This is a genomic window from Mesorhizobium sp. C120A (genome assembly GCF_030323105.1).
Taxonomy (GTDB): domain Bacteria; phylum Pseudomonadota; class Alphaproteobacteria; order Rhizobiales; family Rhizobiaceae; genus Mesorhizobium.
Genome location: NZ_CP100476.1, coordinates 5,658,427 through 5,715,055 on the forward strand (window position 1 = coordinate 5,658,427; position 56,629 = coordinate 5,715,055).

Genomic DNA, 56,629 nt, shown 5'->3' on the forward strand with positions numbered 1-56,629 from the left:
TTGCCGAACGAGCGTTCGACCGGAGACGTACCGACGACGGCGGAGAAGATGTCGGGTGACTTTGCGACGGTCTCGACGTCCTTCCAGCGGGTGACGAACCAGAGATTGACCGCCGGCACGAAAGCGACAGGCGCACTGCGCCGCAGTTCCGCATAGATCGGATACGGATCGGCTTCCAGCGCCTCAACGGTGATGCTCTCGGCAAAGCTCAACGCCGTTACTCCCTTGCGATGGAAAGGGGCGGCGCCGAACGCGCTACCCCTTGTCCTTTGTCCTAGTCCTTCAGCGGCACGCCGAGATTTTCGAAGGCAACCGGATCCCGGCTCTTCAACGCACCGGCAAGCAGCAGGCCGATCACCGCGGCAATCAGCACCAGCCCCGGCAGGAACACGCCAAGGAAGCCACCGGCCCCGGACAGGCTGCCGAAATTAATGACGATCAGGTAGATGATGACGACGAAAGCGATGAAGGCCAGCCCAGGCAGGATGGTGGTCTTCAGCGCATTCTCCTGCGTCGACGGGTTGGCGCGGAAGTACATCACCACGGCGAGCGAGGCCACCGCCATCATGACGATGACTCCCAGCGTCGCGACATTGGTCAGCCAGGAAAACAGCGCCAGCACCGGATCGAGGCCGAGTACCGCGAACAGTCCGATGACGATCGCGGCCAACACGCTCTGGATGACGGAAGCGACATGCGGGCTCTGGTGCACTGAATGCGTCACGCCGATCGCTTCAGGCAACAGCTTCTCGCGGCCCGAGACGTAGATGTAGCGGGCAACCGCGTTGTGGAACGCCAGCACGCCGGCAAACAGGCTCGACACGAACAGGATGCCCATGGCGTGCGACAGCATGGTTCCGGCGTAGCGGTCGGACAGGCCGAACAGGAAAGTCGTCGGATCCTGAAGCGCCTGCAGTGCGGGCAACAATTTGTCGACGCCGGCGCCGACCGCCATCAGCCAGGCCGTGACCATGTAGAAGACGCCGATCAGCAACACTGAGAAATAGGTGGCGCGCGGAATGGTCACCTTGGGGTCGCGGGCTTCCTCGGCGTAGATCGTCGTCGCCTCGAAACCAATGAAGGCGGCGAAACAGAACAGGATGGCGATGGCGGGCGAGCCGCTGACGATCTGGCTCCAGCTGAACGGCGCCGCCGAGAGACCACTGTCGCCACCGGTATTGAGGATGGCGAGGTCTAGCACCAGCACAACGATGTATTCGCACAGCACCAGCACCGTCAGGATCTTGGCCGACAGGTCGACCTGGCGGTAGCCCAACACCGCGACGATGGCGACGGCGATGAAGCTCCACACCCACCAGGGCAGGTCGATGCCCCAGCCGGCGAACAGGCCGGCGGTCGCGGCCCCCAGCAGGCCCATGACCCCGATCTGCATGGCGTTGTAGGACAGGATCGCGATGATTGCGGTTGCGCCGCCGGCAAAACCGCCGAGCCCGCGCGCGGCATAGGCATAGAAGGCGCCGGCATTGCCGACATGGCGCGACATGGCGACGTAGCCGACCGCAAACAGCAGCAGCAACACGGTCACGATAAGATAGGTTCCGGCAAAGCCCGCCCCATTGCCCATAAGCATGCCGAGCGGCGTGCCGCCGGCGACCGCGGTGAGCGGCGCCGCCGCCGAAATCACCATGAAGGTGATAGCGCCGACGCCAAGACTGTTCTTGCGCAGCCTGTTGGCGGGCGCCTGTTCCGAAACTGCTGACATTTGTCCCTCCAGTTTTACGAACCCCTGGGTTCGCGGCCGCTCGGCCTGTTCCCTGAATGCGTCGGTTCATTATTTGAACCCTTATTTTGAATATAGACTTGCAAAGAATGCCGATGCCTGTCAAGTTAATTCACACATTAAGTTTCTATCCGAGCGGGAGGCTGGATGGGTACGGTCGGCAAGGCGATTTCACTTCTGGAGCTGTTCACGGCGGACGAGCCCGAGCTCGGACTTTCCGATCTCGCGCGGCGGTGCGCCTTGGACAAGGCGACGACGCGGCGGCTGCTGGTGGCGCTTGGCGGCCATGGTTTCGTCGAGCAGGATGCCGGCACGCGGCACTATCGCCTCGGCGCCGGCCTGTCGCGGCTGGCGCGTATCCGCGAAGCCTGCTTCCCGTTCCTGCAAACGGCAATTCCCGTGGCGCAGGATTTGGCGGGTTCGACAACCGAGACGGTGCATCTGTCGGAATTCGGCGTCGACAGGCTGATCACCGTTTATGTCGAGCATTCAAGCTGGGCAAACCGGGTGAACATCGATGTCGGCCAGCTTCTGCCGCTGCATTCCACCGCCTCCGGCATCGCCTATCTCGCCTTCGCCGACAACGCGACCGTGAAAGCATGCCTGACAGGTTCGCTTGAGGCCTTCACCGATCATACCCTCGTCGAGCCGGCCGCCATTTCAAAGTCGATCGGCGAGGCGCGCGACCGCGGCTATTCGATCTGCGACCAGGGCCATGAGGACGGCGTGATCGGCGTCGCGGCTGCAATCCGCGCCGCCGATGGTCTTGCGCTGGGGACAATTGCGGTGGCAGCCCCGAAGGCCAGGACGACACCGGCTACGATCGTGGAACGAGGGCTTGCGGTTGTGACCGCGGCACGGGAGATTTCGATGCGCCTCAATGGCGAAAACCTGCAAACCCTGAGGAGGCAGGCCTGATGTCTGCAGATATGGCGACGCCCCGCATCCTGGTCATCGGCACGGGCGACACCAAGACCGACGAACTGCTGTTCATGAAAGCGTGTATCGAGGCATCCGGTGGCCGCGCCGTGATGATGGATGTCAGCGTGCTGGGCGCCCCCGCCTATAGTCCCGATCACGACAAGCATGCCGTTGCGCGGGCCGCTGGCGTGACGATGGCCGAAATCGTCTCGAGCGGCGACGAAAACACCGCCATGACATTGATGGCCGTCGGCGCCGTTCAGCTGGTGCGCCAGCTTCACCAGCGCGGCGAGATCGACGCCTTCATCGCCATCGGTGGTTCGATGGGAACCGATTTGGCGCTCGATGTCGCGCTGTGCCTGCCGCTCGGCGTGCCGAAATTCGTCGTCTCGACCATCGCCTACTCGCATCTCATTCCGCCCGAGCGCGTCGCGCCCGACCTGATGATGATCCTGTGGGCAGGCGGGCTCTACGGCCTCAACACCATCTGCAAGCTGGTCCTTTCCCAGGCCTGCGGCGCGGTGGTCGGTGCGGCGAGGATCGTGCTTGCATCCCGTGCTTCGGCCCCGGCGGTCGGACCGACCATCGGCATGACTTCGCTGGGCAGCAGTTGCCTGCGCTATATGAAGACGCTGAAGCCGGCGTTGGAGCAGCGCGGCTATGACGTCGCAGTCTTTCACACCACCGGGATGGGGGGCCGGGCCTTCGAATCGATCGCCAGCCAGGACCATTTCTGCGCGGTGTTCGACTTCAGCCTGCAGGAGATCACCAATCATCTTGCCGGTTCGGTCGTCAGCTCCGGCGCCGACCGGCTCGAGAATGCCGGCGCCCGCGGCATTCCGCAGATCGCAGCCCCTGGCGCCGTAGACATGGTCGATTTGCCGACCTGGCAGGCGCTGCCGACAAAGTTCGCGCAGCGGCCATTCCATGCTCATAACAGGTTGATCGGCTCGATCACCGTCGATGCCGCCGACCGCCGTGAAGTCGCCAGGACCATCGCCGCCAAGCTCGGTGCGTCGAAGGGGCGCTCCGCTTTCATCCTGCCCTCCGGCGGCATCCAGGAATGGGATGCGCAGGGCGAGCCGCTGTACGAACCCGAAGCCCTCGCGGCGTTCACCGATGAGATGCGCAAGGCCATTCCCGCCGGCGTCGAGTTCCACGAGATCGACGCCCACATCAACAGCGACGAGTTCGTCGGCAAGGCGCTCGAAATCTTCGACCGCTGGGTCGAGGAAGGCATCATCCCGCGCGGCATGCCGGCCAAGGGAGTGGCTGCGTGAGCGCTGTTCCTGCCCAGGCGCTCGTCCTCGATTTCGGCGGCGTCGTCACCCGGACCCTTTTCGAGACCCATGCCTTGACCGAACAGGCGCTCGGCCTCGCGCCGGGAACGCTGCAATGGCACGGGCCGTTCGACCCGGATTCAGATCCGCTGTGGCGCTCCATGCAGGCCAACGACATCAGCGAGCGCGATTATTGGCGCACCCGCACCAGCGAAGTCGGCCGGCTCGTCGGCGAGAACTGGCAGGCGATGGAGACATTCGTCCAGCGCGCACGCGGAGCCGAGCCGGAAAAGATCGTGCGGCCCGAAGCCGTCCGCGCAATCCGGACCGTGCATGCGGCGGGATTTCGCCTGGCGATCCTGTCCAACGAGCTAGATCTGTTCTATGGCGCCGGCTTCCGTCAGCGGCTGCCGCTGCTCGAGCTGTTCGACACCATCGTCGACGCCACCTATACCCGCATCCTCAAGCCCGATCCGCGCGCCTATGCCTTGGTGACCGAGGCGCTCGGCCTGCCTGCCGGCACCTGTGTGTTCGTTGACGACCAGCAGCGCAATGTCGATGGCGGCCGTGCCGCCGGCATGCGCACCGTTCATTTCGACGTCGCGCGGCCGGCACTTTCCTATGCCGAGGCCCTCGGCCATTTCGACCTCATCCCCTGAGACATTTGCGGAGCCTTGCGATGCGCGACATCAATTTCCTCACCGAGAAAAACGCCAAGCCGATCTGGCATCCGATGGCACACCCGGCCGAGATGCGGGCCAACCCGCCAAAGGTGATCATGAAAGGCGAAGGCGTGATGGTCACCGACATCAACGGCAACACCGTGCTCGATGCGGTTGGCGGCCTGTGGAACGTCAATCTCGGCTACTCCTGCGACCCGATCAAGAAGGCCATCGCCGACCAGCTCAGCGCCCTGCCCTACTATTCCGGGTTTCGCGGCACGTCGACCGGCCCGTCGATCGAGCTCGCTTACGAACTCAGCGAATGGTTCGAACCGGAAGGCATGGTGCGGACCTTCTTCACCTCGGGCGGCTCGGATTCGGTCGAAACCGCACTGCGGCTCGCCCGCCAATACTGGAAGATCCGCGGCCAGGGCGACCGGACAAAATTCCTCGCGCTGAAGAAGGGCTATCACGGTACCCATTTCGGTGGCGCGTCAGTCAACGGCAACGCCAATTTCCGCCGCAACTATGAGCCGCTTATGCCCGGCGTCTTCCACATTCCCGCACCCTGGACCTTCCGCAATCCGTTCGATGAGACCGATCCGGCGCGGCTGGGCAAACTGTGCGCCAAAGCGCTGGAGGACGAGATCGCCTTCCAGGGCGGCGACACCATTGCCGCCTTCATCATGGAGCCGGTTCTCGGCGCCGGCGGCGTCATCGTTCCGCATGACAGCTTCATGCCGCTGGTCCGCGAGATATGCGACCGCCACGAAATCCTGCTGATCGCCGACGAGGTGGTCACGGGCTTCGGTCGCACCGGCGCCTGGTCGGGTTCGCGGCTATCCGGCGTGAAGCCGGATTTTATGACCATCGCCAAGGCGATCACCTCGGGCTATTTCCCGCTCGGCGCCACCTTGATCGGCGCCAAGGTGGCCGACGTCTTCGAGGCCGACAAGACCAGCTTCGGGGCGATCGGTCATGGCTATACCTATTCCGGCCATCCTGTCGGCTGCGCGGCAGGGCTGGCTGCACTTGCCGAGACCAAGCGGCTTCGCCTGGACGAGAACGCAGCCGCGCGCGGCATCGAGCTCGCGGCGACGCTGGAGGGGCTAAAAGCCAAGCACGCGATCGTCGGCGACATCAGGTACAAGGGCCTGATGGCTGCGCTAGAGCTGGTCTCCGATCGCACGACGAAAAAGCCGGTGGACAAGAAGACCATGGCCGTGGTTTCGGAAGCCACTTATGACGCCGGCGTCATGCTGCGCGTGTCCGGCAACAACATCATCCTGTCGCCGCCGCTGATCATCGGCGCCGCCGACGTGGCAAAGATCGGCGAGGCCATCGATGCAGGTCTGTCGAGGGCCTGATAGACCCGCTGACGCAATGGAGTTTGGTACGCAATGACCCAATCTGAGAAGAACCCGAGCGAGGAAGCGCTCGTCAAGCGGCGTGCCCGCCTGCTCGGCGCGAAATCGCAATTGTTCTACGACGAGCCCGTGCACCTGGTGCGCGGCGAAGGCGTCTGGCTCTACGATGCCGACGGCCGCAAGTATCTCGATGCCTACAACAACGTCGCCCATGTCGGCCATTGCCACCCGCATGTGGTCGAGGCCTTGTGCCGTCAGGCAAGCCTGCTCAACACCCACACACGCTATCTGCACACCGCAATTCTCGACTATGTCGAGCGGCTGACGGCGACCTTCAATGCAAGCCTCGCCACCGCAATCCTGACCTGCACCGGCAGCGAGGCCAACGACATCGCGCTGCGCATGGCGCAGGCCGCCTCCGGCAATATGGGCATCATCGCCACCGACGCCACCTATCATGGCAACACGACGGCGGTTTCGCAGCTGAGCACGCGCATGCCTCCGATCCGCGGCCGCGCCCCCCATGTCAGGCTGGTGCCGGCCCCCGACAGCTATCGCCATCCCGATGCGATGGCCAATGGCAAGGCCTTTGGCGACGCCGTGCGTCAAGCGATCGCCTCGCTGGCACAGGATGGCATTGGCCTGTCTGGCATCATCTTGTGTCCGCTGCTCGCCAATGAAGGTTTCCCGGCTCTGCCCACCGGATTTTTCGACGACGCCTTGGGGGCCGTGCGCGAAGCCGGTGGTCTGGTCATCGCCGACGAAGTGCAGCCCGGCTTCGGCCGCACCGGCAGCCATTTCTGGGGCCATCAGCGCGCCGGCTTCGTCCCCGACATCGTCACCATGGGCAAGCCGATGGGCAATGGCCATCCGATCGCGGCCGTGGTCACCACCAAGGAGATACTGGCGACCTTCCGCGACGCTTTCCGCTACTTCAACACCTTTGGCGGCAACCCGGTCTCCTGCGCAGTCGCCAATGCCCTCCTCGACGTCATCGAACAGGAAAACCTTGTCGCCAACGCGCAAGACGTCGGCGCCTATGCGCTTGGCCTGCTGCGCCCGCTGGCCGATCGGCATGAGTGCATAGGCGAGGTCAGGGGGGCCGGACTGTTCTTCGGCGCCGAGCTGGTCCACGACCGCGACACGCGCGAACCGGCGCCCGACATTGCCGAGCAGGTCGCCAATCGCATGCGCCATCGCGGCGTGCTGATGGGCAAGACCGGCATCCACGGCAATGTGCTCAAGATCCGCCCGCCCATGCCGTTCTCGCGCGACAATGCCGATTTCCTGATCGGCCTGCTGGATGAGGTGCTGGGCGAAGTCGGCGGAGTGCCGGCGTGAATTCTGTTTCCACCCAATCCGAGCCCGAAACGGCCGCCGATGTCACGGAGCTTGCCAGGCGTGCGCTCGAACATTGGGGCGTCCGCAATTTTGAGCCGGAACTTCTGAAGCACCGCGAGAACGCCGTCTTCCGCGTGCGGCTGCCGGATGGCCAGCCGGCAGCCATGCGCATCCACCGGCTCGGCTACCACACGGACGCCGCGCTGCGTTCGGAACTGCAATGGATGGGCTTCCTGCAATCCGCCGGCGTCGCCACGCCGTCTTGCGTCGCAACACAGGCCGGCGATCCGTTCGTGCTTGTCAGCACGGCCGCCTCGGAGCAGCCCCGGCAGGCCGATTGCCTGAGCTGGCTGGAGGGCTGCGCCGTGGGCGCACGCGGCGTGCCACTGGTCTACACGCCCGACCAGTCGGTCCAGATCTTCACGGCGATCGGGCGGACCATTGCCCATATGCACAATGTCACTGCCTCCTGGACGCCGCCCGCGGGCTTCGCGCGCCATGCCTGGGACTTCGACGGCTTCTTCGGGGCGAACCCGGTCTGGGGCCGGTTCGAGACCTCGCCCTTTCTCGATGGTCCTCGCCGCGCGCTGGTCTTGCAGGCGCGCGACAACGCAGTGAAGGCGCTGTCGGAACATGAGCGCAGCGCGCGCAATTTCGGCATCATCCACGCCGATCTGGTGCGCGAGAACGTGCTCATCCATGACCGTGCCGTACGCATCATCGACTTCGACGATTGCGGCCATGGCTGGCACATGTACGACCTTGCCGTCGCCCTCTACCAGAACCGCGAGGAGGCGATCTACCCGCTGATCGAAACCGCTTTGCTTGACGGCTACCAGCAAGAGCGTGCGCTGACCCCGCAGGACATCGCCGCATTGCCTCTATTCGCCGCCTTGCGTGCCTTCGCGTTTCTTGGCTGGGTGCAAAGCCGCGTCGAAGGCGACATCACCAGGGATGTCGGCTTGCGCATGTCGACCATCGCAGCCGATGTGGTGATTGACTACTTGCGCGGCGAACAGCCCAACTGACGAGCCGATGAGAGCCGTCAGCTCTTGGCGAAATGGATGCTGACCGTTCCCGAGCTGCCGAAGTCGGCGACGATCGTATCGCCGGGCCGCGCCTCGACCGGGCGCACGAACGATCCGGACAGCACCACCTCGCCGGCCGCGATGGACATGCCGTAGCGGGCGAGCCTGTCCGCCAGCCAGGCAATGCCCATCGCGGGATGGTTGAGCACGCCGGCGCCAAGCCCGGTCTCCTCGACCTCCGCATTGCGCGAGACGATGGCGCCGATCCAGCGCATATCGGCTTCATCGGGTCGTTGCGGCCGGCCGCCGATGACAATGCCGGCATTGGCGGCGTTGTCGGAAATCGTATCGAAGAAAGTGCGCGCCTTCTTTGTCTCGGCATTGACGCGTTCGATGCGCGTGTCGAGGATTTCGAGCGCCGGCGTGATATAATCGGTGGCGTTGAGCACGTCGAAGATGGTCACGCCTGGGCCCCTCAGCGGCGCCTTCATGACGAAGGCTATCTCGGCCTCGACGCGCGGCTGGATGAAGCGGCCGACGGGTATCGTCGCGCCGTCGTTGAAGAACATGTCGTCGAACAGCACGCCCGAATCCGGCGTGTCGATGGCGAGCGCATATTGCATCGCCTTCGATGTCAGGCCGATCTTCCAGCCCTTCGGGGTCAGCCCGGCATCGGTCTTGCGTTTCACCAGCGCTGCCTGGACGCGATAGGCATCCTCCATCGTCGCGTCGGGAAAGTCGAGGCTGAACAGACGGATCTGGCGGCGCGAACGCTCGGCTTCGAACAGCCTTGCCGCGGCATCTTCAACTTGCTCGGGGGTCACGATGCTGCCTCGTCGACGACGCCGTTGCGGAGCACGCCGATGCCGTCGGCTTCGACTTCGATCACGTCGCCCGGCTTCAGCCAGATCGGCGGGTCGAAGCGGGCGCCGGCGCCGGTCGGCGTACCGGTGACGATGATATCGCCTGGCACCAGCGTGGTGAAGGTGGAGACATAGGCGATGATCTTGCGGAACGAGAAGATCATCCGGCTGGTGCGGTCCTGCTGGCGCAATTCGCCATTGACGTGGGTGGTCAGCGCGATGTCGGCAATCTGCGCCTCGTCGGTGAACGGCACCAGCCACGGACCGAGCGAGCCGGTGCGGTCGAAATTCTTGCCCTGCGTGACGTTGAACTTGGCGTGCCGTACCCAATCGCGAATGGTGCCTTCGTTGCACAGGGATAGTGCCGCGATATGGTCAAGCGCATCCCTCTCGGCGATGCGTCGTCCACCCTTGCCGATGACGATGACGATCTCGCCCTCATAGTCCAGCTGCGGCGATTCCGGCGGCCGCACCAGCGGCGCGTTGTGGCCGACGAAGGAGCGGGGGAAGCGGATGAACAGCGACGGGTTGGAAGGCGCGGCCTGGCCGTCCTTGTACTCTTCGTTGCGGTCCGGGTAGTTGACGCCGACGCAGATGATCTTTTCCGGCGACGGCACAGGGATTTCATAAGCGATGGCGCCGACTGGAAAATCGACGGCGTGGGCTTCGGCCTCTTCCGCCAGCCGCCGTAGCACGCCGGCCTCGATCACTTCGCGCAGCGTCGGCCACTGGCTGTGCCGCGCCGACAGGTCGACGACGCCCTTATCTGTGACCACGCCATAGCGCGTCTTGCCGCCGACGGTGAAGGTGGCGAGCCGCCCAGGTGCAGTCATCCCGGTCTCCGTCAGGTTCGCGTCTGTGGTCACGGTGCGATGATCGGCGACGCCGTCAAATCCGGTTTGCGTGCGGCCGCGCCGGCAAAGGTGCTGCCCTCCTCGAACCAGCTTTTCGGCGCCGGCGCGCCCCACAGCGTCTGGCGCTGCGGGTCCTTGAGGTCCCACTTGATCGGCTCCAGATCCGGATCGACCGTCTGGTAGTCCGAGCAGTAGATCTCGATGCGGTGATTGTCCGGGTCTCTGACATAGAGGAAGAAGGCGTTGGAAATGCCATGCCGGCCGGGGCCGCGCTCGATATTTGCGAGGTAACCCGTCGTCGCCATCAGATCGAGCAGGTCGATGATGTTGAGCGGTGTCGGCACCCAGAAGGCGACGTGATGCAGGCGCGGACCCACACCGTTGGTGAAGGCGATGTCGTGGACGCCGCCCTTGCGGTGCGTCCAGGCCGCCCACAGCTTTCCGCTACTGGCATCCTCGGTGTATTCGGTGACGCGGAAGCCAAGCTCGTTGTAGAAGGCGACGGACTCGTCGACATTGGGCGAGAAGCAGTTGAAGTGGTCGATGCGCAGCGGCTTCACGCCCTTGTAGAGCGCATATTTCTGATGAATCGGCGGCAGCCTTTCCATTTGGGCAAAGAACTCGAGCGGAATGCCGTGCGGGTCGCGGGTGCGGAAGGTGCGCGACTGGTACGGTCGCTCGACCCACTCGACCGGCAGGCCTTTTGCCTTGAAGAAGTGCTCGGCCTTGTCGAGATCCTCATCCGAGAAAACCTTGAAGCCGAGATCGCGTGCTTCGGCGCTGCCGGCCCTCTTCAGCACGATGCAGTGGTGTCCGCGCTCTTCCAGGGCCCTTAGATAGATGGCGTCCGATGTCTCGTCGGTAACCTGCAGGCCGAGCGTGTCGACATAGAAGGCGCGGGATTTCGCAAGGTCGGTGACCGCCAGTTCGACATGGCTGAGGCGCACGATGTTGAAGGCGGGGTAGAGGTTTGGTTTGGGCAGTGGCATGCGATGTCCTCCGGTCAGCCGCCGAGTTTCTGGATCGCGTGCGCTGAAGTGGCGAAGGCGATGTTCTTCGTCTCCATGTAGAAATCGAAGGAATGGTCGCCGCCGTCGCGGCCGATGCCGGAATTCTTGACGCCGCCGAACGGCGTCGGCAAATGCCGCACATTCTCCGAATTGACCCAGATCATGCCGGCGTCCAGCGCATCGGTGAAGCGGAAGGCGCGGGTAACATCCGACGTCCAGAGATAGCCGGTCAGGCCGTATTGGGTGTCGTTGGCCAGCGCCAGCGCTTCGGCCTCGTCCTTGAAGGAAATGGCAGTCAGCACCGGCCCGAAAATCTCTTCCTGGGCAATGCGCATCCTGTTGGTGGCCCCGGTAAACAGCGTCGGGCTGACATAGCAGCCACCGCCCGGACCGGCGAACTTGCCGCCGCCGGCGGCTACCACCGCGCCTTCCGATTTGCCGATCTCGATATAGGAAAGCACCTTTTCCTCGTGCACCGGATGGATCAGCGGACCAACCACCGTTTTGGGATCGAGCGGATGGCCAACCTTGATGCGCTTTGCCTTCTCCGCAACCAGATCCGTGAATGTGTCGTAGACCGAGGCTTCGACCAGAAGCCGCGACGATGAGGTGCAGCGTTCGCCGTTGAGCGAGTAGATCATGAACACGGCCGCATCCGCCGCACGTTCGAGATCGGCGTCGGCGAAGACGATCACCGGGTTCTTCCCGCCCAGTTCGAAATGCACGCGCTTCAGCGTATCGGCGCCCTGTTTCATGATCATCGAGCCGGTGCGGCTCTCACCGACAAAACCGATCGCCTTGATGTCAGGGTGCTCGGTCAGCGCCTTGCCGGCGTGCTCGCCGAGGCCGTTGACCAGGTTCCACACGCCTTTCGGCAGGCCGGCCTCCTCGGCGATCTCGACCAGCAGGCGAGCGGTCAGCGGCGAAAATTCGGCCGGCTTGTGGACGACGGTGCAGCCTGCCGCCAGCGCCGGCGCGATCTTCCATGTCGACAGCATGAACGGCGTGTTCCACGGCGTGATGATGCCGACCGGGCCGATCGGCACGCGCGTGGTGATGTTGACCTGGCCTGCCGTGCGCAGCGTCTCGCCGTCGCGCGCTTCCGGCGCGCGGTCGGCGAAGAAGCGGAAATTCTCGGCGCCGCGCAGCGCGGCCTTGGCCATGAATTTCAGCGCCTGGCCGGTGTCCATGCACTCGACGAAGGCGATCTCCTCGGCGCGCGCTTCGATCGCATCGGCTATCTTGTGCAGCAGCTTCTTGCGCCCGTCGCCCGGCATGGCGGCCCAGGCCGGGAACGCCGCCTTTGCCGCCTTGGCGGCGCGGTCGATATCGGCGGCACTGCCACGCGCGACCTTGGCCAGCGGCTTGAGATCGACCGGCGACATGGCCTCGAAGGTCGAGCCATCCACCGCCGGCTCCGCTTCGCCGCCGATCTGGTTCAGCACGCCGTCGCGCTTGAAACGGGCCAGATAGGCCTCGGCCTTTTTCAGATTGCCTTCGAGGTCGGACATATCAGCTTCCGTCACTTGCCGCGCAGTCGCGGGTGGATTGCATTTTTCTTCCAGCTCAGGACCGGATCGATTTCCCTGATCTCCAGGGAAAGAGCGAAATGCGGGGTCTCGAACAGGGGGGCGAGGTATTCGCTCACGGCGGAGAAGACCGCCTCCCCGGTTCGTTTCTTGTCCTCGGCACTGCGGCCGGTTCCAATGCGAAACGACATGTCGAGAAAGGCGTTTTCCGGTAAGCTGTCGGCGATCGCATAGGCCTCCGCGCGGAAGGCCCGCACCCGCACCGCGCCGGTTTCAAACAGCCCGGTGCCGAGCACGGTGCGCAACACCAGCGCGCACAATTCGCTCATGTCGACCTTGGCATCGAGGTTGGCCGAATACTCGATGGAAAAGTGAGGCACCGCGTCTCGTTCCCCGGATTGTTCCACTGCTGTAGTTAACGCGTTAATTACATGCAGCATCACTGAAGTCAAGCCTTGCATCCAAGTTGAGGCGACGATACGGGATGGAAAGGTCAGGTTTTGGCGTGCGGTCCCGCCGACCGCCCGCATCATTGGGGACGCTGCTTCTTGCTGCCTGAAAACACCCGTCGTTCTCTGCCGATGGCGCTGCTCCATGCCCGCGAAGTGGTGATGGCGCGGTTTCGTCCAATGCTGGCGGCGCATGACGTGACCGAACAGCAATGGCGCGTGCTGCGCGTTCTGAGCGAGGCCGGCCCTGTCGAGGCGACGGAACTTGCCGATCGCGCTTCGGTGCTGCCGCCCAGCCTGACACGCATCATCAAGACGCTCGAGGGCCGAAAATTCATCACCCGCAACAAGGCGGAAGGCGATGGCCGCCGTGTCGTGCTGACGATCGCCCCGGCGGGTTCCGCCCTGATCGATGCCTTGTCGCCGGAACGCCTCGTCATCTACCGCGACATCGAACAGCGCTTCGGACATGAGAGGCTCGAGCAATTGCTCGATCTGCTGGAGAGCCTGATCGCCGGCGAGAGCTGATTGCTGCGGCTCAGCCGCCAAAGCTGCCAAGCCGCGTCGGCTGCGTGTAATTGCGGTCGACATAGAGCAAGGCCGAGCCGCCGCTGCCGTGCCTGACGTCGATAACGCGGCCGATCATGACATTATGCGTGCCGACGATGTGCACATCCTCGATCTCGCAATCGAAATTGACGATCGCATCGGACAGCGCCGGCGTCCCCGAGGTCAGCGTTTGCCAGCGCGCCGCCGAATAGCGTGCCTCCATGTCCCTGGTCGCGCCGGCGAACTTGCCGGCCAGGTGCATATGGTCATGCGTCAGCACGTTGACGCAGAAGCGCCGGTTGGCGAGGAACATGGCCGCCTGCGCCGAGCGTCCGTTCATGCACACCAGCAGTGTCGGAGGTTCGTCCGACACACTGCACATGGCGGTGGCGGTGAAGCCGCCGCGCCCGGCCGGGCCATCTGTCGTGACGATGTTGACCGGCGCGCAGACCCTTGCCATGGCGTCGCGGAAATCGGCCTTCGAAATCTGCGTGGCCATCTGACATCACCCAGCCGATGAAGCGAGCGGATTGAGCCAGGTATCTCCCGTCCAGCCATTCTCGTCATAGTCGGCCATGCAGGTATCGACCAGTTCTTCCATGGCCTTCAGCCGGCCGCCGCGTTCGGCGCCCTTCAGCACCTGCAGCCGCACCTCTTCCGGCGCACCGGCATAGTTGAGTTCGTAGAGCGCGTGGCGGCCGCCGAACTCGGTGCCGGTCGCGTCCCACAACAGTTTCATGATCTTGATGCGCTCGACATGGCCCATGTCGTTGGAACCGCGCACATATTGCGCGAGGTATTTGTCGATCTCGGGATTGTTGAAGTCGCGCACTGATGACGGCAGGTAGATCAACCCAGAAGCGATCACCCGGCGCACCGTGTCGATGACGCGCGGGTAGGCTTCCGACATGAAAGTCCGGTAGGCAAGGGCTGCTTCCAGGTTGGGCAGGACAGCGCCATTCGCCCAGGGGATCGGATTATAAGCCATGGCGTTGGAAAAGCTCCAGAACATGTGCCTGAGCGCGATGACCTCGCCCAGCGCCGCCTGGTTGCCTCGGAAGGCATCTCCGCCGGTGGCGCGCAGCGCCTTGGCCAGCAGGCCGGCGAGGAAGTCGAGCTTGACGGCAAAGCGTGTGCAGCCCTGGAAGCAATAGCCATGCATGAAGCCCGAAGCCGGATGGAAGGACAGGATTTTCTGCGCGTCGCGCAGCACCAGCACGTCCTCCCAGGGGATGAAGACATTGTCGAGCACCAGGATGGCATCGTTCTCGTCGAAGCGCGACGACAACGGATAGTCGAACGGAGCCGCCGCCGTGTTGGCCGTCTGCTCATAGGAGACGCGGCAGAACATCTTTACCCCCGGCGCATTCATCGGCACGATGAACATGACCGACAGCGACGGATCTTCGGTGACCGTCGCCGAACTCTGCGCCAGGAAATTGTAGTGGGTCAGCGCCGAGGACGTCGCCACCACCTTGGCGCCGGAGACATAGATGCCGGCGTCGGTCTCCTTGGTGATGTGGACGAAGACATCCTTCACCTGTTCGGCCGGCTTGTGGCGGTCGATCGGCGGGTTGACGATGGCGTGGTTCATGAACAGCACGGCTTCCTGCGCACGCTTGTGCCAGGCGAGCGCATTGTCCTTGAACGGGCCGTACCAGTCGGCATTGGCGCCGAGCGTGTTCATCAGTGCCGCCTTGTAATCGGGCGTGCGGCCCATCCAGCCATAGGACATGCGTGACCACTCGGCGATCGCGGTCTGCTGGGCCGCGAGTTCGCCGGAGGATTTGGCAACGCGGAAATATTTGTGGGTGTAGCCGCCCGAACCGGTATCGGTAGGCGAGGTCAGCGTGCCCTGCCGCTTGGGATCGTGCAGCGCATCATAGAGGCGCGCCAGCGACCGCGCCGAATTGCGCATCGCCGGATGGGTGGTGACATCGGCGATGCGCTCGCCGTTGATGTAGACCTCGCGGCCGTCGCGCAAGCTCTCCAGATACTCGGCCCCGGTGAACGGGCGCCCATTGTCGGCACGAAAGTCTTCCGATCGCATGATGTTCCTCCACTTATGGCATCAACTCTAGCGCTCCTGGCAAGGATCGGTTAGGACGTAACGGCAAAACCGATTGGACTTTTTCCGGCGCCATGAGCCTCAATTCCATTCCTGATTTCTTTGTCTATGGCGAGCCGGTGCGGCCGCTTGATGTCGGCTTCCTGCATGTCGAGACGGTGCTTGCGCGCAGCAACATTCATCTCGGCCAGGTTGCCGCGCACAAGCATCCGCAAATGGGCCAGATCACCTACTGGACCAGCGGATCCGGCACCTACCGCATCGAAGACCAATCCTGGGACTTTTCGGCACCGGCCGTCAGCTTCGTGCCGAGCACCATCGTGCATGGCTTCTCGATCGGGCCCGGCACCGACGCCATCGTCGTTTCGGTCGCCGATGATGCGCTTGCGGCAATAGCCGCTCACAGCCTGCTGCCATTGGACCGGCCGGTCTTTGCCGATAGCCTTCCTCAGCACGTCGCGTGGAAAAGGCTGGCGGCGGTGCTGGAGATGATCGCCGCCGAATATGCCGAGGCGCAGGCCGGCAGTGACAAGACCCTGCCGGCGCTGATCGCCGTCGCGCTCTCGCACATCGCGCGCCTTGGTCCCGAGGTAATGGATGCCACCGGTTCTTCCGATGCTGCATTGGCGCGCGGCTTGCGCCGTCTGGTCGATGCGCATTTCCGCGACAACTGGCCCGTCGACCGCTACGTCGGGGCGCTGGCCACGACACCGCATCTTCTCGACAAGGCCGCCCATACGGTGCTTGGCAGCGGCGTCAAGCGGCTCATGGGCGAGCGACGGTTGCTGGAGGCCAAGCGGTTGCTGCTGTTCACCGTGCGCACCGTCGAGGACATCGCCTACGAAATCGGCTTCGAAGATCCGGCCTATTTCTCACGCTTCTTCCGGGAGCGGGTTGGCCAGGCGCCCGCCGCCTGGCGCCGCGCGCAGCTGGGGCAGAGTTGAAGCTTCCGCGCCGGCCAGGATCAGGCGTTTGGGCCGACACGCCGGCCAGGCACGGCGCCGCCGAGTTGATCCACCTGTTGATAGGTGTTGCCGCGCAGCATCACCCCGCACGGCGCGGCGCATCGAGATTGATGTCGCCGCGAAACTTGCTGGTGTTTTTTGTCGCTTCCAAACGGTTCGTTATTTGAACCACCAATTTACGTGCTATGAGCGGACTGCAAGGTGGATTGGCTTCCGTCCCATGCGAAGTATCTTGAGGATGCACGATGAGCACAGTCGGCAAAGCGATATCGCTGTTGGAGCAGTTCACGCTCGGCGAACCGGAGATCGGCCTGTCCGAGCTCGCCCGCAAAACCGGCCTCGACAAGGCAACGGCGCGGCGCCTGCTGATGGCGCTGGCCGACCACCGCCTGATCGAACAAGAGCCGGCAAGCCGCCGCTACCGGCTCGGCGCCGGCCTGTCGCGGCTGGCCCGCTTTCGCGACGCGCATTTTCCCTTCGTGCGCGTGGCAGCACCTGTGGTTCGCGAGCTGGCGCTGGAAACCGGCGAGACGGTGCATCTGTCGGAATTCAGCGCCGGCGCACTGCTGACGGTCCATGTCGAGCTCTCGGCAAAGGCCAACCGGGTCAATGTCGATGTCGGCCAGGTGCTGCCCTTGCACGGCACCGCCTCCGGCATCGCCTTTCTCGCCGCTTCGCCTCGGGAAGCGGCCGAGGCCTATGTCGACAAGCCGTTGCCGACCTTCACGCCACACACGGTGACGCAGCCCGAAAGGCTGATGAAGGCGATCCGGCTTGCCGCCAAGCGCGGCTATTCCTCGAGCTCCCAAGGCTATGAAGAAGGCGTGCACAGCATAGCCGCGGCAATCCTCGGCTCCGATGGGCGTCCTCTCGGTGCGCTCGCGGTGGCCTCGCCTGTGTCACGCGCCGATGACAGCATGGCAGCCAGCCAGGGCGAAGCGGTGATCCAGGCGGCGCGGCTGATTTCAGCGCGCCTGGCCGGCGAAGCCTGACATCTCTACCGTCGCAGGGGAGATGATTAGCGGGTTAAGTTCCCAGCGGCGCACCGGCCTTGCCGCGAGACCGGAACGCTTCGTCTGGGACAGGCGGCTGGAGCGCAGCAAGGAAGAATTGTTGTCGCCCGCCCGCGCGTCGCCCACGATCTCGGAAATCGCCTTTGCCTGCGGGTTCAATTCGAGTGCGCATTTTTCGCGCGCGTTCGAGAGCCGGTACGATGTGGCCCGCGGGAGTTGCGCCAGAGGCTGAGGGCGGGTGCATTAAGGGGTGGGCCGTTTGCCGGATCTCGGAGAGCGCCCTAGCTCGCCGAAAGCCGGCATCCTGCAGCAAGTTCTACATATTGGCAGCGGTTGGCCGCACGATCACTTAGTTGACGTCGACGCCATCGGGTTGATCAAGCGCAAAACGGATCGCCCGTGCACTGGCATCCGGTGTGAGCGACTTCTGCCGCCATTCTTTCAGAGCCGTGGCGACCTGAGGATCGCTGATATCGTCGCCCAGTTCGGTTGCGGTCACTCCGGGGGAGATGATCGTGGCGCGGATGTCGTCATGCTCCTGCCGCAGCCCCTCGGTGATTGCCCAGACGGCATATTTCGTGCCGCAATAGACCGCCGCGGTGGGCAGCACGATATGCGCACCGACCGAGGCGACATTGACGATATGCCCATTCTTCTGGGCGACGAAGCGCGGCAGCACCGCGGCGATCCCGTTCAGCACGCCGCCGATGTTGACATTGATCATGCGAGACCACTCATCGCGCTTCAGCGCGGCAAGCGGCGACAGCGGCATGACGCCGGCATTGTTGACCAGCACATCGATCTGCCCGAATTCGGCATGAGCGGCATCGGCAAAGGCGTGGAAATTCGCCGCGTCAGTCACGTCGAGTTCGCGCCACGCGACGCCTTTGCCTATTTCTGCGGCCAGCGCCTTGAGCCGCTCGGTGCGGCGGGCCCCGATGAACAGTCTGGCGCCGGCACCGGCAAGTTCCCGAACCGTCGCTTCGCCGATGCCGCTGGAGGCGCCGGTGATGAGTACAACCTTGTCTTTAAGTCCCGTCATGATCGTTCCTTTTTCGCTGCGGTGACGGGGAGATAGATGGCGGCGAACCGGCAAAGGGCGGTAGCGTGATCGTCCAAAGAGTTTGCACGATCCTCCAAATGAACTCGAAATGCCTTGCAACATTTCGCGCCATGAAGATTATGCGGCATGGGGAAAATCAATGAACTCGCCGAGCTGATCACCCGCTTTGCGCCGAAATCTGGCATGGCCGGCACTGCGGTGCCGCGGCTGTCGCTCATTCGCGCCAACCAGCCCAGTGCACCCGTGCCTGCGGTCTACGAGGCGTCGCTTTGCATAATCGCCCAAGGATCGAAGCGCGTCTCGCTGGCCGACCAGAGCGTGGTCTATGACGCATCGAGCTACCTGCTCGTCTCGGTCGACCTGCCGCTGGTCGGGCATGTGTTGGAGGCGAGCCCGGCGGCGCCCTACCTCTGTTGCAAGATAGATTTTGATTCCACCGCGCTGGCCGAACTGCTTGTGAAAGAAGGACGTGCATCCCCCAGCAGGGATCTGCCGGTGTTAGCTGCCTATCCAAGTGACCCCGACCTGATTGATGCCGCCTGTCGGCTTGTCAGGCTGCTCGATCGCCCCGAGAGCATCACCGTGCTGGCGCCGCTGATCGAACGCGAAATCCTTTACCGGCTCCTCACCGGACCGCACGGTGACACGCTTCGCCAGATGGCGTCGGTGGACAGCCACTTGAACCAGGTCAGCCGCGCCATCGCCACGATCCGCAATCATTTCCAGGCACAACTGCGCATCGAAGAGATTGCGGCGGCATCGGGCATGAGCGCGTCGTCCCTTCATGCCCATTTCAAGGCGATTACGCGCATGACCCCGCTCGAATACCAGAAGCAGCTGCGCCTGCAGGAGGCGCGAAGGATTATGCTTGCCGGCGGCGCAAACGCAGGCACGGCCGGGTTCGCGGTGGGCTATGACAGCCCTTCGCAGTTCAGCCGAGAATATCGTCGCCTGTTCGGTGCGCCGCCCCGGAAAGATATTGACCGCCTTCAGGCGACACCCAGTTCGGCTGCGGCTTATTGAGTTTTCCGAGCGGCATGCGCCAGCCATGGCTGGTCAGAAGCCAGCCGCCTCCAGGTGGCGAAGCGTCCGATCATGCTCGGTAGAACTCCCGGTACCATTCGACAAAGCGCGGAACCCCTATTTCGATCGGGATTTTGGGCTTGAAGCCAGTCGCCTCCTCGAGCGAGCTGACATTGGCGAAAGTTGCCGGAACGTCGCCTGGCTGAAGTGGCATGAGGTTGCGGTTTGCCTTGCGTCCCAGCGCGTCTTCGAGCACCTCGATCAATCGGTTCAGTTGAACGGGCGAATTGCCGCCGATGTTGTGAATCCTGAACGGGGCGTTGCTGGTCGCTGGGTCTGGCGCGACACTTTTCCACTCAGGATTGGGTGTCGCGGGTTGCTGCATGACGCGGATAATACCTTCGACAATGTCGTCGATATAGGTGAAATCCCGCTGCATGTTGCCATAGTTGAAGACCTCGATCGGCTCGCCGGCGAGGATAGCCTTGGCGAAGATGAACAGCGCCATGTCCGGCCGCCCCCACGGACCATAGACGGTGAAAAAACGCAGCCCGGTGGTCGGCAGTCGAAACAGATGGCTGTATGTGTGCGCCATCAGCTCGTTCGCCTTCTTGCTTGCGGCGTAAAGGCTGAGCGGATGGTCCGCCGGATCGTGCACGGAAAACGGCATGCGGGTGCTGCCGCCATAAATCGAACTCGACGATGCATAGACCAGATGGCCGACCGACGCCTGCCGGCATCCTTCCAGGATGTTGACAAAGCCGCTGAGGTTGCTTTCCACATAGGCGTGCGGATTGCTGATCGAATAGCGTACGCCGGCTTGCGCCGCGAGATTGACGACAACCTCCGGCGCGGCCGAAAGGAAGAGCTCCGAAATACGGTCCCGCTCCGTGAGATCGGCATGCTCGAAACAAAAATTCGAAAACGCTTTCAGCCGCTCGAGACGAGCCTGCTTCAGGCTGACGTCATAATACTCGTTCATGGAGTCGAGGCCGATAACCTGGCGTCCTTCGGCAAGCAGCCTCAGGCAAAGATGAAACCCTATGAACCCGGCTGCGCCGGTGATCAGTATTGGCCTGCTTGATATCACTGCATATCCTAGCGTTAATTTCAGGCGAGCTTTACAAGCTCCAGTATTTTATGTTGTCGGGAACTTCATTGGGCTTGATGGCCGACTTGACATCGAACAGTGTCCCCCCCGGCCTGATCATTTGAAAAAGACGCGCTCTTTCGTTGGTGAGATATTGCCTGTGAGGCACCGCCAGAACAAGCGCCTGCAAATCGTTTATCTCATCGAGCGGCAGGATTGTTTCGCCGTGATCACGCCGAGCGGTTTCGACATCGGCAAGGGGATCATGGACTTTGGGGACAATTCCGAACTGCCTTAGTTCCTTGACCATGTCGAACACGCGGCTGTTGCGCAAATCCGGCACGTCCTCCTTGAATGTCAGCCCGAGAATGCCGACAGAAGCCCCTTTGACGGGCGTGTCAGAACCAATCAGCCGTTTGACAACCTGCTGGGCGACGAAGGCCCCCATGCCGTCATTGATGCGACGTCCGGCGAGGATGATCTGCGGATGGTAACCTTCGGCCTCGGCCTTGGCGGTCAAATAATATGGATCGACGCTGATGCAGTGGCCGCCGACGAACCCCGGTTTGAAGGGAAGGAAGTTCCATTTCGTCGACGCAGCATCAAGAACATCCTGCGTCCGGATATCGAGCCGCTCGAAGATCATTGCCAGTTCGTTCATCAGCGCGATGTTCAGATCGCGCTGGGTGTTCTCGATAACCTTCGCTGCCTCGGCCACCTTGATCGACGGGGCGCGGTAGACGCCGGCATCGATGATACGGCCATAAACGTTCGCGACGCGCTCCAGCGTCTCGTTATTCTCGCCGGAGACGACTTTGACGATCTTTTGCAGCGAGTGTTCCCGATCGCCGGGGTTGGCGCGTTCGGGCGAATAGCCGAGGGCAAAGTCGCGGGGATGTCGCAGGCCGGAAACCTGCTCGATGATCGGCCCACAGAAATCTTCGGTCACACCTGGATAGACTGTCGACTCAAAAACGACGACGGCGCCTTTGCTCACCGCCTCGCCGACGAGTTCGGACGCCAGTTTCAAAGAAGCTAGATCGGGAGCGCGATTTGCGTCGATAGGGGTTGGCACGGCGACGATGAAGAAAGTAGCGCCTTTCAACATCTCCCGGTCGGTGGTCAGCCCTATCGAGGTCTCCTTGAGCGCCGTTGCGTCAACTTCCCCCGTACGATCGACGCCGCCACGCAATTCCCCGATCCGACGCTCGCTGATGTCAAAAGCTATGGTGCCGGGGAAAACCTTCCCAAAGGCAATGGCTACCGGCAGGCCGACATAACCCAGGCCGATAACTGCAATGCGTTCGGACATCCGTGGGGTTCCTCGAGCCACCTGTTGAGCCGACGTGCTTGTATGGCAGGCTGTTGGCCAATTCAACGATGCTCTATCGCGAAGAGGAATGTCTCACGAAAAATGGTCGTTGCCATTTTCATGTTGCCATCCGCCAATGCCATCGATGTTGTGGATAAAATCCAGCAGGACCGGGTTTCGAGCCACTCTCTGCTGCGGATTGGGGTGAACCGTCAGGTTCTGCCGGCCATCTACGCAGCGGCGGCCCTGACGACAGGGCTGATATTCTCTGCTGCCAATCCATAGGCCACTATCGGCCTCAATCGTGCCTTCTGATCAAACCAAATGCCGGGATCGGAATTCGCATCGGCACCGAGCGGATCTGCGAAATTTCAGTTTGGTCCTTGTGCATTGGCTGCGGACACGTCGTATCCTGCGTGTGGCGACCGATATCTGGTCGATCAGCATTTGCCTGGGAGCAGAAATTGGCCAGACTCTATGACAGCCGCAGACGCATTCTCGTTACCGGGGGCGCAGGGTTTATCGGCTCGCATCTTATTGACCGCCTGTTGGAACGAGGCGACGAAATCTTGTGTGTCGACAACCTTTTCACCGGATCAAAGCGCAATATCGACCATTTGGCCAAGCATCCCCGCTTCGAATTCATGCGCCATGACGTGACCTTTCCGCTCTACGTCGAAGTCGATGAGATTTACAACCTGGCGTGTCCGGCCTCGCCTGTTCACTACCAGTACGACCCGGTTCAGACGATCAAGACCGCCGTGCACGGCGCCATCAATGTTCTTGGATTGGCAAAGCGGCTGAAATGCAAAGTCTTTCAGGCCTCCACCAGTGAGGTCTATGGTGACGCGTCTGTGCATCCGCAGCCCGAGAGTTACTGGGGCAATGTAAACCCGATCGGGCCGCGCTCATGCTACGATGAAGGCAAACGCTGCGCCGAAACGCTGTTCTTCGACTATCACCGACAACATGGCTTGTGGGTCAAGGTCGCGCGGATTTTCAATACGTTCGGGCCGCGCATGCACCCGGCAGACGGCAGGGTTGTCTCAAATTTCATCGTGCAGGCGCTTCGTGGTGAACCGATAACCATTTTCGGCGACGGCTCACAGACAAGGTCGTTTTGCTACGTCGACGACCTGGTGAGCGGCATGCTGCGCCTCATGGATACGGGGCCGGAGGTGACCGGTCCAGTAAACATCGGCAATCCAAGGGAAGTAACGATCAGGCGCTTGGCCGAACTGACGACGCAGATGACCGGATCAGGTTCGGATATAATTTACCGCGATCTTCCGCAAGACGATCCGCGGCACCGCCAGCCCGATATCACCCTTGCCAAAAGGCTTGTCGGCTGGGAGCCGACGGTGACTTTAGAAGCCGGGCTGCAACAGACGATCGACTATTTCAAAGCCCTGCTGCCGAAGGTTTCCACAAACTCGCCTTGACCCGGCACCGCAGTGCAACCGTCAAGTCTGACCGATCACCGTCGTGGTAGCGACGCCTTTTGCAGTCGACTCCGGTAGGCTTGAAGTTTTTCGAATTCTAATTATTTTAAGCTTGAAATTATTTTGAAGATCCATGGCGCTTCATCCGTCCGAGCCGGGACACCGGCATTTGGCGGAGAGCAGAAGGAGGAGGAAGATTTGCCGTTGTTCCGGAATAAAACTCCATGAACACAGCACGATTTTCCGAGAGTGTCACAGGCAAGATCGTCGATGGCGTTCTCATCGTCACGATCGAAAATCCGCCGGTCAACGCGCTGTCCCTCCATGTCAGGGCCGGACTGATGGCTGCGCTTGGGCGTGCGGCGTCGGATGAAGTGTCTGCCGTGGTGCTGACCGCCATTGGGCGCACCTTCATCGGTGGCGCCGATATCAAGGAATTCGGCAAGCCCGCTATCGGGCCCACACTGCCTGACGTGATCGAAGCGATGGAGAGCTTCGCCAAACCGATCGTCGCGGCAGTAGGCGGCGCGGCGCTCGGCGGCGGCTGCGAGATTGCGCTGGCCTGCCACTACCGGGTGGCCAGCAAGGCGGCCAGCTTCGGCCTGCCCGAGGTCAAGCTCGGGTTAGTGCCCGGGGCCGGCGGAACCCAACGCCTGCCCCGCCTCATCGGCACGGTCGCCGCAATTGACCTGATCGGCACGGGTCGGCCCGCAAATGCCGACGAAGCTCTCGCTCTCGGTCTGATCGATACCATTGCGGACGATCTTCCCGAAGGCGCGCTCGATGTCGCCCGCCGTCTCGTTGGCCAACCGCTGCGGCGCACGGGTGCGCTTTCCGTCCCGCGCTCGCAACCTGAGGCCGACGCGGCAGCCGCAAGAAAGGTGCTTTCCCGCAGCCGTGGACAGATCGCGCCTGCAGAGGCCGTGAGACTGGTCCGGGCCGCGTCCACGGCCAGACTTGAGGACGGTCTTGTGCACGAACGCGCGACCTTCCTGCGCCTCCGGGATTCTCGCGAGGCGGCAGCGTTGCGCCACGTCTTCTTTGCCGAGAGGCAAGCCAGCAAAGTCGACAGGCTGGAGGGTGTCACGCCTCGCAAGGTCGAGACCGTCGGTATCGTCGGAACCGGCCTGATGGGTGCAGGCATCGCGGTCTCGGCGTTGAATGCCGGCTATCGCGTAATCGGCATCGAGCAGAACGACGACGCCGCGGCAAAAGGATACGAGCGTATCGCCGGGCTTCTCGACAAGTCGGTCCAATCCGGCCGTCTCACCGATCATGCGCGCAGGGAGGCGCTGAGCCGGTTTGAAGCGGCCAGCGAAGCCGACAGGCTGGTGCAGGCCGATCTGGTCATCGAGGCAGTGTTCGACGATCTCGCGGTAAAAACCGAACTCTTCCGGAAGCTCGAACGTATCGTCCGCCCGGACGCCATCCTTGCGACCAACACCAGCTACCTCAACCCCGACGAGATCGCCTCGGCAACCGCCCGGCCCGAACGGATCGTCGGCCTGCATTTTTTCTCCCCGGCCAACGTCATGCGGCTAACCGAAGTGGTGGATTGCGCGGCGACGGCGCCCGATGTGCTCGCCTCGGCGATCGCCTTCGTCAGGAAGCTTGGCAAGCTGCCTGTCGTGTGCGGCGTTACCGAGGGTTTCATCGGCAACCGCATCTATTCGGCCTACCGCCGCGAGGCGGAGTTCATGGTGGAGGATGGCGCAGCACCCGATGAGGTGGATGCCGCGCTGGAGGCCTGGGGCTTCCCGATGGGGATCTTCGCGGTCAACGATATGGCTGGGCTGGAGATAGCCTGGGCGCGGCGCAAGCGACAGGCGGCGATGCGCGATCCGCAAGCACGTTATGTCGAAATCGCCGACCGGCTGTGCGAGGCCGGCCGCTTCGGCCGCAAGACCGGGCGCGGCTGGTACGATTATTCGGACGGCGAACGCCGGAGAGACCCGCAAGTAACGGCGCTGATCGAGGCCGTGCGAGCGGCCAAGGGCATCGTGCCGCGCCGCTTTTCGCCCGATGAGATCGTCACGCGCTTGCTGGCGGCAATGGCCGACGAGGGCAAGGCATTACTCGCCGAAGGCATCGCGGCGCGTGCCTCCGACATCGATCTGGTGATGATAAACGGCTATGGCTTCCCGGCCCACAAGGGCGGGCCGATGTTCCGCGCCGGAGAGGTTTAAGGACCAGCTACGACAGCCTTGCGATGACGGCGCGCAGTGCCTCGCCGAAACGCCTGACCTCGTCGACCGTGTTGTAATGGACCAGCGAGGCGCGGATGGCGCCGCTGTCCATCGACAGGTTGAGACGCTTCATCAGCCGGGGCGCATACATATGGCCGTCGCGGATGCCGATCTGCATGTCAGCCATTTCCTCGACGATCCGCTGCGGCGACAGCTTGCCGATGTTGAAGCAGAATGTCGGCACGCGTTCGTTGATGCGGGCTTCCTCGGCGACGCCGTAGATCGTGGCATTGCATCCCTTGAGCACGGCGAGCATCTCACGCGCCAGGAGCACTTCGTAATCGCGGATGGCGCCCATGCCGGCAACGATGTTGTCGCGCCGCGAGCGGTTGTTGGAGGGCGCCAGATTGCGGCCGATCAGTTCCAGGTACTGCACTGCGGCATCCATGCCTGAGACGTTCTCGTAGATGAAGGTGCCTGCCTCGACCTTGTAAGGCGGCTCGTCGGGGATGAAATCCTCGCGGAAGGTCGGCAGCCGCTTGAGCGTTTCGAAGCGGCCCCACAGAAAGCCCATATGCGGCGAGAAATTTTTGTAGCCGGAGCAGACGAGATAATCACAGTCCCAGGCCTGCACGTCGATCAGCCCGTGCGGTCCGTAATGCACGCAGTCAAGGAACACTTCGGCGCCGGCCGCATGCGCGATCGCGGCCACCGAAGCGACGTCGACGATCGAGCCGATCGAATGCGCGGTCACCGTGCAGGCGACGAGACGGGTGCGATCGGAAACCAGCGGCTTGAGGTCGTCGACATGCAGGTTGCCGTCCTCGCGCATGCGCCACCATTTGAACTTGGCTCCGGCGGGCTCCAGCGCCAGCCACGTGGCGATGTTGGCGTCGTGGTCCATATCGGTGATGACGATCTCGTCGCGCTCTGTGTCCTTGGCCAGCATCTGGCCGATGCCGAGGCTGACCAGGCGAATGAACGAGGTGGCGTTCATGCCGAAGCAGATTTCCGACGGACTGTAGGCGTTGATCAGCAAGGCCACGCTCGTCCGAGCATCCGCAACCGATTGGTCGACCGTGACCGAGCGCCCATAGCGACCACCACGCTGCACATTGTGCGAGACCAGGTGATTGGTCACCGCGTCGAGCACGCTCTGCGGGATCTGCGCGCCGGCGGCGTTGTCCATGAAGATGAAATCACCGGCGCGCTGCAAGGCCGGAAACATGGCGCGGATGGGGTCGACCGGAAAGCCGCCGGCGGCTTGGGAATTGCTCAACTGTATCTCCTGCGAATGGCTTGGGAAGCGGGACGGTTGATGAGGTCAGCGCGTCTTCTCGGTCTTGAAGCGGTCTTCGAGCAGGCTGACGAGGCGGACCATCGGCCAGAGGAAGATGAGATAGACCAAAGCGGCGCCGATCAGCGGCGAGGGATTGGCATAGAGCGACTGCGCGTTGGTCGCTTCCTTCAACAGTTCAGGCAGCGCAACGGTGGAAGCGAGCGACGTGTCCTTGAACATCGAGACGCAATTGCTGGTCATCGGCGGGATGACGACTCGGATCGCCTGCGGCAGCACCACCTTGCGCAAGGTCAAAAGGAAAGGCAGGCCGAGCGCCTGTGCTGCCTCGAATTGGCCTTTCGGAATGCTCTCAATGCCGGAGCGGAACACTTCTGCTGAATAGGCCGACATGATGATGGCGAACGCCGTCACGGCGGAGGCCCAGGACGACAGACGGATGCCGAGGAAGGGCAGCGCATAATAGATCAGGATCAGCACCACCAGCACCGGCAGGGCCCGGAAGATGTCGGTGTAGCCGACCGCCAGCCAGCGCAGCGGCTTCGGCGCATAGAGCCGCAACAGGCTGATCCCCAGGCCAATGGGAATGCCGATGCCGATACTCAAAATGCCGAGCAGCAGCGTGTTCAGGAAGCCACGCAACAGCGCCGGCAGGCTGGACATGATCACGTCAGGATTGAAGAAGGTGTCGATCAGCGACATGGGAGCGTTCCCGAACCCCAGAGCAAAGGATGCTCAAGTTAAAACCAATCGACCTTGCCTCCGATGAGGCTATCCGTGCGGCAGCAGGCGCCGGAGCGTGAAATGAATCGTGCCGGCCTGGGAGCCGGCACGATTTAAGTGCATTGCCGGTCAGGCCTTGGGCAGCGGCATTTCCTTGACCGTCGAGGAATCGGCTGGCGCGTCGCTGCCGAACCACTTCTTGTGGATCGCGGCCAGCGTTCCGTCCTTCTTCATCGCGGTCAGCGCGTCGTTCAGCTTGCCGAGCAGCGGATGGTCCTTGCTCATCATCAGGCCGTACTGTTCGCCGGTCTTGATGCGCTGCTTGACCTTGAGGTCCTTCATCTTGGTGAAGGAGTATTCCATGCCCGGAATATCGCTGACGGCGGCGTCCACGCGGCCCGCGCTGAGGTCGAGCAGCAGGTTCTGCTGCGTGTCATAGCCCTTCACGTCGCTGTAGCCGTCAGCCTCCTGATGCGCCTTGACCCAGGTCTCGCCGGTCGAGCCTGAAAGCACGCCGACGATCTTGCCCTTGAGGTCGGCCTCTGTGTTAACAGCGCTATCGGTCTTCGTCGCAATGCCCATGTCGGAGTCATAATAGGGCTGGGTGAAGGACAGCGTTTTCAGTCGCTCCGGCGTGATGGTGATCGAGGAGATCGCGACATCGATGCGGTTGGAACTGACAGCCGCGAACAGCGCCTGGAAGCCGAGGTCGGCAATGTCGGTGGTCATGCCGGCACGCTTGGCCGCTTCGTTGACGATGTCGACTTCAAAGCCCTCGAACGTGCCGCTCTCGTTCTTGTATTCGAAGGGCGGATTGGTCGGGTAGGCGCCGACATTGAGCACATCGGCGGCAAAGGCGGTGGCCGGGCCGGCAGCGATGCCGATCGTGGCGGCGAGAAGAAGCAGGTTGCGACGAGTGAAGCTCATTTTGTGTTCCCTCTGGTTGTGATCGGGCGGGTTTGCTCCCGCACGGTTTGTTGCCGTCCCACCTCCCAGCGGGGCGTCAATTCATGGCGGCGACCATGCGCTCGAGCGCGGTCGCTATCTGGTCGCGTTCACGGCACACGCACATCCGCAGGAAGGCCGCTGCCGAATTTCCAAAGAGGTGGCCGGGAGCCAGCCCGACGCGCGCCGTCTCCAGTATCCTGGCGCAGGCCTGCCGGGCGTCGCTTTCGCCGTCCATGGCAAAGAAGGCATACATGCCTCCGCGCGGTTTCGTCGGCAGGATGATGCCGGGAATCTGGGCCAGCCTGTCATAGGCAAGGTCGAGGCCGGTTTTGATCCGCTGCCTGATCTCCTCGACCAGCGGCTCGCCTTGGCGGATGGCGGCGACAGCGCCTGCCTGGATCGGCGCGGCGGTGCCGCTGTTGATGTACTGCGTCATGGCGCCAAGCTGGTCGGCCACCCCCGACGGATGCGTCAGCCAGCCGATGCGCCAGCCGGTCATCGCCCACGCCTTCGAAAAACTGTTGACCGACAGCACCCGGTCGCCATCCTCGGCGATCTGCAGGATGGAAGGAGCAACATTGCCGTCGAAATAGAGCCGGCCATAGACCTCGTCGGAGATGATCCAGATGCCGGTGCGCCGGCTGAAGTCGAGCAGCGCCTGCATCTCCTCGCGCGACGCGGTCCAGCCGGTCGGGTTGGACGGCGTCGACAGGAAGATCGCGCGTGTGCGCGCATCGCAAGTGGCGAACAGCCGGTCGAGATCGAGATGCCAGTCGCCCTTGAAGTCGAGCGAAAACGGCCTTGGCTCGCCGCCGATCAGATGGATGGCGTTGTGGATGTTGGGCCATTGCGGCGCGACATAGACGACGTTGCTGCCGGTATCGACCAGCAGTTCCAGGGCCAGGTACAGCGCCTGCATGCCGCCGGGCGTGACCGTGGTGCGCGCAATCGGGATCGTCCGGCCGTGAATGCGCGTTTGGTATTCCGACAGCGCCTCGTTCAGTAGGGGGTGCCCACGCATGTTAGGGACGTAGAACGTCTGGCCTTCATCGAAGGCGGCCTTCGCCGCGTCGCGGATGAAAGCGGGCGTCACCATGTCGCCTTCGCCGTACCAGAGCGCGATCACGTCGCCCAGTTCTCGGGCGCGCACGGCAAGGTTGGCAATGTTTTCGGTGTGCAGGTCACGGATCTGGGCACGTACGCCGTCGAAAGCATAACGCGCGCTGGACGATGACTGGGGCAGTATGAACGACAAGGACTGAAACCCCTCCCACCCGGAGCACCGCGACGGACTGCCCGGCAAGCCCCACCGGCACGACAGTCGCCATCAAGTTTGGATGCTATCCAATGTGCTGCGCTTTTCAAGGAAAAAGTTTTAAGCTTAAAAAGTTTTTGCCCGATCCCGCCCGTCTACCGCAGCTCGGCGCGCGCAGCGGTGCAGTTGGCCGCAGCGCCGGCGCCAAGAAACATCGTATCGCTGGCCAGCACGAAGAAGCTCGCGCCGATAGCGGCCCACTGGCTGATCGTCTGTGGGCTGGCGCAAAATATGCCCGATGTCCTGCCATGCGCGACGGTCGCGCGGATGATCCTTGTGATCGCCTCATTGAGCTTGTCCACGCCTTTGGGCCCGATCGCATCGATCGACACGGAGAGATCGCCGGGGCCGACGAAGACCACATCGATGCCGTCTATGGCCGCGATCGCCTCGATGTTGGCCAGCCCCTCCGATGTCTCGACCTGGACCGCGACGACCACCCTGTCATTGGCCGCGGCCAGATATTCGGGAATGCGATAGCCATAGCCGGCCGCGCGGCCAGGCCCGACGCCGCGCTCGCCCAGCGGCGGATAGCGCGAGGCTTTCACCGCCGCCTCGGCCTGAGCAGCGGTCGAGACGCGCGGCACGAGCACGCCTTGTGCGCCGCTGTCGAGCGCCGCCTGGATAGCTTCCGGCGCATGACCGGGAACACGCACCATGGCCGGCACGCGATGCACGTCGGCCGCGCGCACCATGGTTTCGATCGTGTCGCGCGCGATCTGGGCATGTTCCCAGTCGATGCAGACGAAGTCGAGGCCGGTGAGCGCCATCACTTCGACGGCGACGGGATGGGGAATAGCGGCGAAGGAGCCGACGAGATTGGTCTTGCCGATGCACTTCTGACGGAACGCGCTCATATCCATCCCCCTTTTTTCCCCTCCGAATTGATATCCGCAATCGGCGGCGAGGCGAAGCTATTTCAGGCTTGAAATATTTTTGCGCGGGCCTAGCGTGTCGGTCTCCCGCCACGAGTTCCCATGATGATCAAAACGCATCCCCTGCACGGCTCGAACAAACTGAAGCTCGGCGTCTTTTCGACCAATGCCGATGGCGGTCTGGCCATCACCGATGTGCCGGAACGCTGGACGGCAAGCTGGCAGGACAATCTGACGGCGGCGCAGATCGCCGACCGCGCCGGGCTGGAATTTATGCTTCCGATCGCGCGCTGGCGTGGCTTTGGCGGCCGCAACAAGGTGCGCGAATGGTCGTTCGAGACCTTCACCTGGGCAGCAGCTCTGGCGGTGGCCACCGAGCAGATCGGCCTGTTCATGACCGTGCATGTGCCGCTGGTGCATCCGATCTATGCCGCCAAGGCGCTGGCAACTGTCGACCATATCAGCCAGGGCCGCGCCGGTCTCAACATCGTCTGCGGTTGGAACCCGAAGGAATTCGGCATGTTCGGCACGCCTTTGGTCGAAAAGGGCTACGACCAGGCCGCCGAATGGATCGAAATCCTGGAAAAGCTCTACGCCTCGGACCAGCCTCTGGACTATGAAGGCACCTACTATCGCCTCAAGGAGGCGGTGAGCCGGCCGGCGAGCCTGCAGGTTCCACGCCCGGTGACCATGAACGCTGCTTTCGGTGGCCCGGGCCGGGATTTCGCCGCCGCCCGATGCGATTATCTGTTCACGACCTTTTCGGAAATGAGGGATGCCGGCAAGCATGTCGCCGACATCAGCGAGCGGGCCGACAAGGTTGGCCGCAACGTCGGCGTCTACACGGTGGCGCATGTCGTCTGCCGTCCAACCATGGAAGAGGCGCAGGCCTACTACACGCGCTATGCCGTCGATCTGGTCGACCACGATGCGGTCGATGCTCATATGGCAGGCAAGAAGGAGTTCTCGCAGTCGCATGACCCGCATGCCTATGACCGCTACCGGCAGCGTTTCGCCGGCGGCGCCGGCACCTACCCGCTGGTTGGAACGCCGGAAACGATTGCCGCCGAGATGGCGGCAATAGCCGGGCATGGCTACCAGGGCATCGCGCTGTCGTTCGTCAACTACACCCAGGAACTGCCCTATTTCTGCGACCACGTATTGCCGCTGCTGAAGCGGGCGGGGCTGCGCGGCTGATTATTCCGGAATGACGGCGGTGGCCTGAATCTCGATCTTGGCGCGATCTTCCACCAGCGCCACCACCTGCATGGCGGCCATCGCCGGAAAATGTCGGCCGATCACCTCGCGATAGGCCTCGCCGATCCCCTTGAGGTTGCCGAGATATTCGGCCTTGTCGGTGAAATACCAGGTCATCGCGGTGATGTGCCGTGGCTCCGCGCCGGCTTCCGCCAGCACGGCGACGATGTTTTGCAGCGTCTGCCGCACCTGGCCGGCGAAATCGTCGGTCTCGAACTGGCACTGCCCGTTCCAGCCGACCTGTCCGCCCACGAAGACGAGCCTGCCGCGCGCAGCAATGCCGTTGGCGTAGCCGACCGGTTTCGCCCAGCCCTCCGGCTGCAGGATCTCGTGCATTTTCAAGCCTCCCCGGTATTCTTAAAGATCAATCTCAAATCAAATACATCGCCGTCAGGCCGCGCCCATCACCTGCCGTGCGATCACCACCTTCTGCACATCGGATGCGCCCTCGTAGATGCGTAGCGCGCGGATCTCGCGATAGAGGCTCTCGACGATATGGCCCTTGCGGACGCCGTCCCCCCCATGCAGCTGCACAGCCTTGTCGATCACCTCTTGCGCCTTGTCGGTGGCGAACAGCTTAGCCATCGCCGCCTCGCGGGTGACACGAGCCGCGCCCATGTCCTTGGTCCAGGCAGCGCGGTAGACCAGCAGCGCTGCGGCATCGATGTCCAGCGCCATGTCGGCGATATGGCCTTGCACCATCTGCAGCTCTGCCATCGGAGCGCCGAAAAGTTTGCGCTCGGCCACCCTGCTGATGCTTTCGTCCAGCGCCCGGCGGGCAAAGCCGAGTGCCGCCGCGCCGACCGTGGAGCGGAACACGTCAAGCACCGACATGGCGATGCGGAAGCCGTCTCCCGGTTTGCCGATCAGCGCCGAGGCCGGCACCCGGACCTGATCGAAGGAAAGCCGCGCCAGCGGATGCGGCGCGATCACTTCAAGGCGCTCGGCAATGCCAAGCCCCTTGGTATCAGCGGGTACGAGAAAGGCGGAAAGTCCCTTGGCACCCGGTGCCTCGGCGGTGCGGGCAAAGACGACGTAGAGATCGGCAATGCCGCCATTGGAAATCCAGGTCTTCTCGCCGCTGAGGATATAGAAGTCGCCATCGCGGCTCGCCATCATTTCGGTGTTGGCGACATCCGACCCGGAGCGTGGCTCCGAAAGCGCGAAGGCGGAAATCGTCTTGCCGGCCCTGGTCTTTGCCAGCCATTGCTGCTGGTCGGGCGTGCCGAACAGGCTGAGCGCGCCGGTGCCGAGCCCCTGCATGGCGAAGGCAAAGTCGGCCAACCCGTCATGGCGCGCCAGCGTCTCGCGGGTGATGCACAAGGTGCGGACATCGAGCGGTCCCGGATTGTCCGTATCGAGCGCCGTCGGCTTCAGCCAGCCGTCGCGGCCAAGTTTCGCCACCAGTTCGCGGCAGGCGGCATCGACGTCATGGTGATCGACGGGCAGGTTCCTGACGCACCATGCTTCCAGCCTTTCGGCCAGTTCGCGGTGGCGATCTTCAAAGAACGGCCAGCTGAGGAAGCTCCTGTCTGCCATCAATTCCCCTCGAACACCGGTTTTTCCTTGGCCACGAAGGCCTTGTAGGCGCGCTCGAAGTCACGCGTCTGCATGCAGATCGCCTGCGCCTGCGCTTCCGCTTCGATTGCCTGGTCGAGGCCCATCGACCATTCCTGGTTGAGCTGCGTCTTGGTGATGCCGTGCGCGAAGGTCGGGCCGGAGACGATGCGCGCCGCCATCTCGAGCGCGTCGGCCTCGAGCACTGCGGCATCGACCAGCCTGTTGTAGAAGCCCCAGCGCTCGCCTTCCGCCGCCGTCATCGTGCGGCCGGTGTAGAGCAATTCGGCGGCACGGCCCTGGCCGATGATGCGCGGCAGGATCGCGCACGCGCCCATATCGCAGCCGGCAAGCCCGACGCGGGTGAACAGGAAAGCGGTCTTGGCCTCCGGCGTGGCGATGCGGATGTCGGCGCTCATGGCGATGATGGCGCCGGCGCCGACCGCGACCCCGTCGACCGCCGCGATGATCGGCTTGCCGCAATTGAGCATCGCCTTGACGAAATCGCCGGTCATGCGGGTGAAGGCGAGCAATTCCTTCATGTCCATCTTGACCAAGGGGCCGATAATGTCGTGGACATCGCCGCCCGAGGAGAAATTGCCGCCATTGGGCAGGAACACCACGGCGTCGACGTCGTCGGCATAGACGAGATCGCGGAACGTGTCGCGCAGTTCCGCATAGCTGTCGAAGGTCAGCGGATTCTTGCGCTCCGGCCGGTCGAGCCGCACCTTGGCGATCCTGCCTTCGACTTCCCAAAGGAAGTGCTTCGGCTTGAGGCCGGCCATCGAACTCATTCGCGTCCCTCCCAGTTGCTGCGGAACGAGGTCAGCATGCCGGTCAGCCGGCGCGCATCCTCCTCGCTGACCTTGGCCAGCAATTCTCCGATCCAACCCTCATGCGCCGCGGCCATTGCGGCAAAAGATTTGGAACCCTCGTCGGTCAGTCGCACCATGGATGTGCGGCGATCGCCATTGCGGCGCGCGCGCGCGACCACCCCTTCCGAAACCAGCCGGTCGACGATGCCGGTGACATTGCCGTTGGATACCAGCAGGAAGCGCGACAGATCGCTCATCAGCATGCCTTCCGGCGCGCGGTAGAGGGCGGCCATGACGTCGAAACGCGGCAGCGTCGTATCGAATTCCTTCTTCAGGCGCTCGCGCAGCTCCGCTTCGATCGTGCGCGAGGCGCGCAGCAGCCTGATCCAGAGACGCAGCCGGTCCTTGCCGGGTCCCGACGGCGCGGGCAATGGGCCGGCTACCATGTTTCGCCTCCTGAGATCGAAATTGCTTGTCCGGTAATCGACGCAGCCGCATCGCCGCACAGCCAGAGCACCGCTGAGGCAACTTCCTGCGGCTGGATGAAACGGCCTTGCGGGTTGGTCGAGGCAAGGCTCGCCCGCGCCTGCTCGACTGAGCGGCCGGTCTTTTCGACGACGCGCTGAATGGACTCCTCCAGCATGCCGGTCTCTACGAAGCCCGGGCAAACGGCGTTGACGGTCACGCCGGATTTCGCCGTCTCGGCCGCCAGTGCCCGCATCAGCCCGACCACCCCATGCTTGGCCGCCACGTAGGGCGCGACATAGGCGTAGCCTTTCAGCCCTGCGGTCGAGGCGACGAAGACGATCCGGCCCGCCTTGCGCGCGGCCATGCCGGCCAGCGCCGGCTTCACCGTCAGGAAGGCGCCGGTCAGATTGACGTCGAGCGTCCGCTGCCAGTCGGCAAGCGAGGTCCTGTGCGCCGGCGTGCTGCCGGCCATGCCGGCATTGGCGACGACGATGTCGAACGGGCCGCGCACGGCTTCCGCTTGCGCGTAGAGCGAAATCATCGCCGCCTCGTCGGTGACATCGGCTGACATGGCGTGGATGCGGTCGTTCTCGCCGGCCAACTTGGCAAGCTCGGCGTCGCGCCTCCCGCATATGGTCACCTCTATGCCGGCCTCGGCCAGCACGAGCGCGATGGCCCGGCCGACGCCGGAGCCGCCGCCAGTGACCAGCGCATGTTTGCCTGAAATCGCCAAGGCCGTCGTCATACTTTCAGCCCCGCCGCCGCATCGCGCTCGGCCAGCCGGTAGATCTGGTCGCGTCCGGGCAGATAGGGATCCGGCCATTTGACACCACGATCACCGAGCGTCACGGCTGCATGCAGCGTCCAGTAGGGATCGGCGAGATGCGGCCGTGCCAGGGCCACCAGGTCGGCGCGGCCGGCCATCAGGATCGAATTGACATGATCCGGCTCGTAGATGTTGCCGACCGCCATCGTCGCCATGCCGACCTCGTTGCGGATGCGGTCCGAGAACGGCGTCTGGAACATTCGGCCATAGACAGGCTTGGCGGCAATCGAGGTCTGGCCTGCCGAGACGTCGCATATGTCGACGCCGGCTTCGTGCAGCATCCGCGCGATCTCCACCGCATCGGCCGGCGTCACACCTTCGATGCCGACCCAATCATTGGCCGAAATGCGCACCGAGATCGGCTTTCGCGTCGGCCAGGCGGCGCGCACCGCATGGAAGATTTCCAGGGGATAGCGCATGCGATTTTCCCGCGAACCGCCATACTCATCCGTGCGCTGGTTGGTGACCGGCGTGATGAAGGACGACAGCAAATAGCCATGCGCGGCATGGATCTCGAGCATGTCGAAACCGCAGCGATCTGCCATCTCGGTGGACGCGACGAACTGGTCACGCACCTCGTCCATGTCGGCGCGGTCCATGGCTTTCGGCACCTGATTCTCAGGCGACCATGCAATCGCCGAGGCCGCCATGACCGGCCAATTGCCCGAGGCGAGCGGCACGTCGGTGCCTTCCCACCCGACACGGGTCGAGCCCTTGGCCCCGGAATGGCCAATCTGGGCGCAGATTTTCGCCTCGGTCTCGGTGTGGACGAAATCGACCAGCCGCTTCCACGCCACCTCATGTTCGGACGCATAGAAGCCGGGACAACCGGGCGTGATGCGTCCTTCCGGGCTGACGCAGGTCATCTCGATATAGACAAGCCCGGCGCCGCCCTTGGCACGCTCGGCATAGTGGGCGAAATGCCAGTCGGTCGGGCAGCCATCGACTGCCTTGTACTGCGCCATCGGCGAAACGACGATGCGGTTGTTGAGCTGCATGTCGCGCAGTTTGAACGGCGCGAACATCGGTGCCCGGCGCCGCCTGTTGCCGCCTGCCCCTGCCTGGCGCTGGAACCATTCCTCGGCGCTTTCAAGCCATTTGGCATCGCGCAGCCGCAAATTCTCGTGGCTGATGCGTTGCGAGCGGGTCAGCAGCGAATAATTGAACTGCACCGGATCGAGGCCGAGATAGCGCTCGACCTCCTCGAACCACTCCAGCGAATTGCGCGCCGCCGACTGCAGCTTCAGCACCTCGGTGCGGCGCGCATCCTCATACTTGCGGAAGGCGGCGTCGAGGTCCGGTTCGGTTTTGACATATTCGGCCAGCGCCACCGCGCTTTCCAATGCGAGCTTGGTCCCGGAGCCGATCGAGAAATGTGCCGAGGCCGCCGCGTCGCCCATCAGAGCCAGGTTCTTGTAGGACCAGCGTTCGCACAGCACGCGCGGGAAATTGATCCAGGCCGAACCTCTGATGTGATTGGCATTGGTCATCAGCGCGTGGCCGCCGAGATGTTTCTCAAAGATGCGCTCGCAGACGGCGATGGATTCCTGCTGCGACATGGCGCCGAAGCCGAAGGCAGCCCAGGTCTGTTCGCTGCACTCGACAATGAAGGTCGCTGTCTCGCTGTCGAATTGATAGGCGTGCGCCCACACCCAGCCATGCTCGGTCTTCTCGAAGATGAAGGTGAAGGCGTCGTCGAATTTCTGGTTGGTGCCGAGCCAGACGAATTTGCATTTGCGGGTGTCGATGTCGGGCTTGAAGACTTCGACGAAGGTGTTGCGCGCCCTTGAGTTCAGCCCATCGGCGGCGACGACCAGATCATGCGTCGCCATATAGGGCTGAGGGTCGGCGATATCGCTCTCGAACATCAGCCTCACGCCAAGTTCGCGCGCGCGTCGCTGCAGCAGGACCAGAAGCCGCTTGCGGCCGATGCCACAGAAACCGTGGCCCGACGAGACCGTGCGCACGCCGTCATGGATGACGGCGATGTCGTCCCAATAGGCGAAATGCTTCTTGATCCAGACAGCGCTGACCGGGTCGTTTTTGGCAAGGTTGTCGAGTGTTTCGGCCGACAGCACGACGCCCCAGCCGAACGTATCGTCGGCGCGATTGCGCTCGAACACCGTGATCTCGTGGGCGGCGTCCCGCAGCTTCATTGAAATGGCAAAGTAGAGGCCGGCTGGTCCGCCACCGAGAACCGCAACCTTCATCCGTGCGATCTCCTCTTCGCTTGCTGCATATCAAGTATCGCGCCGGAGATAAAATATTTCAAGCTTAAAGTTTCATGTTGGAACGATTGCTGGACACGGGTGGCGCGCCTGCGGGCTGGCCCCGCAAGCGCGCTCTGGAAATCACTTGTCCGGGTTCTTCGGGCTCCACAGCACAGTCTCGGCACCCTTCTCATAGGCCATCCCATCGGGATAGCTGATCGCCTCCAGTTGCAATCCCCATGGCGCCTGGAAATAGAGGATGGTCTGGCCGGCCGCCGGACCTTCCTTGACCGGCAGCGGACCCATCCGCGTCTTCACCCCCTTGCCGTCGAGATAGGCTTTCGCCGCGGCGACATCATCGACATACATGGCAATGTGGAAGCCGCCGATATCGCTGTTCTTCGGAGTCAAATCCTTCTGGTCAGGCGCAGTGTACTTGAACAGCTCGATGTTCGATCCATAACCGCAACGCACCATGGTGACCTGCTCGATGACAGCCTTCGGATCGACGCCCAGAAGATCCTGCATGAAGGTGCCCTTGTCATCGGCGAACGGACCAAACGACATCGCCTTCTCGCAGCCGACGACTTCGGTGAAGAAGTCGACTGCCTGCTTCATGTCGGGCACCGTGATGCCGGTGTGGTCGTGGCCGCGCATGCCGGGGATCGCATCGGCCGAAGCCGTTCCCATCGAGCAGAACAGGATCGCGGCAAGCATCGTGCCGCGGGCTGCGTAATTCATATTACCCTCCGTTCGCGGGCTGATTTTGCCCTCATGCACGTCCGAAGCCCGCTGTTCGGCGTGGTGGGTGAACAGTCCTATGCCGGCGCTTTCGTTGCTGGCCGCAACCAGTCGGCGTCGATCTCAGGCAGTGGGATGGCGGCAAGCAGGTCGCGCGTGTAGGTCTCCCTGGGATTGTCGAACAGCGCATCGGTGGCGCTCGCCTCGACGATCCCGCCCTCGCGCATCACGATCACTTGTTGGCACAGCCGCCGGATGACCGACAGGTCGTGGCTGATGAAGGCGACCGTCAGCCCCATCTCCGCGGCCAGTCTCTCCAAAAGGGTGAGGATCTGCGCCTGCGTCGATACGTCGAGGCCGGAGACGATCTCGTCGGCCAGCACGAATTTCGGCGAAAGCGCCAACGCGCGCGCAATTCCGACGCGCTGGCGCTGCCCGCCCGACAGTTCATGACGATAGCGACTAGCGAAGCTTTGCGGCAGGCCGACGCGATGCAATGCCTCGGCGACGCGTTCCCTAAGCCTGTCGCCAAGCCCATTCTGCTTGAGCGGCGCGGCAATGATGCCGGCGATGGTGCGACGCGGGTTGAGCGACGACATCGGGTCCTGGAAGATCATCTGCAGGTCGCGGCGCAGAGGTCGCAGCTCTGCATCCGGCAGATGGGCGATATCGCGGCCCTCGAAATGGATGCTGCCGACGCTCGGCTCCAGAAGTCTGACAAGCGTGCGGCCGAGCGTCGATTTTCCGGACCCGGATTCACCGACGATGCCGGTCACCGAACCTCTCGGCAAATCGAAATCCAAGCCTCTCAAAATCTCGGCCAGCGGCGCGCGCCCGATCAGCGGCTTGCGGGTCATGTCGGGCAGCGCCACCTTCAGCCCGCGCACGGAAAACAGCGGCTCAACCATGCGGCCCTCTCCACGCCTGGTCGGAGGCGGCGATCTCCGCAGCGAGTCCTGCCAGCACCGTCTCATCCACCGGCTTCAGCGAGGCAAAGGGATCCGTGTAGCGCGGCGTAGCGGCCATCAATGCCCGCGTATAAGGATGCTCAGGCGCGGCGAAGAGAGCGGCTGTGTCAGCCTCTTCCACCACCTTGCCGGCGTAGAGCACAGACACTTGCTGGCTGATCTTTGCAACGACGCCGAGATCGTGGGTGACGAACAGGATCGCGGTGCCATGCTCGCGCTGCAGCTCGGCGATCAGTCGCAGGATCTGCTTTTGCACGGTAACGTCGAGCGCGGTTGTCGGCTCGTCGGCCACGATCAGCCGTGGCTCGGCGGCGAAGGCGGCGGCGATCAGCACACGCTGGCGCATGCCGCCGGACAGCTCGTGCGGATAGCATTTCAGCACCCGGTCGGGATCGCGGATCTGCACCTCATCCAACAATTGCCGGATACGCTTGTCCGCCTTGTCACCGTTCCAGCCGAGAATGCGCACCAGCCGGTTAGTCATCTGCGGACCGATGCGGCGCGACGGGTTGAGCGCAGTCAACGGATCTTGCGGGATCAGCGCCGTGCGAGCGCCGATCAGCGTGCGCCTTGCCTTGGGCTGCAGCCTGCCGAGGTCTTCGCCTTCGAGCTGCATGGCGCCTTCGACGATGCGCACGCTTGACGGCAGCACACCGAGCACCGCCTTGCCGATCATCGTCTTGCCGGCGCCGCTCTCGCCAACAAGAGCACGCACCTCACCCGGCTGCACGGAGAGCGACACCGACCGCAGCACGCGCTGGCCGTTCGGCAGCACGGCGCTCAGATTGGCAATATCCAGGCAAGCGCTCATCGCAGCACCGGATCGAAGCGTGTCTTCAGCGCCTCACCGAACTGGCTGAACGACAGCACGGTGAGGATCAGCGTGACAAGCGGAAACACCAGCACCCACCAGGCCTGATGGATCGACAGCCGGCCCTCGGCGATGATGCCGCCCCAGGTCGGATCGTCGGTCGAGATCGACAGATTGACGAAGGACAGGATGGCCTCGACGATGACGGCGATGCCCATCTCCAGCGACAGCAGTGCCACGATCGACGGCACCACATTGGGCAGCACCTCGCGCAGCATGATGCCGATGCGGCCATAGCCGGCGATGCGGGCGTTCTCGACATAGTCCATGCGCGACTGGCCCATCGCTTCGGCGCGGATCACCCGGCAAAAGCGCGTCCAGTCGATGATGGCGATGGCGAGGATGACGGAGCTGAGACCAGTGCCGAGCACCGCGACCAGCAGGATGGCGAACAGCACCGGAGGAAATGCCATCCAGACATCGACGATGCGTGAAATGATGCGGTCGGCCCAGCCGCCGAAATAGCCGGCGACCAATCCGAGCGTCGAGCCGACAAGGCAGGCGGCAATCGCCGCAGCGAAGGCGACGATGAAGGCGATTTGGCCGCCGAAGATAAGCCGCGACAAGAGGTCGCGGCCGAGGCTATCGGTGCCCAGCCAATAGCCGGGCTCGGCGCCATCGAGCCAGAAGGGCGGCAGCCGCTCCAGCATCAGATCCTGCGCCAGCGGGTCCTGCGGCGCCACCAGCGGCGCGAACATCGCCGCAAGAAGTACCAGCAGCAGCCAGCCGCCGGCCAGCCACAGCCTCAGGCCCAATCCGCGCCGGGCGATGCGTGCCTCATCCATGGCGCAGCCTCGGATTGAGCAGCGCGTACATCATGTCGACGCCAAGATTGATCAGCACGAACAGCAGCGCGAACACCAGCACGATGCCTTGGATCAGCGGCAGGTCGCGGTTGATGACGGCATCGATCGCCATGTTGCCGAGCCCTTCGTAGGAAAACAGCCGCTCGACGATGACCGTGCCGCCGACAAGGAAGGTGAACTGGACGCCGACGAGAGTCAGTGTCGGCAAGGCAGCGTTCTTCAGCGCCTCGCGCAGGATAACCTGCGTTTCCGAAAACCCCTTCACCCGCGCCAGCACGACATAGTCGAGGTCAAGCACTTCCTTCAGCGACTGTTTCAGCAACTGCGCGATGATTGCCGCCAGCGGCAATGCCAAGGCTACTGCCGGCATCAGCATGTGTTTCAGCAGATCCCAGGTCAGGTCGAAGCGCAGCCGAAGCAAGCTCTCGAAGAAATAGAACTGGGTGACGAAGGGCAGATCGAGCTGCGGCGACACGCGGCCGGAGATATCGAAGATCGGCACCAGCACGCCAAACAAAAGGATCAGCACGAGGCCCCACAGGAAATCGGGAATGGAAAGGGCGGCGCCGCTGGCGATATCGATGCCGGCTTCGACCGCCGTGCCGCGCTCGCGGGCTCCGAGGATCGCCGTCGTGCCGCCGAGCCCAACCGCCATGACGAGCGCGATGATGGCAAGTTCCAGCGTTGCCGGCAAACGATTGAAGACAAGGCTGAGCACATCTTGCCTGAGCGAAATCGAGGTGCCAAAATCGCCCCTGACGACGCCGGACAGCCAGATGAAGAATTGCTGCACGATGGTCTTGTCGAGCCCGTAGAGTGCACGCAGCCGGTCGATGTCGGCATCTGTCGCACCGGGGGGCAGCATCATGGCGATCGGGTCACCAGGCGCGACGCGGATCACGACGAAGACGACGACAGCCACGCCGAACAGCGTGATCAGCATCGTCAGCAGACGGATCAGGAATCGTTGCAGGAGCATTCTGGTGTTGGCCCAGTGCGTTTCTAACGAAGAGCCCCCTCATTCGTCCGCTTCGCGGCCACCTTCTCCCCGAGGGGAGAAGAGGTCACGGACAGCTGAGCTGGTCTCTTCTCCCCAGCGGGGAGAAGGTGGCCCGAAGGGCCGGATGAGGGGGCCGCTCAGCGAAGGGTGGCGCCCACAAGCCGATATCAGGCCGGGGTCATCAGCGCCGGCAGCAGCGCGCCGGACACATGCTGCACCACGTTGACGCCCTTGGCATGCACGATAGGTTGCGCATACTGAATCAGCGGCAGCACATAGGCCTGCTCGGCGATATACTTGTCGACAGCCTTCCAGCCGGCGATGCGCTTGGCCTCGTCCTTCTCGCCCCAGAGCGGATTGATCATGTCGATCAGGTCCTGGCTGTCCCACACCGAATGCGGGCTCGGCCCATACATGGCAAAACCAGTCGACGTTGTCGGATCGCCGATGGCATTGCCCCAATTGTAGAAGGCGGCCGGCGCCAGCTTGTCGGCGGCGCGCAGCTCATAGTGCTTGGCGATCTCGTAGACCTCGATCGTCGCCTCGATGCCGACCTTGCGCCACATGCCGACGATTGCCTGGATCATCTCATAATCCTTGGGCTTGAAGCCCTTGGTCGTCTGGATGGTGAACTTGACCGGTTTTTCCGGCGAATAGCCGGAAGCCGCGAGCAGCTCCTTGGCCTTTTCAGGATTGTGCTCGACCTTGATCGAGGCATCGAAGGCCGTGTACTCCGGGGTCTCCAGCGTAGCGATCGGCTGGCCATAGCCGCGCAGCAGCCGTTTGACCAGAAGCTCCTTGTCCACAGCCATGACAGCGGCCTGGCGGACGTTCTTGTCCAGCATCGCTTCAATGTCATTGAAGAAGATCATGCCGATGTCGGAAACAGGCTTGCACGAGCCGGCAAGCCCGTCCTTGGCGATCAGCCGGTCATACTCTTCATAGGGGACCTCCAGCGTCACCTGCGAGGAACCGGATTCGATCTCGGCAACGCGGCTCGCCGCGTCGGTGACGAACTTGATCGTCACATTCTCGAAGGCCGGCTTGTCGCCCCAATAGTGCGGGTTGGCCTTCAGTCGGAGGAAAGCATTTCGCTCGAATTTTTCCACCATGTACGGGCCGGTGCCGATCGGCGCCTTCTCGAAACCTTCCGCGCCAACCTTCTCGTAGTAGGCCTTCGGCAGGATGTAGCCGGTCAGGAACGACATCCATTTGAAATAGACCGGATCGAACTGCACGACGTCGCCGGTGATCTTGTTGCCGTCGATCTTGAAATTGTTGACGTTCTTCCAGACGAACTGGATCGGATTGCCGGTCTTTTCGTCGCCCGCCCGCTGCAGCGACCAGACCACGTCGTCGGGCGTGAACGGCGAGCCGTCATGCCAGGTCACGCCTTCGCGCACCGTCATCGTCACCTTGGTGCGATCCTCGTTCCAGCCCCATTCGGTGAGCAGGCCAGGCGCAAAGGACAGGTCCGGCTTTTGCGGAATGAACTGGTCGAACACCGACTGGTAGAGGCCCTGGATCGTCGGGTTGACGGCCGAGGGTCCGGTGGTCGGATCCCAGGACGGCAGGTTGACGTTATAGGCGATGGTCAGTTCGCCCGCTGCCTTGGCGATCTGCGGCAGGCCGATTGCGGCCACCCCAAGTGCCGCGGCACTGTATCCCAGCAATTCGCGTCTGTTGATTGTCATGGTCGTTCCCCTTGTTGTTTGTTGTCTTTGCGCGGCACTACCAGTTCATAGCTTCAGGCTTCGTGGGCAGCAGCGCCTTGCCTCTCGTCGCCCTCCTGAAATCTTCCGAGCTACCTCCCGCCAAGCTGTTGCGCGAGCATGTAGCCCGAGGCCGCGCCGCTGCCGGCGCCCGGCCATGTCGCGGCGCCCGTGAGGTGCAGATTGGCGACCGGCGTGTTCCAGCCGGCATAGCCGCGCGCCGGGCGAAACAAGAAGTTCTGCGCCAGATGATGGCTGCCGCAGACCTGGTCGCCACCGACGAGATTGGGGTTCTCACGCTCGAGGTCGATTGGCGAGAACACTGCACGGCCGAGGATTTTCGCGTGCAGTCCGGGTGCGTAGATCTCGATGGTGTCGAGCACGCGTTCGGCATAGACGTCCTTGACCTGATCCCAATGCGCGGGCGCGATCTTGCCGGCCGCATCGCCCAGGATTTCGGCGGGCAGCATGCGCACCTGCACCCACAGCACATGCTTGCCCTGCGGCGCGCGTGACGGATCGACCGCTGTCGGCTGGCCGACGACCAGCACCGGTTCGTCCGGCAGCATGCCCGCCATCGCCTGCTGATAGGTGCGCGACATCGCGTCGAGCGAGGGCGACAGATGCACATAGGCGAACTGCCGCAGCTCGGCCCCGGCGCGCCAGTCCGGCAGGTCGTCGAGCGCCAGATGGATCATCATCGTGCCCGGCGCGTGCCGGAACTTCTGCATCGCCGTGTCGAAGCCGGTGTCGCCGGAACCGTTGGGCAGCAACTTGCCGGTCAGCGCCCTGGGCGCGACCCCGGCAATGACCGCCTTGCTTGCCGTATGCGTCTCACCGGAGGCGAGCCGGACGCCGGTCGCCTTGCCGCCGGAAACGGTGATTTCGGCAACCTCTGCCCCGGTAACGATCTTGCCGCCCGCCGAGGTGACCATACCTGCCAGCGCCCGGATGATCGTGTCGGCGCCGCCCTTGCCCAGCACCATGCCAAAGGTCTGGTTGGCCATCGATTCCAGATAGGGGAACACGGCGCCGCCGGCGATGTCGGGTGCAAAGTCGAGATGCATGCCCCAGGTGGCGAGCGTTGCCCGCACATGCGCAGACTCGAAATTTTCCTCCAACCAGGCGCGAGGCGATGACAGCAAAAGCCGACCGGTGTCGAGCGCGCCTGAGATACCCTTCTTGCGCCACAGGTTCCAGGCGGTGCCGGCAAGCGCACGCACACTCATCGGCGAGCCCAGCAGCCGGAACAGATGCTCGGCCTCATCAGGGAATGCGGCAACGAGCTTGCGCCACGTCTCGGCATCGGCAGCGGAGAACGCGGCCATGCGCGTGGCGGTCTTTTCCAGGTCGTTGCTGACGCCGAACCAGCGTCCGTCTGGGAAGGCGCTGGCGAAACAATCGGCGACCGGCGCGAACTCCAGCCCGTGGGTTTTCAATTCATTTGCATATTTCCGGTGGAAGGCGGAGCCGGCGAACAGGCTCAGATTCATCGCACCGAAATCGTGGCGGAAGCCGGGAAGCGTATATTCGTGTGTCTGGACGGCGCCGCCGATTGCTGCACTGCGCTCGAAAATCCCGGTTTTCCAGCCCTTGAGTGCCAGATGCGCAGCGCATGCCAGACTGTTGTGGCCCGCCCCGACAAAGATGGCGTCGAACTCGCTCACGCCCCGTTCCCATTTCCTTTATGCTTAAAGATAATTGCAGATGCATATGTTTTCGTCTAGTAGGATATTAAGGGCCGAGACGAGCCTTGATCTTCACCAGAAAGAGGGAACTTCAGACCATGGACACGCAAAAACTCCTCGGCGAAGTCGCCGGCCAGCTGCTTTCAGGCGCCATCAGGGTGGTCGACCTCTCTGCGCAACTCGGACCCGACACGCCTCTTATCAAGCTGCCGCCGGAGCTTGCCGTCGACACGCCAAAGGTCGAGATCCATAACATCTCCCGTTATGACAAGAACGGCCCGTGGTGGGCATGGAACTGGCTGAAGCTTGGGGAGCATTCGGGCACGCATTTCGATGCGCCGCAGCATTGGATCAGCGGCAAGGATTATCCGGACGGCGCCACCGACACCATTCCGGCGCAGAACTTCGTCGGCCCGGTCAATGTCATCGACTGCTCGAAGGAAGCCGCCGCCGATCACGATTTCCTGCTCACCGTCGACCACATCAAGGCGTGGGAAGCCAAGCATGGCGCCATCAACGCCGGCGAGTGGGTGGTGATGCGCACCGACTGGTACAAACGCAATGGTTCGGAAGCCGAATTCCTCAACGCCAATAAGACCGGCCCGCATACGCCAGGTCCGACGGCCGAAGCCATCCAGTATCTGATCAGCAAGGATATCAAGGGCTGGGGCTCGGAGACGATCGGCACCGATGCCGGCAAGGCCGGCGGCATGGAGCCACCATTTCCCGCGCACACGCTGATGCACAAGGCCAATCGCTATGGCCTCGCCAGCCTCTGCAACCTCGACCAGCTGCCGCCGAAGGGCGCCATCCTGATCGCCGCACCGCTCAAGATCGAACATGGCACCGGCAGCCCGATCCGCGCGCTGGCGCTGGTGTCGAAAGGCTGAGAAAGCACGCTGAGGTGAGCCAGCCGGATCACATCATCGTTGGCAGCGGCATCAACGCGCTGGTCTGCGCGGCGATGCTTGGCGGCAAGGGCGCGAAGGTGCTCGTCCTCGAGCGCAACGACCGCATCGGCGGCTGCATGCGTACCGAGGAGATCACCGCGCCCGGCTTCATCCATGACGTGATGGCGACCACCTTCGTGCTGTTCATCACCTCGCCGGCCTTTGCGGCATTGGGCAGCGATCTCGCGCGGCACGGGCTGGAGTTCTGTCACACCGGCACGCCAACCGGCGTGCTGCGGCCGGACGGCAGCCATGCCGTGCTCACCACCGACCGCGCCGCCAACGTCGCTGCAATCAATGCGATCGCCCCCGGCGATGGCGACCGGCACGCCGACGATGTCGGCAGCATCGAGCGCAATGCCGGCCTGCTGTTCGGCCTGCTCGGCGGCAGCCTGTGGTCTTATCCGACAGCCAAGCTGTTGGCCGGCAATGCCTGGCGGCGCAGCCCGCGTGGCCTTGCCGCTTTTCTGGGTGAGGCACTGGTGCCGGCGCGCAGCTGGTTGGAAAGCACCTATCAGTCCGAGACAATCCGCGCGCTGTGGGCGCCCTGGGTGCTGCATGCCGGGCTTGGACCGGAAGATGCTTTCTCAGGGCAGATCGCCAAGGTCATTGCCTTCGCGCTGGAAGCGGCCGGCGCGCCGATCGTCAAGGGCGGGGCGAAGACCCTGCTCGCCGCCTTCGAAGCCTTGATCCGTGAACGCGGCGGCGAAATCCGCACCGGCGCCGATGTCGCCTCGATCGTCCAGAGCGGTGGCCGCGCGACCGGCGTGCGGCTGGCATCCGACGAAACGATTACAGCAAACAAGAGCGTCATCTGCTCGGTCACGCCGACGCAGCTTTACGGCCGGCTGCTCGGCGCGGATCCTCCCAAAGCCGAGGTCGAGGCGACACAGAAATATCGCTACGGCAAAGGCAATTTCCAGATCCACTATGCGCTGGCCAAGCCGCCGTCATGGCGCGGCGAAGGCCTCGACAAGGTGGCGCTGCTGCACCTGACGCCGGGGCTCGACGGCGTCTCGAAAGCCTGCAACGAAGCCGCGCGCGGCATGCTGCCGGAAGTGCCGACCATCTGCGTCGGCCAGCCGCATGCGCTGGATCCGTCGCGCTGTCCGCCTGGCAAAGCAATTCTGTGGCTGCAACTGCCCGAGGCGCCCCGTCACATCAAGGGCGATGCCGCAGGCACGCTGCATGCACCGGCTGGCGGCCGCTGGACCGACGCGCTGCGCGAGGCCTATGCCGACCGCGCGGAGGCGATCCTCGCCAGCCACATCGACGGCTTCAAGGATAGCGTCATTGCGCGCCGCGCCTATTCGCCGGCCGATCTCGAAGCGATGAACATCAATCTGGTCGGCGGCGACCCCTATGGCGGCTCGTCGACTATCGACCAGTCGTTCCTCTGGCGGCCGTTCAAGACCAGCCGCAACCATCAGACCGGCATCAAGAACCTCTACCATATCGGCGCCTCGACCCATCCAGGCGCGGGCCTCGGTGGCGGTTCCGGCTTTCTCCTGGCGGGGAGGCTGTGATGGAGCAGAAGGTTCTGGAAAAGCGCCAGCGCATCTCGACCCTCGGCCAGATCGGCCTGCAGCAATTCGCGCCCTATCTGATGAACCGCATCATGGGGCGCTACAACGCCACCTTGCGCGACGATTTCCGCAAGCAGGGCCTGACTATTCCGCAGGTCCGCACGCTGGCCGTGCTGTCGGTCACCGACGGCGTCACCGTCAACGACCTCTCGGTCTACACCGTCATAGAGCAGTCGACCTTGAGCCGCACGCTCGACACGCTGGAGGGACAAGGCTTCGTGCGACGCGAGCAAGGCGTCACCGACAGCCGCATCCGCCATGTCTTCCTCACCGATGAGGGCCGCGCAGAGTTCACCCGCGCCTGGCCGGCTATGCATGACGCCTTCGAGGCAATGTTCGACGATGTCGACGATGCCGAATATGCAGCACTGATCGCGACGCTCTTGAAGATGCTCAAGAACATTCGCAAGCACGAAATCTAGACGTACGCGCTGCCAAGTTTCGGCGGCAACGGAAGGTTGGAAAAATGGCCGAACGGTCTTTTGCCAAGGAAGTCGAAAAGCTCCGGCTCGGCGCCGGCGAGGAGTTTGCGGGCGAAGGCATTCTCGCCATCACCAAGGCGCTGCTGCAATGCGGCGTCGGCTATGTCGGCGGATACCAGGGCGCGCCGATCAGCCATCTGATGGACGTGCTGGCCGACGCACAGGAGATTCTGGGCGAACTCGGGGTGCATTTCGAGGCGAGCGCCTCGGAAGCCACCGCCACCGCCATGCTGGCGGCCTCGGTGCATTACCCCATTCGCGGTGCGGCGACCTTCAAGTCGACCGTCGGCACCAATGTCGCGTCCGACGCACTGGCCAACCTCGCCTCCGGCGGCGTCACCGGCGGCGCGCTGATCATCGTCGGCGAGGATTATGGCGAGGGTTCCTCGATCATGCAGGAGCGCAGCCATGCCTTCGCCATGAAAAGCCAGGTCTGGCTGCTCGACCCGCGCCCGAACCTGCCTTCGATCGTCAAGGCGGTGGAGGATGGTTTCGAGCTGTCCGAAGCGTCCAATACGCCGGTGATGCTGCAGGTGCGCATCCGCTGCTGCCACGTCCACGGGCACTTCATAGCCAAGGACAACAAGCGCCCGCCGATGACGGTGGCCGATGCGCTCGACGCGCCGCGCCGCGACACCGGCCGCATCGTGCTGCCGCCCGCCTCCTTCCTGCACGAGAAGGAGAAGGTGCAAAAACGCTGGCCGGCGGCGGTCGATTTCATCGCGAGGAACAAGATCAACGAGTTCTTCGGTTCGGACCATGGCTCGGTCGGCATCGTCATGCAGGGCGGCATGTACAATTCGGTCATCCGCGCCTTGCAGCGGCTCGGCCTTGCCGACACCTATGGCGAGACGGATGTGCCGCTCTACGTTCTCAACGCCGTCTATCCGCTGATTGACGACGAGTTCCTCACCTTCTGCGAAGGCAAGCAGGCGGTGCTCGTGGTCGAGGAGGGCCAGCCCAACTACATCGAGCAAGCCTTTGCCGCCATGCTGCACAAGGCCGGGCGCGGTACCAGGCTGGTCGGCAAGGAGTATCTGCCGATGGCCGGCGAATATACCGGCCAGGTCATGCTCGACGGCATTGGCGCCTTCCTGCGCGCCGAATCCCCGCATCTCTTGCCGGGCGAGGTGCGCGCGCCCAACAAGGTCGGCGACGGCGTCGACACCGCCGACCTGATAAACGTCGTGCCGGGCCGTCCGCCGGGCTTCTGCATCGGTTGCCCGGAGCGGCCGATCTTTGCCGCGACAAAGCTGGTCGAGCAGGAACTCGGGAACCATCACATCGCATCCGACATCGGCTGCCATTTGTTCTCGATCATGCCGCCTTTCGAGCTCGGCGCCACCACCATGGGCTACGGGCTGGGGCCGGCATCGGCATCGGCGTTCAATTCGCCCGACGCCAAACGGCGGTCGATCTCTTTCGTCGGCGATGGCGGCTTCTGGCACAATGGCCTGACCTCCTCGATCGGCAACGCGGTCTTCAACAAGAACGACGGCGTCATCGTCATCGTCGACAATTTTTACTCCGCCGCCACCGGTGGGCAGGACATCCTGTCGTCGCGCGCGGGCAACAAGACCAAGTCGACCAAGCATCCGATCACCGAAGCGGTGAAGGGCATGGGCGTCAAATGGCTGCGCCACATCGACCGCACCTACGATGTCGGCAAGATGCAGGACACGCTGCGCGAGGCGCTGACGACGGAGGAAAAGGGACCAAAGGTCATCGTCGCCTCTTCCGAATGCATGCTCAACCGCCAGCGTCGCGAAAAGCCGCTGGTCGACAAGGCGATCAAGGGAGGGACCCGTGTCGTCAAGCCGAAATTCGGGGTCGACGAGGACATCTGCACCGGCGACCACGCCTGCATGCGGCTGTCCGGCTGCCCGTCGCTGTCGGTGAAATCGCTCGACGATCCGTTGCGTGACGATCCGGTGGCATCGATCGACCAGAGCTGCGTCGGCTGCGGCAATTGCGGCGAGGTGGCGGACGCCGCCGTGCTGTGCCCATCCTTCTACCGCGCCGATGTCGTGCACAATCCGGGCCGCTGGGACCGTTTCCTGGAAAGCGCTCGCCGCGCCGTGATCGGCCTGATGCAGCGCCGCCGCGAGAGCCGCAGGTTGACGTTCGCCGATGCTTGACCAGGCTTCGCCCTTGCGTCCGAAATCCGGTGCCGCCGATACCGAGCCGGTGATCAAACTCGCTTTGCTCGCGGTCGGTGGCCAGGGCGGCGGTGTGCTCGCCGACTGGATCACCGATGTCGCCGAGCGCAATGGTTACGTCGCGCAATCGACCTCCGTCGCCGGCGTCGCCCAGCGCACCGGCGCTACGATCTATTACGTCGAGATGGCCCGCGACACCGGCCGGCTGCCGGTCTTTGCCCTGTCGCCTTCGCAGGGCGACGTCGACATACTGATCGCCGCCGAGCTGATGGAAGCCGGCCGCGCCATCATCAGGGGCTTCGTCACGCCCGATCGCACCACGCTCATTGCTTCTTCGCATCGCATTGCCGCGGTGTCGGAAAAGATCGAGCCGGGTGACGGCCGGGCCTCGTCTTCGAAGGTACACGCGACGGCGGAAGCTGCATCGAAACGCTTCATCGCCTTCGACATGGAAAAGATCGCCGCCGATAATGGCTCGATGATTTCCGCCAGCCTCCTTGGCGCGCTGGCAGGCTCCGACGCATTGCCGTTCAGGCGTGAAAGCTATGAGCAAGCGATCGGCGCCGGCGGCCGGGGCGCGAAAGCCAGCCTCGCTGCCTTCGCCGTTGCCTACGACCGCGCGCGCGGTCCGACCGTCCCCGCGCCAGAGCCGGCAGAACCGGCCACGGTCGACCCCGCTCCGGGTGCAGGGCGCGTGAGCGGTCCGCAGAACCTGCTGCAGGGTTGGCAGGCACTGGCCGCCCGCATCGACCTGATGCCCGCGGCGGTGCGCGACATGGCGCTCCGGGCGCTGAGAAAGGTCGTCGACTATCAGGACATCTCCTATGGCGGCGAGTATCTCGACCGGTTGGACAAGGCCGTTGCGCTTGATGATCCCGGCCACGCCCATGCATTGTCCATCGCCGCCGCCAAGCATCTGGCCAACGCGCTGTGCTATGACGACATGATCCGCGTCGCCGATCTCAAGACTCGCTCGACCCGCGACCAGCGCGTGCGCCGCGAGGTCGGCGTCAAGAACGGCTCGATCCTGCAGGTAACCGAGTATTTCCATCCGCGCATCGAGGAGTTCTGCGGCACTTTGCCGGCGGGGTTGGGCAGCTACATTGAGAACCGGCCGAAACTCGCTGCTTTCCTTGATCGTCGCATCAACCATGGCCGGCGCATTCGCACCGACAGCTTTGCCGGCTTTGCGGTCCTCTGGTTCATCGGAGGCCTGCGCCGCTGGCGGCGGCGCCTGTTGCGCCACAAGGTCGAGACGGCGCATCTGGAGCGCTGGTATGCGCTGGCGCTCAGCCACGCGCCTCAGGACTACGCGCTCGCCGTCGAAATCCTGAACTGCCGCCGGCTGATCAAGGGCTACAGCGACACCCACCTCCGCGCCCAGTCCAAATTCGATCGCGTGCTGTCGGCGCTCGATCTGGTCAAGGGCCGCGATGACGCTGCCGACTGGATCAGGCGGTTGCGCGAAGCTGCGCTGAAAGACGAGAAAGGGGACATGCTCGATGGCGCGCTGAAGACGGTGGCATCGTTGTGATCATGGTGTCGGAGGAGGTCGAGCTTAGGCTGGTACCTCTACGCTACTGCCGCCGTTTCCCTACTCCCACTGGATTCGCGGATTGAACACGCCGCTTCAAGCGATCGCAGCTCGGCTTCCACCCGGATTGCGGGAAGCGTTGCCGGCCGACCTGCGGGCGTCAGTCGCGCGATATGGACAGCCCCGAGAGAAGCGGAGCGTACGCGGCGAGCCTGCGGGATACGAACTCGGTGAAGAGCCGCACCCGCTTCGTCTTGCGTGTCTCGCCTTGCGTGAGAAGCCACAGTGTCCCATGCATGGGCACGTCGATCCCCGGCACCCTCACCAGCAGGGGGTCGGCATCTCCGACGAAGCACGGCAGTTTCGTTATCCCAATCCCTTGGTGCGCCGCGATGATCTGCGTCTCGGCGTCAGGTGTCCTGAACGGTACTCCCGTGACGTGAACTTCTCCCTCGCGCGCCCAGTCCGGAATTCCATGATTGTCTATGCCTATCCACCGGATGGGATCAGGCGTGCCCGCACGCCACGCGGCTAGTCGATCGCGAGACATGTAGACGCCGCTGAACAGCTCCGGTCCCTTCAGGCCGTGAAGATTGAGCGGCAGGGTCTTGCGGTCGGCGACAATGCGGATCGCGACGTCGGCCTCTCGGTTGGTCAGATTTGCCAGCTCACCGGACGACAAGATTTCCATCTCGATGTCGCGATGCAAACGCGCGAAGTCGGCGAGATCCGGCATGAGCAGGTGTGTGGCGAGGAACGGTGGAAGCGTCACCCGCAAAAGCCCGCGCTCGCTCTGGTCACGACCGAAGACTCGCGTCTCCAGTTGGTGCGACGACGCTTCCATCTGGGTCGCGAGATCGAGGACCTCCTCGCCCGCAGCCGTCAAGCGGTAGCCGGAAGGCAGCTTTTCGAACATCTGCGCCCCGAGGCGTTCCTCGAGCTGAGCGATGCGCCGCAGCACGGTCGAGTGGTTCACACCGAGGTGTGCGGCGGCAGCACGCACCGAGCCTACGCGCGCGGCGGCAAGAAAGTAGCGAACGTCATCCCAGTCGATCATGGTGCATTCCTGCGCAGCGAAGTGCGGCTTGCAAAGCCCATACTAACACGATCAGCCGTAGTTCGTGCGGTCGCCGCGGCGTTCAATCATCTAGCTGGATCGTTTTCGCACCAGCGATGTGCGCGATTGCGCACTCACCGCCCGACTTCGGCGAACCCATCTTGAGGCTCTCGCGGGACTTTCCCGTACAGCCAAAGATACGAGACGGCGAAACGAAGGATGCATGACATGAACAGACTGAATGGAAAGACCGCTGTAATAACTGGCGGCGCTACGGGCATCGGTCGCGCCGCAGCCAAGCGCTTTATCGAGGAGGGCGCCTTCGTCTTCATCTTCGGCCGCCGGCAGGAAGCGCTCAACGCCGCCGTGGCTGACCTTGGGCCTAGTGCCCGCGCGGTTAAGGGCTCGGTCTCGGATGAGGCCGACCTCGACCGACTCTACGCTGCGGTGAAGGCCGAGCGCGGAAGCCTGGATATCGTCTTCGCCAATGCCGGGGCGGGAAGTCCGCTTCCGCTCGGGCAGATCACCGCCAGGCACATTGACGAAACCTTCGACACTAATGTGAAGGGTACAATCTTCACGGTCCAGAAGGCGCTGCCGCTGATGAGCCAGGGCGGTTCGATCATCCTGACCGGCTCGAGCGCCGGCACCACGGGCGCTCCGGGGTTCACTGCCTATAGCGCGAGCAAGGCGGCAGTGCGCAACCTGGCGCGGACCTGGGCGGAGGACCTGAAGGGCACCGGCATCCGGGTAAACGTGTTGTCGCCCGGGGCGACGGCGACCGAACTCGCGAAGGAGGCGTTGGGCGAGGAAGGCCAGAAGGCCTACGGCGCGATGACTCCGCTCCAGCGCATGGCCAATCCGGCGGAGATCGGGGCCGTGGCCGCCTTTCTCGCGTCGCCGGACAGCAGCTTCATGACCGCCAGCGAAGTCGCCGTCGACGGCGGCCTGGCTCAACTCTGACCCCCAGCGCGGTCCGTACCTGGGCCGCGCGCAACGAAAGACAAAGAATTATGAAAAAACTCGAAGGCAAGATCGCAGTCATCACGGGCGGAAGCAGCGGGATCGGATTGGCCACAGCCAAGCGCTTCGTAGAAGAAGGAGCGCACGTCGTGATTACCGGGCGAAGAGAGAAGGAGTTGAAGGAGGCCGCAGCCTTCATCATGAAAAACGTTACGACGGTCGTGGGTGACGTGTCGCTCCTGGAAGATCTGGATCGCCTCTATGCCGTCGTGAAGGTGAAACATGGTCATATCGACATTCTCTTCGCCAACGCCGGCGCGGGGACGATCGCACCGCTCGCCGTCGCTACCGAGGCACATTTTGATCAGACCTTCGATGTGAACGTGAAGGGTCTGTTCTTTACGGTGCAGAAGGCCCTTCCCCTGTTCAAAGACGGCGGTTCGATAATCCTGAATTCTTCAGTGTCGAACGTGTTGGGGCTTCCAGGGTTTAGTACCTACGCCGCGAGGAAGGCGGCTGTACGCAACTTCGCGCGCGCTTGGACACTGGAATTCAAAGACCGCAAAATCCGCGTCAATGCAATGAGTCCGGGACCAATCGAGACGCCGGCCTTGGAGACAACGACTGGCCTTACCCCTGAGCAAGCCGAGCAAGCGGCCGCCCAGTTTGCGTCACAGATCCCAATGGGTCGCAGGGGCAAACCAGAGGAAATCGCGGCTGCCGTAACGTTCCTCGCCTCCGATGAAAGTTCTTTCGTCACCGGCGTGGATCTCGCCGTCGACGGAGGCATGGCGCAAGTCTGACCCCGGCATTAGCACCAGATCGGAGAAGTACTATGAACTATGCAATCGTAGGATTCGGCAATATCGGACAAGCCCTTGCCAAGGCGTTTGCCCGAAACGGCATCGAAGTTTCCGTTGCAACCACACGCGACCCGGAAAGCTTTGCCGCCGATGCGGCCGCGATCGGACCCACGATCATCCCCAAAAAACTGGCGGAAGCCATCAAGGCGGACATCATCTTTTTGGCTGTCCGCTTCGAGGCGCACCCGAATGTCGCGAAGGCGCTTCCCACATGGCAGGGGAAGACGATCATCGATGTGACCAATGCCTATGGCGTGCCCCCTGAGGAACTGGGAGGACAACCTTCTTCCAAGTTCATCGCGCAGGCCTTCTCTGGCGCAAAACTGGTCAAGGGCTTCAACCATCTGGTCGCCCCGGTGCTTGATCAGGATCCGGCCGTACATGGTGGCCGGAGGGTCGTGTTCCTGGCAAGCGACGATGACGCTGCCGCAACACAGATTGGGGAGCTTGCGGAAAATCTCGGTTTCGCGCCGATCAAGCTTGGCGGGGTGTCGGAAGGTGGCCTGCTGGTCCAGGCGCGCGGAGACAGCTGGGGTCATCTGATCTTTAAGGACTTGGTCAAGTTCGACTGACGAGCACGACGTCCACACCCGCAAAGAGACGACGCAGGCGATCGGAGCTCGGATCGGATCAAGCGCGATCCGATCCGAGCAAATGGAGAAATCACTATGTGCACCGAGAAGAATATCCACTCCTAAGGAGATTTCGATGTACGACCAATCCAAGGTATCCGAGTTAATCCGGTTCGCACGAATCGAGGCGGGCTCCACCGTGATCGAAGTCTACCCTGGCGACGGAGACTGGACGCGCCTCTTCTCCGACATCGTCGGATCAGAGGGGCGGGTCTACAGCTTTGTGCCGGCCGAAGTCGCCCACCTCAAGAACGATCCGGTCGGCCTCATGCGGACGCTCGCGAAGGAGCCGGGCCGAGAGAACGTCGAAGCCGTCTCGGCGGACCTCGTGGCGATGCCGGAGATTACGCAGCCAGCCGATGTCGTGTGGTTGCACCTGTTCTACCACGATCTTCACACCGCCTTGATCCAGAAGAAGGGTGCGACGGCGGCCGACTTCAATCGAGCTGTCTACAAGCGGCTGAAACCCGGTGGGTCCTACGTCATCGTCGATCACGCCGCCGCAGCTGGGTCGGGCACGAGCGACACCCAGTCGCTGCATCGGATCGACCCTGCATTCGTCCGCGAGGA

General features: G+C 63.2%; 55 protein-coding genes and 1 pseudogene (2 of these 56 running past the window's edge). 24 read left to right on the forward strand and 32 right to left on the reverse strand.

Features of this window, described 5'->3' with window-relative positions; all coding sequences use genetic code 11:
• Both NL532_RS27710 and NL532_RS27715 read right to left on the reverse strand, forming a co-directional pair.
• A protein-coding gene (locus NL532_RS27710; protein WP_023827971.1) for a cytochrome P450 crosses the window boundary here: on the reverse strand, positions 1–212 show its start. 982 nt of this gene lie to the left of the window's left edge; the window shows 212 of its 1,194 coding nt (coding positions 1–212); the start codon lies at positions 210–212; the stop codon falls past the left edge of the window.
• 62 nt (positions 213–274) lie between these two features.
• On the reverse strand, positions 275–1,723 hold the full coding sequence (locus NL532_RS27715; RefSeq protein ID WP_023738355.1) for an APC family permease: 1,449 nt from the start codon (positions 1,721–1,723) through the stop codon (positions 275–277).
• A 165-nt stretch (positions 1,724–1,888) separates the two neighbouring features.
• On the opposite strand from NL532_RS27715, the gene NL532_RS27720 reads away from it, so the two are divergent.
• From NL532_RS27720 to NL532_RS27745, 6 genes are read left to right on the forward strand one after another with little or no spacing between them, the layout of a single operon-like run.
• Complete coding sequence (locus NL532_RS27720) at positions 1,889–2,659, forward strand: IclR family transcriptional regulator (RefSeq protein WP_023827970.1); 771 nt, start codon at positions 1,889–1,891, stop codon at positions 2,657–2,659.
• Positions 2,659–3,942 (forward strand): Tm-1-like ATP-binding domain-containing protein, encoded by a 1,284-nt coding sequence (locus tag NL532_RS27725; protein WP_023686943.1) that lies wholly within the window; start codon positions 2,659–2,661, stop codon positions 3,940–3,942. Before NL532_RS27720 ends, NL532_RS27725 begins: the two co-directional genes overlap by 1 nt.
• A complete protein-coding gene (locus tag NL532_RS27730; protein WP_023827969.1) occupies positions 3,939–4,601 on the forward strand; it encodes an HAD family hydrolase in 663 nt (220 codons plus the stop codon). Before NL532_RS27725 ends, NL532_RS27730 begins: the two co-directional genes overlap by 4 nt.
• Positions 4,602–4,621: 20 nt before the next feature.
• Positions 4,622–5,971 (forward strand): aminotransferase class III-fold pyridoxal phosphate-dependent enzyme, encoded by a 1,350-nt coding sequence (locus NL532_RS27735; RefSeq protein ID WP_023818588.1) that lies wholly within the window; start codon positions 4,622–4,624, stop codon positions 5,969–5,971.
• Positions 5,972–6,004: 33 nt separating this feature from the next.
• The gene (locus tag NL532_RS27740; RefSeq protein ID WP_023818589.1) at positions 6,005–7,312 is read left to right on the forward strand and encodes an aminotransferase class III-fold pyridoxal phosphate-dependent enzyme; all 1,308 of its coding nucleotides are present in this window, start codon (positions 6,005–6,007) and stop codon (positions 7,310–7,312) included.
• Complete coding sequence (locus tag NL532_RS27745) at positions 7,309–8,340, forward strand: phosphotransferase enzyme family protein (protein ID WP_023818590.1); 1,032 nt, start codon at positions 7,309–7,311, stop codon at positions 8,338–8,340. The genes NL532_RS27740 and NL532_RS27745 overlap by 4 nt, the downstream gene beginning before the upstream one ends.
• Before the next feature lie 17 nt (positions 8,341–8,357).
• Here the strand turns inward: NL532_RS27745 and hpaH are convergent, their stop codons facing one another.
• From hpaH to NL532_RS27770, 5 genes are read right to left on the reverse strand one after another with little or no spacing between them, the layout of a single operon-like run.
• The gene (gene hpaH / locus NL532_RS27750; RefSeq protein ID WP_023818591.1) at positions 8,358–9,167 is read right to left on the reverse strand and encodes a 2-oxo-hept-4-ene-1,7-dioate hydratase; all 810 of its coding nucleotides are present in this window, start codon (positions 9,165–9,167) and stop codon (positions 8,358–8,360) included.
• Complete coding sequence (locus NL532_RS27755; protein WP_023827968.1) at positions 9,161–10,036, reverse strand: fumarylacetoacetate hydrolase family protein; 876 nt, start codon at positions 10,034–10,036, stop codon at positions 9,161–9,163. Before NL532_RS27755 ends, hpaH begins: the two co-directional genes overlap by 7 nt.
• Positions 10,037–10,065: 29 nt before the next feature.
• Positions 10,066–11,046, reverse strand: a complete 981-nt coding sequence (hpaD, locus tag NL532_RS27760) for a 3,4-dihydroxyphenylacetate 2,3-dioxygenase (protein ID WP_023827967.1) — start codon at positions 11,044–11,046, stop codon at positions 10,066–10,068.
• Between the two features lie 14 nt (positions 11,047–11,060).
• A complete protein-coding gene (hpaE, locus tag NL532_RS27765) occupies positions 11,061–12,578 on the reverse strand; it encodes a 5-carboxymethyl-2-hydroxymuconate semialdehyde dehydrogenase (protein ID WP_023827966.1) in 1,518 nt (505 codons plus the stop codon).
• Positions 12,579–12,589: 11 nt separating this feature from the next.
• Positions 12,590–12,976, reverse strand: a complete 387-nt coding sequence (locus NL532_RS27770; RefSeq protein WP_023818594.1) for a 5-carboxymethyl-2-hydroxymuconate Delta-isomerase — start codon at positions 12,974–12,976, stop codon at positions 12,590–12,592.
• Positions 12,977–13,177: 201 nt separating this feature from the next.
• On the opposite strand from NL532_RS27770, the gene hpaR reads away from it, so the two are divergent.
• Positions 13,178–13,573 (forward strand): homoprotocatechuate degradation operon regulator HpaR, encoded by a 396-nt coding sequence (gene hpaR / locus NL532_RS27775; RefSeq protein ID WP_023704722.1) that lies wholly within the window; start codon positions 13,178–13,180, stop codon positions 13,571–13,573.
• 10 nt (positions 13,574–13,583) lie between these two features.
• Here hpaR and NL532_RS27780 read toward each other — a convergent pair whose 3' ends face one another.
• Positions 13,584–14,093: a flavin reductase gene (locus NL532_RS27780; RefSeq protein ID WP_023682716.1), complete on the reverse strand. Its 510-nt coding sequence runs from the start codon at positions 14,091–14,093 to the stop codon at positions 13,584–13,586.
• Positions 14,094–14,099: 6 nt separating this feature from the next.
• Entirely contained in the window at positions 14,100–15,644 is a 1,545-nt protein-coding gene (locus NL532_RS27785) for a 4-hydroxyphenylacetate 3-hydroxylase N-terminal domain-containing protein (protein WP_023827965.1), read from the reverse strand.
• 92 nt (positions 15,645–15,736) lie between these two features.
• Here NL532_RS27785 and NL532_RS27790 point away from each other — a divergent pair, with 92 nt between their 5' ends.
• The 3 genes from NL532_RS27790 to NL532_RS27800 all read left to right on the forward strand — a co-directional run bounded on the left by NL532_RS27790 (position 15,737) and on the right by NL532_RS27800 (position 17,872).
• Positions 15,737–16,606, forward strand: a complete 870-nt coding sequence (locus NL532_RS27790; protein WP_023667823.1) for a helix-turn-helix domain-containing protein — start codon at positions 15,737–15,739, stop codon at positions 16,604–16,606.
• Positions 16,607–16,872: 266 nt separating this feature from the next.
• A complete protein-coding gene (locus NL532_RS27795) occupies positions 16,873–17,619 on the forward strand; it encodes an IclR family transcriptional regulator (RefSeq protein WP_023667822.1) in 747 nt (248 codons plus the stop codon).
• 22 nt (positions 17,620–17,641) lie between these two features.
• The gene (locus NL532_RS27800) at positions 17,642–17,872 is read left to right on the forward strand and encodes a helix-turn-helix domain-containing protein (RefSeq protein WP_023708113.1); all 231 of its coding nucleotides are present in this window, start codon (positions 17,642–17,644) and stop codon (positions 17,870–17,872) included.
• 117 nt (positions 17,873–17,989) lie between these two features.
• Here the strand turns inward: NL532_RS27800 and NL532_RS27805 are convergent, their stop codons facing one another.
• The gene (locus tag NL532_RS27805) at positions 17,990–18,682 is read right to left on the reverse strand and encodes an SDR family oxidoreductase (RefSeq protein ID WP_031202549.1); all 693 of its coding nucleotides are present in this window, start codon (positions 18,680–18,682) and stop codon (positions 17,990–17,992) included.
• Positions 18,683–18,829: 147 nt separating this feature from the next.
• Here NL532_RS27805 and NL532_RS27810 point away from each other — a divergent pair, with 147 nt between their 5' ends.
• A complete protein-coding gene (locus NL532_RS27810) occupies positions 18,830–19,726 on the forward strand; it encodes an AraC family transcriptional regulator (RefSeq protein WP_023827964.1) in 897 nt (298 codons plus the stop codon).
• 70 nt (positions 19,727–19,796) lie between these two features.
• On the opposite strand, the gene NL532_RS27815 is transcribed toward NL532_RS27810, so the two are convergent.
• The gene (locus NL532_RS27815; RefSeq protein WP_032899966.1) at positions 19,797–20,813 is read right to left on the reverse strand and encodes an NAD-dependent epimerase; all 1,017 of its coding nucleotides are present in this window, start codon (positions 20,811–20,813) and stop codon (positions 19,797–19,799) included.
• A gap of 34 nt (positions 20,814–20,847) precedes the next feature.
• Complete coding sequence (locus NL532_RS27820) at positions 20,848–22,128, reverse strand: nucleotide sugar dehydrogenase (protein ID WP_023686926.1); 1,281 nt, start codon at positions 22,126–22,128, stop codon at positions 20,848–20,850.
• Between the two features lie 102 nt (positions 22,129–22,230).
• On the opposite strand from NL532_RS27820, the gene NL532_RS27825 reads away from it, so the two are divergent.
• The 3 genes from NL532_RS27825 to NL532_RS27835 all read left to right on the forward strand — a co-directional run bounded on the left by NL532_RS27825 (position 22,231) and on the right by NL532_RS27835 (position 25,756).
• Positions 22,231–22,413, forward strand: coding sequence for a hypothetical protein (locus NL532_RS27825; protein ID WP_023827963.1), 183 nt, complete (start codon positions 22,231–22,233; stop codon positions 22,411–22,413).
• 179 nt (positions 22,414–22,592) lie between these two features.
• Entirely contained in the window at positions 22,593–23,570 is a 978-nt protein-coding gene (locus tag NL532_RS27830) for a UDP-glucuronic acid decarboxylase family protein (RefSeq protein WP_023667815.1), read from the forward strand.
• A gap of 224 nt (positions 23,571–23,794) precedes the next feature.
• Positions 23,795–25,756 carry a 3-hydroxyacyl-CoA dehydrogenase NAD-binding domain-containing protein gene (locus NL532_RS27835; protein WP_023827962.1) on the forward strand — a complete coding sequence of 654 codons (1,962 nt, stop codon included), beginning with the start codon at positions 23,795–23,797 and terminating at the stop codon, positions 25,754–25,756.
• A gap of 7 nt (positions 25,757–25,763) precedes the next feature.
• Here the strand turns inward: NL532_RS27835 and NL532_RS27840 are convergent, their stop codons facing one another.
• The 5 genes from NL532_RS27840 to NL532_RS27860 all read right to left on the reverse strand — a co-directional run bounded on the left by NL532_RS27840 (position 25,764) and on the right by NL532_RS27860 (position 30,896).
• Positions 25,764–27,035: a cysteine desulfurase-like protein gene (locus NL532_RS27840; protein ID WP_023804445.1), complete on the reverse strand. Its 1,272-nt coding sequence runs from the start codon at positions 27,033–27,035 to the stop codon at positions 25,764–25,766.
• 45 nt (positions 27,036–27,080) lie between these two features.
• A complete protein-coding gene (locus NL532_RS27845; protein ID WP_023667812.1) occupies positions 27,081–27,755 on the reverse strand; it encodes an amino acid ABC transporter permease in 675 nt (224 codons plus the stop codon).
• 150 nt (positions 27,756–27,905) lie between these two features.
• Positions 27,906–28,703, reverse strand: a complete 798-nt coding sequence (locus NL532_RS27850) for an ABC transporter substrate-binding protein (protein WP_023682726.1) — start codon at positions 28,701–28,703, stop codon at positions 27,906–27,908.
• Positions 28,704–28,779: 76 nt separating this feature from the next.
• Entirely contained in the window at positions 28,780–29,979 is a 1,200-nt protein-coding gene (locus NL532_RS27855; RefSeq protein WP_023667810.1) for a pyridoxal phosphate-dependent aminotransferase, read from the reverse strand.
• Between the two features lie 155 nt (positions 29,980–30,134).
• Complete coding sequence (locus NL532_RS27860; protein WP_023686922.1) at positions 30,135–30,896, reverse strand: HpcH/HpaI aldolase family protein; 762 nt, start codon at positions 30,894–30,896, stop codon at positions 30,135–30,137.
• A 123-nt stretch (positions 30,897–31,019) separates the two neighbouring features.
• Between NL532_RS27860 and NL532_RS27865 the strand changes: the two genes are divergently transcribed.
• The gene (locus NL532_RS27865) at positions 31,020–32,111 is read left to right on the forward strand and encodes an LLM class flavin-dependent oxidoreductase (RefSeq protein ID WP_286488158.1); all 1,092 of its coding nucleotides are present in this window, start codon (positions 31,020–31,022) and stop codon (positions 32,109–32,111) included.
• Here NL532_RS27865 and NL532_RS27870 read toward each other — a convergent pair whose 3' ends face one another.
• The 14 genes and pseudogenes from NL532_RS27870 to NL532_RS27930 form a co-directional block, all read right to left on the reverse strand.
• Positions 32,112–32,507 (reverse strand): RidA family protein, encoded by a 396-nt coding sequence (locus NL532_RS27870; RefSeq protein WP_023738338.1) that lies wholly within the window; start codon positions 32,505–32,507, stop codon positions 32,112–32,114.
• Between the two features lie 54 nt (positions 32,508–32,561).
• Positions 32,562–33,710 carry an acyl-CoA dehydrogenase family protein gene (locus NL532_RS27875; protein ID WP_023729161.1) on the reverse strand — a complete coding sequence of 383 codons (1,149 nt, stop codon included), beginning with the start codon at positions 33,708–33,710 and terminating at the stop codon, positions 32,562–32,564.
• The gene (locus NL532_RS27880; RefSeq protein WP_023729160.1) at positions 33,710–34,522 is read right to left on the reverse strand and encodes an enoyl-CoA hydratase family protein; all 813 of its coding nucleotides are present in this window, start codon (positions 34,520–34,522) and stop codon (positions 33,710–33,712) included. Before NL532_RS27880 ends, NL532_RS27875 begins: the two co-directional genes overlap by 1 nt.
• Positions 34,519–34,989: a MarR family winged helix-turn-helix transcriptional regulator gene (locus NL532_RS27885; protein WP_023667803.1), complete on the reverse strand. Its 471-nt coding sequence runs from the start codon at positions 34,987–34,989 to the stop codon at positions 34,519–34,521. The genes NL532_RS27880 and NL532_RS27885 overlap by 4 nt, the downstream gene beginning before the upstream one ends.
• Positions 34,983–35,756: an SDR family NAD(P)-dependent oxidoreductase gene (locus NL532_RS27890; protein ID WP_023667802.1), complete on the reverse strand. Its 774-nt coding sequence runs from the start codon at positions 35,754–35,756 to the stop codon at positions 34,983–34,985. Before NL532_RS27890 ends, NL532_RS27885 begins: the two co-directional genes overlap by 7 nt.
• Positions 35,753–38,047, reverse strand: coding sequence for a bifunctional salicylyl-CoA 5-hydroxylase/oxidoreductase (locus NL532_RS27895; protein WP_023667801.1), 2,295 nt, complete (start codon positions 38,045–38,047; stop codon positions 35,753–35,755). Before NL532_RS27895 ends, NL532_RS27890 begins: the two co-directional genes overlap by 4 nt.
• A gap of 141 nt (positions 38,048–38,188) precedes the next feature.
• Positions 38,189–38,788 (reverse strand): VOC family protein, encoded by a 600-nt coding sequence (locus NL532_RS27900; protein WP_023667800.1) that lies wholly within the window; start codon positions 38,786–38,788, stop codon positions 38,189–38,191.
• 77 nt (positions 38,789–38,865) lie between these two features.
• Positions 38,866–39,696: an ATP-binding cassette domain-containing protein gene (locus tag NL532_RS27905; RefSeq protein ID WP_023686915.1), complete on the reverse strand. Its 831-nt coding sequence runs from the start codon at positions 39,694–39,696 to the stop codon at positions 38,866–38,868.
• Positions 39,689–40,567: an ABC transporter ATP-binding protein gene (locus NL532_RS27910; protein ID WP_023827961.1), complete on the reverse strand. Its 879-nt coding sequence runs from the start codon at positions 40,565–40,567 to the stop codon at positions 39,689–39,691. The genes NL532_RS27905 and NL532_RS27910 overlap by 8 nt, the downstream gene beginning before the upstream one ends.
• The gene (locus NL532_RS27915) at positions 40,564–41,412 is read right to left on the reverse strand and encodes an ABC transporter permease (protein WP_023827960.1); all 849 of its coding nucleotides are present in this window, start codon (positions 41,410–41,412) and stop codon (positions 40,564–40,566) included. Before NL532_RS27915 ends, NL532_RS27910 begins: the two co-directional genes overlap by 4 nt.
• Positions 41,405–42,412 carry an ABC transporter permease gene (locus NL532_RS27920; RefSeq protein ID WP_023740549.1) on the reverse strand — a complete coding sequence of 336 codons (1,008 nt, stop codon included), beginning with the start codon at positions 42,410–42,412 and terminating at the stop codon, positions 41,405–41,407. Before NL532_RS27920 ends, NL532_RS27915 begins: the two co-directional genes overlap by 8 nt.
• Positions 42,413–42,454: 42 nt before the next feature.
• Positions 42,455–42,567: pseudogene (locus NL532_RS32450) on the reverse strand (endonuclease domain-containing protein); the annotation flags it as partial.
• A 33-nt stretch (positions 42,568–42,600) separates the two neighbouring features.
• Complete coding sequence (locus NL532_RS27925) at positions 42,601–44,127, reverse strand: ABC transporter substrate-binding protein (protein WP_023827959.1); 1,527 nt, start codon at positions 44,125–44,127, stop codon at positions 42,601–42,603.
• Between the two features lie 110 nt (positions 44,128–44,237).
• A complete protein-coding gene (locus NL532_RS27930) occupies positions 44,238–45,812 on the reverse strand; it encodes a phytoene desaturase family protein (protein WP_023827958.1) in 1,575 nt (524 codons plus the stop codon).
• A 119-nt stretch (positions 45,813–45,931) separates the two neighbouring features.
• On the opposite strand from NL532_RS27930, the gene NL532_RS27935 reads away from it, so the two are divergent.
• Genes NL532_RS27935 through NL532_RS27955 form a run of 5 tightly spaced genes read left to right on the forward strand, consistent with a single transcriptional unit; the run spans position 45,932 to position 52,544 of the window.
• On the forward strand, positions 45,932–46,723 hold the full coding sequence (locus NL532_RS27935) for a cyclase family protein (protein ID WP_023827957.1): 792 nt from the start codon (positions 45,932–45,934) through the stop codon (positions 46,721–46,723).
• A gap of 14 nt (positions 46,724–46,737) precedes the next feature.
• Complete coding sequence (locus NL532_RS27940; protein ID WP_023827956.1) at positions 46,738–48,309, forward strand: phytoene desaturase family protein; 1,572 nt, start codon at positions 46,738–46,740, stop codon at positions 48,307–48,309.
• A complete protein-coding gene (locus tag NL532_RS27945) occupies positions 48,309–48,791 on the forward strand; it encodes a MarR family winged helix-turn-helix transcriptional regulator (RefSeq protein ID WP_023726247.1) in 483 nt (160 codons plus the stop codon). Before NL532_RS27940 ends, NL532_RS27945 begins: the two co-directional genes overlap by 1 nt.
• 44 nt (positions 48,792–48,835) lie before the next feature.
• Complete coding sequence (locus NL532_RS27950; RefSeq protein WP_023667790.1) at positions 48,836–50,989, forward strand: thiamine pyrophosphate-dependent enzyme; 2,154 nt, start codon at positions 48,836–48,838, stop codon at positions 50,987–50,989.
• Positions 50,982–52,544 (forward strand): indolepyruvate oxidoreductase subunit beta family protein, encoded by a 1,563-nt coding sequence (locus NL532_RS27955; RefSeq protein WP_023827955.1) that lies wholly within the window; start codon positions 50,982–50,984, stop codon positions 52,542–52,544. The genes NL532_RS27950 and NL532_RS27955 overlap by 8 nt, the downstream gene beginning before the upstream one ends.
• 160 nt (positions 52,545–52,704) lie before the next feature.
• Here NL532_RS27955 and NL532_RS27960 read toward each other — a convergent pair whose 3' ends face one another.
• The gene (locus tag NL532_RS27960) at positions 52,705–53,601 is read right to left on the reverse strand and encodes a LysR family transcriptional regulator (RefSeq protein WP_023827954.1); all 897 of its coding nucleotides are present in this window, start codon (positions 53,599–53,601) and stop codon (positions 52,705–52,707) included.
• A gap of 228 nt (positions 53,602–53,829) precedes the next feature.
• On the opposite strand from NL532_RS27960, the gene NL532_RS27965 reads away from it, so the two are divergent.
• The 4 genes from NL532_RS27965 to NL532_RS27980 all read left to right on the forward strand — a co-directional run.
• Complete coding sequence (locus NL532_RS27965) at positions 53,830–54,564, forward strand: SDR family NAD(P)-dependent oxidoreductase (protein WP_023667787.1); 735 nt, start codon at positions 53,830–53,832, stop codon at positions 54,562–54,564.
• Between the two features lie 50 nt (positions 54,565–54,614).
• The gene (locus tag NL532_RS27970; protein WP_023753946.1) at positions 54,615–55,367 is read left to right on the forward strand and encodes an SDR family NAD(P)-dependent oxidoreductase; all 753 of its coding nucleotides are present in this window, start codon (positions 54,615–54,617) and stop codon (positions 55,365–55,367) included.
• A gap of 32 nt (positions 55,368–55,399) precedes the next feature.
• Positions 55,400–55,999, forward strand: a complete 600-nt coding sequence (locus tag NL532_RS27975; protein WP_023753945.1) for an NADPH-dependent F420 reductase — start codon at positions 55,400–55,402, stop codon at positions 55,997–55,999.
• A gap of 136 nt (positions 56,000–56,135) precedes the next feature.
• Positions 56,136–56,629, forward strand: partial view of a class I SAM-dependent methyltransferase gene (locus NL532_RS27980; protein ID WP_023753944.1) — the 5' portion only. Its footprint extends 139 nt past the window's final position; only the first 494 of its 633 coding nucleotides appear in the window; its start codon is at positions 56,136–56,138; its stop codon lies beyond the right edge, outside the window.

Coding starts and splice junctions, on each gene's coding strand:
- NL532_RS27715 (WP_023738355.1), bottom strand. CDS start 1,723: ATGTCAGCAGTTTCGGAACAGGCGCCCGCCAACAGGCTGCGCAAGAAC.
- NL532_RS27720 (WP_023827970.1), top strand. CDS start 1,889: ATGGGTACGGTCGGCAAGGCGATTTCACTTCTGGAGCTGTTCACGGCG.
- NL532_RS27725 (WP_023686943.1), top strand. CDS start 2,659: ATGTCTGCAGATATGGCGACGCCCCGCATCCTGGTCATCGGCACGGGC.
- NL532_RS27735 (WP_023818588.1), top strand. CDS start 4,622: ATGCGCGACATCAATTTCCTCACCGAGAAAAACGCCAAGCCGATCTGG.
- NL532_RS27740 (WP_023818589.1), top strand. CDS start 6,005: ATGACCCAATCTGAGAAGAACCCGAGCGAGGAAGCGCTCGTCAAGCGG.
- NL532_RS27755 (WP_023827968.1), bottom strand. CDS start 10,036: ATGACTGCACCTGGGCGGCTCGCCACCTTCACCGTCGGCGGCAAGACG.
- hpaD (WP_023827967.1), bottom strand. CDS start 11,046: ATGCCACTGCCCAAACCAAACCTCTACCCCGCCTTCAACATCGTGCGC.
- hpaE (WP_023827966.1), bottom strand. CDS start 12,578: ATGTCCGACCTCGAAGGCAATCTGAAAAAGGCCGAGGCCTATCTGGCC.
- hpaR (WP_023704722.1), top strand. CDS start 13,178: ATGGCGCTGCTCCATGCCCGCGAAGTGGTGATGGCGCGGTTTCGTCCA.
- NL532_RS27780 (WP_023682716.1), bottom strand. CDS start 14,093: ATGGCCACGCAGATTTCGAAGGCCGATTTCCGCGACGCCATGGCAAGG.
- NL532_RS27785 (WP_023827965.1), bottom strand. CDS start 15,644: ATGCGATCGGAAGACTTTCGTGCCGACAATGGGCGCCCGTTCACCGGG.
- NL532_RS27790 (WP_023667823.1), top strand. CDS start 15,737: ATGAGCCTCAATTCCATTCCTGATTTCTTTGTCTATGGCGAGCCGGTG.
- NL532_RS27795 (WP_023667822.1), top strand. CDS start 16,873: ATGAGCACAGTCGGCAAAGCGATATCGCTGTTGGAGCAGTTCACGCTC.
- NL532_RS27800 (WP_023708113.1), top strand. CDS start 17,642: ATGATTAGCGGGTTAAGTTCCCAGCGGCGCACCGGCCTTGCCGCGAGA.
- NL532_RS27805 (WP_031202549.1), bottom strand. CDS start 18,682: ATGACGGGACTTAAAGACAAGGTTGTACTCATCACCGGCGCCTCCAGC.
- NL532_RS27810 (WP_023827964.1), top strand. CDS start 18,830: ATGGGGAAAATCAATGAACTCGCCGAGCTGATCACCCGCTTTGCGCCG.
- NL532_RS27820 (WP_023686926.1), bottom strand. CDS start 22,128: ATGTCCGAACGCATTGCAGTTATCGGCCTGGGTTATGTCGGCCTGCCG.
- NL532_RS27825 (WP_023827963.1), top strand. CDS start 22,231: ATGGTCGTTGCCATTTTCATGTTGCCATCCGCCAATGCCATCGATGTT.
- NL532_RS27835 (WP_023827962.1), top strand. CDS start 23,795: ATGAACACAGCACGATTTTCCGAGAGTGTCACAGGCAAGATCGTCGAT.
- NL532_RS27845 (WP_023667812.1), bottom strand. CDS start 27,755: ATGTCGCTGATCGACACCTTCTTCAATCCTGACGTGATCATGTCCAGC.
- NL532_RS27850 (WP_023682726.1), bottom strand. CDS start 28,703: ATGAGCTTCACTCGTCGCAACCTGCTTCTTCTCGCCGCCACGATCGGC.
- NL532_RS27860 (WP_023686922.1), bottom strand. CDS start 30,896: ATGAGCGCGTTCCGTCAGAAGTGCATCGGCAAGACCAATCTCGTCGGC.
- NL532_RS27865 (WP_286488158.1), top strand. CDS start 31,020: ATGATCAAAACGCATCCCCTGCACGGCTCGAACAAACTGAAGCTCGGC.
- NL532_RS27870 (WP_023738338.1), bottom strand. CDS start 32,507: ATGCACGAGATCCTGCAGCCGGAGGGCTGGGCGAAACCGGTCGGCTAC.
- NL532_RS27875 (WP_023729161.1), bottom strand. CDS start 33,710: ATGGCAGACAGGAGCTTCCTCAGCTGGCCGTTCTTTGAAGATCGCCAC.
- NL532_RS27880 (WP_023729160.1), bottom strand. CDS start 34,522: ATGAGTTCGATGGCCGGCCTCAAGCCGAAGCACTTCCTTTGGGAAGTC.
- NL532_RS27885 (WP_023667803.1), bottom strand. CDS start 34,989: ATGGTAGCCGGCCCATTGCCCGCGCCGTCGGGACCCGGCAAGGACCGG.
- NL532_RS27890 (WP_023667802.1), bottom strand. CDS start 35,756: ATGACGACGGCCTTGGCGATTTCAGGCAAACATGCGCTGGTCACTGGC.
- NL532_RS27895 (WP_023667801.1), bottom strand. CDS start 38,047: ATGAAGGTTGCGGTTCTCGGTGGCGGACCAGCCGGCCTCTACTTTGCC.
- NL532_RS27900 (WP_023667800.1), bottom strand. CDS start 38,788: ATGAATTACGCAGCCCGCGGCACGATGCTTGCCGCGATCCTGTTCTGC.
- NL532_RS27905 (WP_023686915.1), bottom strand. CDS start 39,696: ATGGTTGAGCCGCTGTTTTCCGTGCGCGGGCTGAAGGTGGCGCTGCCC.
- NL532_RS27910 (WP_023827961.1), bottom strand. CDS start 40,567: ATGAGCGCTTGCCTGGATATTGCCAATCTGAGCGCCGTGCTGCCGAAC.
- NL532_RS27915 (WP_023827960.1), bottom strand. CDS start 41,412: ATGGATGAGGCACGCATCGCCCGGCGCGGATTGGGCCTGAGGCTGTGG.
- NL532_RS27920 (WP_023740549.1), bottom strand. CDS start 42,412: ATGCTCCTGCAACGATTCCTGATCCGTCTGCTGACGATGCTGATCACG.
- NL532_RS27925 (WP_023827959.1), bottom strand. CDS start 44,127: ATGACAATCAACAGACGCGAATTGCTGGGATACAGTGCCGCGGCACTT.
- NL532_RS27935 (WP_023827957.1), top strand. CDS start 45,932: ATGGACACGCAAAAACTCCTCGGCGAAGTCGCCGGCCAGCTGCTTTCA.
- NL532_RS27945 (WP_023726247.1), top strand. CDS start 48,309: ATGGAGCAGAAGGTTCTGGAAAAGCGCCAGCGCATCTCGACCCTCGGC.
- NL532_RS27950 (WP_023667790.1), top strand. CDS start 48,836: ATGGCCGAACGGTCTTTTGCCAAGGAAGTCGAAAAGCTCCGGCTCGGC.
- NL532_RS27955 (WP_023827955.1), top strand. CDS start 50,982: ATGCTTGACCAGGCTTCGCCCTTGCGTCCGAAATCCGGTGCCGCCGAT.
- NL532_RS27960 (WP_023827954.1), bottom strand. CDS start 53,601: ATGATCGACTGGGATGACGTTCGCTACTTTCTTGCCGCCGCGCGCGTA.
- NL532_RS27965 (WP_023667787.1), top strand. CDS start 53,830: ATGAACAGACTGAATGGAAAGACCGCTGTAATAACTGGCGGCGCTACG.
- NL532_RS27970 (WP_023753946.1), top strand. CDS start 54,615: ATGAAAAAACTCGAAGGCAAGATCGCAGTCATCACGGGCGGAAGCAGC.
- NL532_RS27975 (WP_023753945.1), top strand. CDS start 55,400: ATGAACTATGCAATCGTAGGATTCGGCAATATCGGACAAGCCCTTGCC.